This is a genomic window from Streptomyces sp. L-9-10 (assembly GCF_004151105.1).
Taxonomy (GTDB): domain Bacteria; phylum Actinomycetota; class Actinomycetes; order Streptomycetales; family Streptomycetaceae; genus Streptomyces.
This window is the reverse complement of the sequence record NZ_PHRF01000012.1, coordinates 1-57,671: the sequence shown is the minus strand read 5'-3', so window position 1 is coordinate 57,671 and position 57,671 is coordinate 1. Positions and strand designations below refer to the sequence as shown.

Annotated in this window: 52 protein-coding genes and 3 pseudogenes (1 of these 55 running past the window's edge); 37 read left to right on the top strand and 18 right to left on the bottom strand. The window is 70.4% G+C overall.

Features of this window, described 5'->3' with window-relative positions; translation table 11 throughout:
- From CU044_RS02970 to CU044_RS02900, 14 genes are all read left to right on the top strand, one after another.
- Window positions 1–53: the 3' portion of a penicillin-binding protein 2 gene (locus tag CU044_RS02970; RefSeq protein ID WP_129766855.1), read on the top strand. The gene continues 1,933 nt to the left of window position 1, outside the view; only the last 53 of its 1,986 coding nucleotides appear in the window; its start codon lies off the left edge, out of view; it ends in the stop codon at window positions 51–53.
- Window positions 54–217: 164 nt separating this feature from the next.
- The gene (locus CU044_RS02965) at window positions 218–1,813 is read left to right on the top strand and encodes a UDP-N-acetylmuramoyl-L-alanyl-D-glutamate--2,6-diaminopimelate ligase (protein WP_240045300.1); all 1,596 of its coding nucleotides are present in this window, start codon (window positions 218–220) and stop codon (window positions 1,811–1,813) included.
- Between the two features lie 4 nt (window positions 1,814–1,817).
- Window positions 1,818–3,248: a UDP-N-acetylmuramoyl-tripeptide--D-alanyl-D-alanine ligase gene (gene murF, locus CU044_RS02960; RefSeq protein WP_129766853.1), complete on the top strand. Its 1,431-nt coding sequence runs from the start codon at window positions 1,818–1,820 to the stop codon at window positions 3,246–3,248.
- Window positions 3,245–4,315 (top strand): phospho-N-acetylmuramoyl-pentapeptide-transferase, encoded by a 1,071-nt coding sequence (mraY, locus tag CU044_RS02955; protein WP_129766852.1) that lies wholly within the window; start codon window positions 3,245–3,247, stop codon window positions 4,313–4,315. Before murF ends, mraY begins: the two co-directional genes overlap by 4 nt.
- Window positions 4,312–5,721 carry a UDP-N-acetylmuramoyl-L-alanine--D-glutamate ligase gene (murD, locus tag CU044_RS02950; RefSeq protein ID WP_240045299.1) on the top strand — a complete coding sequence of 470 codons (1,410 nt, stop codon included), beginning with the start codon at window positions 4,312–4,314 and terminating at the stop codon, window positions 5,719–5,721. Before mraY ends, murD begins: the two co-directional genes overlap by 4 nt.
- Before the next feature lie 80 nt (window positions 5,722–5,801).
- Window positions 5,802–7,316 (top strand): putative lipid II flippase FtsW, encoded by a 1,515-nt coding sequence (gene ftsW / locus CU044_RS02945; protein WP_129766851.1) that lies wholly within the window; start codon window positions 5,802–5,804, stop codon window positions 7,314–7,316.
- Window positions 7,317–7,322: 6 nt separating this feature from the next.
- Window positions 7,323–8,417, top strand: coding sequence for an undecaprenyldiphospho-muramoylpentapeptide beta-N-acetylglucosaminyltransferase (gene murG, locus CU044_RS02940; RefSeq protein ID WP_030353511.1), 1,095 nt, complete (start codon window positions 7,323–7,325; stop codon window positions 8,415–8,417).
- A gap of 22 nt (window positions 8,418–8,439) precedes the next feature.
- Window positions 8,440–9,243, top strand: a complete 804-nt coding sequence (locus CU044_RS02935) for an FtsQ-type POTRA domain-containing protein (protein WP_129766850.1) — start codon at window positions 8,440–8,442, stop codon at window positions 9,241–9,243.
- Window positions 9,244–9,519: 276 nt separating this feature from the next.
- On the top strand, window positions 9,520–10,734 hold the full coding sequence (ftsZ, locus tag CU044_RS02925) for a cell division protein FtsZ (protein WP_129766848.1): 1,215 nt from the start codon (window positions 9,520–9,522) through the stop codon (window positions 10,732–10,734).
- Window positions 10,731–11,459 (top strand): peptidoglycan editing factor PgeF, encoded by a 729-nt coding sequence (gene pgeF / locus CU044_RS02920; RefSeq protein WP_129766847.1) that lies wholly within the window; start codon window positions 10,731–10,733, stop codon window positions 11,457–11,459. The genes ftsZ and pgeF overlap by 4 nt, the downstream gene beginning before the upstream one ends.
- A 7-nt stretch (window positions 11,460–11,466) precedes the next feature.
- Entirely contained in the window at window positions 11,467–12,186 is a 720-nt protein-coding gene (locus CU044_RS02915) for a YggS family pyridoxal phosphate-dependent enzyme (protein WP_129766846.1), read from the top strand.
- A 123-nt stretch (window positions 12,187–12,309) separates the two neighbouring features.
- Window positions 12,310–12,921 (top strand): cell division protein SepF, encoded by a 612-nt coding sequence (locus tag CU044_RS02910; protein WP_129766845.1) that lies wholly within the window; start codon window positions 12,310–12,312, stop codon window positions 12,919–12,921.
- Between the two features lie 92 nt (window positions 12,922–13,013).
- A complete protein-coding gene (locus CU044_RS02905; RefSeq protein WP_129766844.1) occupies window positions 13,014–13,310 on the top strand; it encodes a YggT family protein in 297 nt (98 codons plus the stop codon).
- A 49-nt stretch (window positions 13,311–13,359) separates the two neighbouring features.
- A complete protein-coding gene (locus tag CU044_RS02900; RefSeq protein WP_129766843.1) occupies window positions 13,360–14,580 on the top strand; it encodes a DivIVA domain-containing protein in 1,221 nt (406 codons plus the stop codon).
- Between the two features lie 530 nt (window positions 14,581–15,110).
- On the opposite strand, the gene ileS is transcribed toward CU044_RS02900, so the two are convergent.
- On the bottom strand, window positions 15,111–18,260 hold the full coding sequence (ileS, locus tag CU044_RS02895) for an isoleucine--tRNA ligase (protein ID WP_129766868.1): 3,150 nt from the start codon (window positions 18,258–18,260) through the stop codon (window positions 15,111–15,113).
- Between the two features lie 581 nt (window positions 18,261–18,841).
- On the opposite strand from ileS, the gene CU044_RS02885 reads away from it, so the two are divergent.
- From CU044_RS02885 to CU044_RS02865, 5 genes are all read left to right on the top strand, one after another.
- The gene (locus CU044_RS02885) at window positions 18,842–19,711 is read left to right on the top strand and encodes a TraR/DksA C4-type zinc finger protein (RefSeq protein WP_129766842.1); all 870 of its coding nucleotides are present in this window, start codon (window positions 18,842–18,844) and stop codon (window positions 19,709–19,711) included.
- Window positions 19,712–19,771: 60 nt separating this feature from the next.
- A complete protein-coding gene (gene lspA, locus CU044_RS02880; protein WP_129766841.1) occupies window positions 19,772–20,329 on the top strand; it encodes a signal peptidase II in 558 nt (185 codons plus the stop codon).
- An 82-nt stretch (window positions 20,330–20,411) separates the two neighbouring features.
- The gene (locus CU044_RS02875; RefSeq protein WP_129766840.1) at window positions 20,412–21,353 is read left to right on the top strand and encodes an RluA family pseudouridine synthase; all 942 of its coding nucleotides are present in this window, start codon (window positions 20,412–20,414) and stop codon (window positions 21,351–21,353) included.
- On the top strand, window positions 21,350–21,859 hold the full coding sequence (locus tag CU044_RS02870; RefSeq protein ID WP_129766839.1) for a GNAT family N-acetyltransferase: 510 nt from the start codon (window positions 21,350–21,352) through the stop codon (window positions 21,857–21,859). Before CU044_RS02875 ends, CU044_RS02870 begins: the two co-directional genes overlap by 4 nt.
- A gap of 115 nt (window positions 21,860–21,974) precedes the next feature.
- Entirely contained in the window at window positions 21,975–23,561 is a 1,587-nt protein-coding gene (locus CU044_RS02865; protein WP_129766838.1) for a Na+/H+ antiporter, read from the top strand.
- 14 nt (window positions 23,562–23,575) lie between these two features.
- Here CU044_RS02865 and CU044_RS02860 read toward each other — a convergent pair whose 3' ends face one another.
- The gene (locus tag CU044_RS02860; protein WP_129766837.1) at window positions 23,576–24,757 is read right to left on the bottom strand and encodes a mechanosensitive ion channel domain-containing protein; all 1,182 of its coding nucleotides are present in this window, start codon (window positions 24,755–24,757) and stop codon (window positions 23,576–23,578) included.
- 45 nt (window positions 24,758–24,802) lie between these two features.
- On the opposite strand from CU044_RS02860, the gene CU044_RS02855 reads away from it, so the two are divergent.
- On the top strand, window positions 24,803–25,372 hold the full coding sequence (locus CU044_RS02855) for a dienelactone hydrolase family protein (RefSeq protein WP_129766836.1): 570 nt from the start codon (window positions 24,803–24,805) through the stop codon (window positions 25,370–25,372).
- A gap of 24 nt (window positions 25,373–25,396) precedes the next feature.
- Here CU044_RS02855 and CU044_RS02850 read toward each other — a convergent pair whose 3' ends face one another.
- From CU044_RS02850 to CU044_RS02835, 4 genes are all read right to left on the bottom strand, one after another.
- Window positions 25,397–27,052, bottom strand: a complete 1,656-nt coding sequence (locus CU044_RS02850) for an alkaline phosphatase D family protein (RefSeq protein WP_129766835.1) — start codon at window positions 27,050–27,052, stop codon at window positions 25,397–25,399.
- 132 nt (window positions 27,053–27,184) lie between these two features.
- Window positions 27,185–28,000: a DsbA family protein gene (locus CU044_RS02845; RefSeq protein WP_129766834.1), complete on the bottom strand. Its 816-nt coding sequence runs from the start codon at window positions 27,998–28,000 to the stop codon at window positions 27,185–27,187.
- Window positions 28,001–28,051: 51 nt separating this feature from the next.
- Window positions 28,052–28,735 carry a hypothetical protein gene (locus CU044_RS02840; RefSeq protein ID WP_129766833.1) on the bottom strand — a complete coding sequence of 228 codons (684 nt, stop codon included), beginning with the start codon at window positions 28,733–28,735 and terminating at the stop codon, window positions 28,052–28,054.
- 72 nt (window positions 28,736–28,807) lie between these two features.
- Window positions 28,808–30,148 carry a DUF2252 domain-containing protein gene (locus CU044_RS02835; protein ID WP_129766832.1) on the bottom strand — a complete coding sequence of 447 codons (1,341 nt, stop codon included), beginning with the start codon at window positions 30,146–30,148 and terminating at the stop codon, window positions 28,808–28,810.
- A gap of 232 nt (window positions 30,149–30,380) precedes the next feature.
- On the opposite strand from CU044_RS02835, the gene dnaE reads away from it, so the two are divergent.
- Window positions 30,381–33,920 carry a DNA polymerase III subunit alpha gene (gene dnaE / locus CU044_RS02830; RefSeq protein WP_129766831.1) on the top strand — a complete coding sequence of 1,180 codons (3,540 nt, stop codon included), beginning with the start codon at window positions 30,381–30,383 and terminating at the stop codon, window positions 33,918–33,920.
- Between the two features lie 87 nt (window positions 33,921–34,007).
- On the opposite strand, the gene CU044_RS02825 is transcribed toward dnaE, so the two are convergent.
- Entirely contained in the window at window positions 34,008–34,187 is a 180-nt protein-coding gene (locus CU044_RS02825; protein ID WP_129766830.1) for a hypothetical protein, read from the bottom strand.
- 244 nt (window positions 34,188–34,431) lie between these two features.
- Here CU044_RS02825 and CU044_RS02820 point away from each other — a divergent pair, with 244 nt between their 5' ends.
- The 4 genes from CU044_RS02820 to CU044_RS02805 all read left to right on the top strand — a co-directional run bounded on the left by CU044_RS02820 (window position 34,432) and on the right by CU044_RS02805 (window position 38,420).
- The gene (locus CU044_RS02820) at window positions 34,432–35,736 is read left to right on the top strand and encodes an NYN domain-containing protein (protein WP_129766829.1); all 1,305 of its coding nucleotides are present in this window, start codon (window positions 34,432–34,434) and stop codon (window positions 35,734–35,736) included.
- Window positions 35,737–35,844: 108 nt separating this feature from the next.
- Window positions 35,845–36,831: an ABC transporter ATP-binding protein gene (locus tag CU044_RS02815; protein ID WP_129766828.1), complete on the top strand. Its 987-nt coding sequence runs from the start codon at window positions 35,845–35,847 to the stop codon at window positions 36,829–36,831.
- Window positions 36,832–36,910: 79 nt separating this feature from the next.
- Window positions 36,911–37,717 carry an ABC transporter permease gene (locus CU044_RS02810; RefSeq protein ID WP_240045304.1) on the top strand — a complete coding sequence of 269 codons (807 nt, stop codon included), beginning with the start codon at window positions 36,911–36,913 and terminating at the stop codon, window positions 37,715–37,717.
- Window positions 37,718–37,751: 34 nt separating this feature from the next.
- Entirely contained in the window at window positions 37,752–38,420 is a 669-nt protein-coding gene (locus CU044_RS02805; protein ID WP_129766826.1) for a DUF2567 domain-containing protein, read from the top strand.
- Between the two features lie 180 nt (window positions 38,421–38,600).
- On the opposite strand, the gene ybaK is transcribed toward CU044_RS02805, so the two are convergent.
- From ybaK to CU044_RS02785, 4 genes are all read right to left on the bottom strand, one after another.
- Window positions 38,601–39,101: a Cys-tRNA(Pro) deacylase gene (ybaK, locus tag CU044_RS02800; protein WP_129766825.1), complete on the bottom strand. Its 501-nt coding sequence runs from the start codon at window positions 39,099–39,101 to the stop codon at window positions 38,601–38,603.
- 31 nt (window positions 39,102–39,132) lie between these two features.
- The gene (locus CU044_RS02795; RefSeq protein WP_129766824.1) at window positions 39,133–39,870 is read right to left on the bottom strand and encodes an LON peptidase substrate-binding domain-containing protein; all 738 of its coding nucleotides are present in this window, start codon (window positions 39,868–39,870) and stop codon (window positions 39,133–39,135) included.
- A gap of 5 nt (window positions 39,871–39,875) precedes the next feature.
- Window positions 39,876–40,904, bottom strand: coding sequence for a hypothetical protein (locus CU044_RS02790; RefSeq protein WP_129766823.1), 1,029 nt, complete (start codon window positions 40,902–40,904; stop codon window positions 39,876–39,878).
- Window positions 40,905–41,082: 178 nt separating this feature from the next.
- Window positions 41,083–42,684 (bottom strand): oxidoreductase, encoded by a 1,602-nt coding sequence (locus CU044_RS02785; RefSeq protein WP_129766822.1) that lies wholly within the window; start codon window positions 42,682–42,684, stop codon window positions 41,083–41,085.
- A 207-nt stretch (window positions 42,685–42,891) separates the two neighbouring features.
- Here CU044_RS02785 and hisD point away from each other — a divergent pair, with 207 nt between their 5' ends.
- From hisD to CU044_RS02730, 11 genes and pseudogenes are all read left to right on the top strand, one after another.
- Window positions 42,892–44,241: a histidinol dehydrogenase gene (gene hisD / locus CU044_RS02780; protein WP_129766821.1), complete on the top strand. Its 1,350-nt coding sequence runs from the start codon at window positions 42,892–42,894 to the stop codon at window positions 44,239–44,241.
- Window positions 44,238–45,356 (top strand): histidinol-phosphate transaminase, encoded by a 1,119-nt coding sequence (locus CU044_RS02775; RefSeq protein WP_129766820.1) that lies wholly within the window; start codon window positions 44,238–44,240, stop codon window positions 45,354–45,356. The genes hisD and CU044_RS02775 overlap by 4 nt, the downstream gene beginning before the upstream one ends.
- Complete coding sequence (hisB, locus tag CU044_RS02770; protein ID WP_030353542.1) at window positions 45,353–45,946, top strand: imidazoleglycerol-phosphate dehydratase HisB; 594 nt, start codon at window positions 45,353–45,355, stop codon at window positions 45,944–45,946. The genes CU044_RS02775 and hisB overlap by 4 nt, the downstream gene beginning before the upstream one ends.
- Window positions 45,947–45,951: 5 nt before the next feature.
- Entirely contained in the window at window positions 45,952–46,110 is a 159-nt protein-coding gene (locus CU044_RS38300) for a hypothetical protein (protein ID WP_165371761.1), read from the top strand.
- On the top strand, window positions 46,101–46,751 hold the full coding sequence (gene hisH, locus CU044_RS02765; protein WP_193563856.1) for an imidazole glycerol phosphate synthase subunit HisH: 651 nt from the start codon (window positions 46,101–46,103) through the stop codon (window positions 46,749–46,751). The genes CU044_RS38300 and hisH overlap by 10 nt, the downstream gene beginning before the upstream one ends.
- A 26-nt stretch (window positions 46,752–46,777) precedes the next feature.
- Window positions 46,778–47,503, top strand: a complete 726-nt coding sequence (priA, locus tag CU044_RS02760; protein WP_129766867.1) for a bifunctional 1-(5-phosphoribosyl)-5-((5-phosphoribosylamino)methylideneamino)imidazole-4-carboxamide isomerase/phosphoribosylanthranilate isomerase PriA — start codon at window positions 46,778–46,780, stop codon at window positions 47,501–47,503.
- Entirely contained in the window at window positions 47,500–47,955 is a 456-nt protein-coding gene (locus CU044_RS02755) for a RidA family protein (RefSeq protein WP_129766818.1), read from the top strand. Before priA ends, CU044_RS02755 begins: the two co-directional genes overlap by 4 nt.
- Window positions 47,952–48,707: an imidazole glycerol phosphate synthase subunit HisF gene (gene hisF / locus CU044_RS02750; RefSeq protein WP_129766817.1), complete on the top strand. Its 756-nt coding sequence runs from the start codon at window positions 47,952–47,954 to the stop codon at window positions 48,705–48,707. The genes CU044_RS02755 and hisF overlap by 4 nt, the downstream gene beginning before the upstream one ends.
- 328 nt (window positions 48,708–49,035) lie before the next feature.
- Window positions 49,036–50,007: an alpha/beta hydrolase gene (locus tag CU044_RS02745; protein ID WP_129766816.1), complete on the top strand. Its 972-nt coding sequence runs from the start codon at window positions 49,036–49,038 to the stop codon at window positions 50,005–50,007.
- A gap of 75 nt (window positions 50,008–50,082) precedes the next feature.
- Window positions 50,083–51,267, top strand: a pseudogene (locus CU044_RS02740) (IS701 family transposase).
- A 464-nt stretch (window positions 51,268–51,731) separates the two neighbouring features.
- Window positions 51,732–51,989, top strand: coding sequence for a hypothetical protein (locus tag CU044_RS02730; RefSeq protein ID WP_240045298.1), 258 nt, complete (start codon window positions 51,732–51,734; stop codon window positions 51,987–51,989).
- 28 nt (window positions 51,990–52,017) lie between these two features.
- Here the strand turns inward: CU044_RS02730 and CU044_RS39285 are convergent, their stop codons facing one another.
- The gene (locus CU044_RS39285; RefSeq protein ID WP_240045297.1) at window positions 52,018–53,196 is read right to left on the bottom strand and encodes a hypothetical protein; all 1,179 of its coding nucleotides are present in this window, start codon (window positions 53,194–53,196) and stop codon (window positions 52,018–52,020) included.
- Between the two features lie 310 nt (window positions 53,197–53,506).
- Window positions 53,507–54,088 (bottom strand): annotated as a pseudogene (locus tag CU044_RS02715) (zinc-binding dehydrogenase); the annotation flags it as partial.
- A gap of 104 nt (window positions 54,089–54,192) precedes the next feature.
- Here CU044_RS02715 and CU044_RS02710 point away from each other — a divergent pair.
- Window positions 54,193–54,549 (top strand): MerR family transcriptional regulator, encoded by a 357-nt coding sequence (locus CU044_RS02710; protein ID WP_129766814.1) that lies wholly within the window; start codon window positions 54,193–54,195, stop codon window positions 54,547–54,549.
- Between the two features lie 41 nt (window positions 54,550–54,590).
- Here CU044_RS02710 and CU044_RS02705 read toward each other — a convergent pair whose 3' ends face one another.
- From CU044_RS02705 to CU044_RS02680, 5 genes and pseudogenes are all read right to left on the bottom strand, one after another.
- Window positions 54,591–55,220: a DsbA family protein gene (locus CU044_RS02705; RefSeq protein ID WP_129766813.1), complete on the bottom strand. Its 630-nt coding sequence runs from the start codon at window positions 55,218–55,220 to the stop codon at window positions 54,591–54,593.
- Window positions 55,217–56,077: an alpha/beta hydrolase gene (locus CU044_RS02700; RefSeq protein WP_129766812.1), complete on the bottom strand. Its 861-nt coding sequence runs from the start codon at window positions 56,075–56,077 to the stop codon at window positions 55,217–55,219. Before CU044_RS02700 ends, CU044_RS02705 begins: the two co-directional genes overlap by 4 nt.
- Window positions 56,067–56,417, bottom strand: a complete 351-nt coding sequence (locus CU044_RS02695; RefSeq protein ID WP_129766811.1) for a hypothetical protein — start codon at window positions 56,415–56,417, stop codon at window positions 56,067–56,069. Before CU044_RS02695 ends, CU044_RS02700 begins: the two co-directional genes overlap by 11 nt.
- 30 nt (window positions 56,418–56,447) lie before the next feature.
- Window positions 56,448–56,918: a GntR family transcriptional regulator gene (locus CU044_RS39280; RefSeq protein WP_240045296.1), complete on the bottom strand. Its 471-nt coding sequence runs from the start codon at window positions 56,916–56,918 to the stop codon at window positions 56,448–56,450.
- A 525-nt stretch (window positions 56,919–57,443) separates the two neighbouring features.
- Window positions 57,444–57,671 (bottom strand): annotated as a pseudogene (locus CU044_RS02680) (SAM-dependent methyltransferase); the annotation flags it as partial.

Below are 57,671 nucleotides of genomic sequence, written 5' to 3'. Positions count from 1 at the left end.
CGACCGGCAGTAAACCCGCCCGGCTGCCGGTCACCTTCAAACCCGGCGAGTGACCCCAGGGAAAGCCCCAGTGACAACGATCACCCCCGATTCCGGGAACCACCCGGAACCCCCCGCGCACCAGTCCCCCTCACGTGGCTCGCGGCCCGCGGAGCCCGGTACGCTCACCGCCGTGCCACAAGCTGATCAGTACCGAACCACCCCGAAGGACGCCCCTGTGAACCATCCGGGGACGCCCCGTCCGGACCGGGTACGCCCGACCTCCCTCGCGGAGCTGGCGGCCCGGCTGGGCGCCGAGGCACCGGACCCGGGGGAGGTGAAGGGCCCTGGGGAAGCGACCGGCATCACCCACGACTCGCGCGCCGTGCGCCCCGGGGACATCTACGCGGCCCTCCCCGGCGCCCGCTTCCACGGCGCCGACTTCGCCGCCCAGGCCGCCGACCTCGGGGCCGCCGCGATCCTGACGGACCCGGCGGGCACCGAGCGCGCCGCGGCCACCGGCCTGCCGGTCCTGACCGTCCAGGACCCGCGGGGCCGCATGGGGCAGCTCGCCGCCGAGATCTACGGACACCCCGGCAGGGATCTGCTCCAGATCGGGATCACCGGCACCTCAGGCAAGACCACCACCGCGTATCTCATCGAGGGCGGACTGCGCGGCGCGGGCCACCGCACCGGCCTCATCGGCACCGTCGAGATGCGTATCGACGACGAGCGCATCAAGTCGGAGCGCACCACCCCCGAGGCCACCGACCTCCAGGCCCTCTTCGCCGTCATGCGCGAGCGGGGCGTCGAATCCGTCGCCATGGAGGTCTCCAGCCACGCGCTGGTCCTCGGCCGGGTCGACGGGTGCGTGTTCGACGTCGCAGTCTTCAACAACCTCAGCCCGGAGCACATGGAGTTCCACTCCGGCATGGAGGACTACTTCCAGGCGAAGGCACGGCTCTTCACCCCGGAGCGCAGCAAGACCGGCGTCGTGAACTTCGACGACGAGTACGGCCGCCGGCTCGTCGCGGAGGCGACCGTCCCGGTCACCACCTTCTCCGCGGAGGGCCACCCGGACGCCGACTGGCGCGCCGAGGACGTCGTGGTCGGCTCGCACGGCTCCACCTTCACCGCGATCGGCCCCAAGGGGGAGCGGGTCCGCGCCGAGGCGCCGCTGCCAGGACCGTTCAACGTCGCCAACACCCTGGCCGCGGTCGTCACCCTCGCCGTCGCCGGGATCGACCCGCACACCGCCGCCGACGGCATCGCCGCGGTCCCCGGCGTGCCGGGCCGGCTGGAGCGGGTGGAGGCCGGTCAGCCGTATCTCGCCGTCGTCGACTACGCCCACAAGACGGACGCCGTCGAATCGGTCCTGCGCTCCCTGCGCAAGGTCACCAAGGGCAAGGTGCACATCGTCCTCGGCTGCGGCGGCGACCGCGACAAGACCAAGCGCGGCCCGATGGGCGCGGCGGCGGCGCGGCTCGCCGACACCGCCGTACTGACCTCCGACAACCCGCGCGGCGAGGACCCGCTCGCGATCCTCGCCACCATGCTCGCGGGCGCGGCCGAGGTGCCGATCCACGAGCGCGGGGACGTCCTGGTCGACGCCGACCGGGCCTCCGCCATCGCCGCCGCGGTGGGCCTGGCCGAGGACGACGACACCGTACTGGTCGCCGGCAAGGGCCATGAGCAGGGCCAGGACATCGCCGGGGTGGTACGCGCCTTCGACGACCGCCAGGTCCTGCGTGAGGCCATCGAGCGCTCCCTCCGCCATGAGCCGGGCCGTGAGCCCGGCCCCGAGCACCGTCACGAGAACAACAGTCAGGGATGACCCAGTGATCGCCCTCTCTCTCGCCGAGATCGCCGCCATCGTCGGCGGGCAGCCGCACGACATACCGGATCCGGCCGTCCGTGTCACCGGATCCGTCGTCTACGACTCCCGCGCGGTGGAGACCGGCAGCCTGTTCGCCGCCTTCGCCGGAGAGCGCGTCGACGGCCACGACTACGCGCGGCGTGCCGTCGAGGCGGGCGCGGTGGCCGTACTGGCCACCCGCCCCGTCGGTGTGCCCGCGATCGTCGTGGACGACGTAGTACGCGCCCTCGGCGCCCTCGCCCGCGATGTCGTGGAGCGCCTCGGCGCCACCGCCGTCGCGCTGACCGGCTCGGCCGGCAAGACCAGCACCAAGGACCTCATCGCCCAGCTGCTCCAGCGCCTCGCGCCCACGATCTGGCCCGAGGGCAATCTCAACAACGAGATCGGCCTGCCGGTGACCGCCCTGCGGGCCGTCGAGGACACCCGCTACCTCGTCCTCGAAATGGGCGCGCGCTACATCGGCGACATCCGCTACCTCACCGGACTCGTCCCGCCCCGGATCGGCCTCGTACTGAACGTCGGCACCGCCCACATCGGCGAGTTCGGCGGCCGGGAGCAGATCGCCCAGGCCAAGGGCGAGATGGTCGAGTCCCTGCCGTCCGCGGCCGAGGGCGGGGTGGCGGTGCTCAACGCCGACGACCCGCTCGTCCGCGCGATGGTGACCCGCACCAAGGCCCGTACCGTGCTGTTCGGAGAGTCAGACGAAGCAGACGTACGGGCAGAGAACGTCCGCCTCACCGCGACCGGACAGCCCGCTTTCCGGCTTCGAACACCCTCCGGGTGCAGCGACGTGACGCTGCGGCTGTACGGTGAGCACCACGTGTCGAACGCGCTCGCCGCGGCCGCCGTCGCCCATGAGTTGGGCATGTCCGTCGACGAGATCGCAGTGGCGCTCTCCGAGGCGGGAACCCTCTCCCGCTGGCGTATGGAGGTCACCGAGCGCTCGGACGGCGTGACGATCGTCAACGACGCCTACAACGCGAACCCGGAATCCATGAGAGCGGCGCTCCGCGCGCTGGTCGCCATGGGTGGTGCCTCACGGGCCACGGGGGGCCGTACGTGGGCGGTGCTCGGCCCGATGGCCGAGCTGGGTGACGAATCGCTCGCCGAGCACGACGCGGTCGGACGGCTCGCCGTCCGGCTCAACGTCAGCAAGCTCGTGGCAGTCGGGGGCAGGGAAGCGTCCTGGCTGCAACTGGGCGCTTACAACGAGGGTTCGTGGGGTGAGGAGTCGGTGCACGTGTCCGACGCGCAGGCGGCGGTCGACCTGTTGCGCAGTGAACTGCGTCCGGGAGACGTCGTGCTGGTGAAGGCTTCGAGGTCGGCAGGCCTGGAGCGAGTCGCCCTGGCACTGGTCGAGAACGCCACCGAGGGCGAGGTCGCCGGCCGATGAGGCAGATCCTCTTCGCGGGAGCCATCGGGCTCTTCCTGACACTGATCGGCACCCCGCTGCTGATCAAGCTCCTGGCCCGCAAGGGATACGGGCAGTTCATCCGGGACGACGGCCCGCGCACGCACGGCAGCAAGAAGGGCACGCCCACCATGGGCGGCATCGCCTTCATCCTGGCCACGCTCATCGCGTACGCCCTGGCGAAGGTGATCACCGGCGAGGACCCGACCTTCTCGGGTGTGCTGGTGCTGTTCCTGATGGCCGGGATGGGGCTCGTCGGGTTCCTCGACGACTACATCAAGATCGTGAAGCAGCGGTCGCTCGGTCTGCGGGCCAAGGCGAAAATGGCCGGCCAGCTGATCGTCGGTATCGCCTTCGCGGTGCTGTCGCTCCAGTTCGCCGACTACCGCGGCAACACTCCCGCCTCCACCAGGCTGTCGTTCGTCACGGACTTCGGCTGGTCGATCGGCCCGGTGCTGTTCGTGGTCTGGGCGCTGTTCATGATTCTCGCGATGTCCAACGGTGTGAACCTGACGGACGGTCTGGACGGCCTCGCCACCGGCGCCTCGGTGATGGTCTTCGGCGCGTACACCTTCATCGGTCTGTGGCAATTCCAGGAGTCCTGCGCCAACGCGACGACCCTGACCAACCCCAACGCCTGTTTCGAGGTACGAGATCCCCTGGACCTCGCGGTCGTCGCCTCGGCGCTGATGGGCTCCTGCTTCGGCTTCCTGTGGTGGAACACCTCACCGGCCAAGATCTTCATGGGGGACACCGGTTCGCTCGCGCTCGGCGGCGCGCTCGCCGGTCTGGCGATCTGCTCCCGCACGGAGTTCCTGATGGCCATCCTCGGCGGCCTCTTCGTGATGATCACCATGTCCGTGGTCATCCAGGTCGGTTCGTTCAAGATGACCGGGAAGCGGGTCTTCCGGATGGCGCCGCTCCAGCACCACTTCGAACTCAAGGGGTGGTCCGAAGTCCTTGTGGTGGTCCGCTTCTGGATCATCCAGGGCATGTGCGTCATCGTGGGTCTGGGGCTCTTCTACGCGGGCTGGGCGGCCGAGAAGTGAACTGGCAGGGCAAGCGGGTCACCGTCGCGGGTCTCGGGGTCTCCGGGATCCCGGCGGCCCGGGTACTGCGCGGACTGGGCGCGGAGGTCACCGTCGTCGACGACGGCGACGACGAGCGGGCCCGCGCCCAGGCCGCCGAGCTGGAGAAGCTGGGCGTCACCGTCCGCCTCGGCGACGGGGCGAGCCTGCCCGAAGGCACCGAACTCGTCGTCACGGCCCCCGGCTGGAAGCCGGACAAGCCGCTCTTCCTGGCCGCCGCGGCGGCCGGGGTGGAGATCTGGGGCGATGTCGAGCTGGCCTGGCGGCTGCGCGGACCCGGCGCGGCCCCCTGGCTCGCCGTCACCGGCACCAACGGCAAGACGACGACCGTCAGGATGCTCGCCTCGATCCTGGCCGCCGCGGGGCTGCGTACGGCCGCCGTCGGCAATATCGGTGTCTCGCTGCTGGACGCCGTCACCGGCGAGGAGACGTACGACGTACTCGCCGTCGAGCTGTCCAGCTACCAGCTGCACTGGGCACCGAGCCCGCGCGCCCACTCCGGCGCGGTGCTCAACCTCGCGCCCGACCATCTGGACTGGCACGGCTCCATGGCGGCGTACGCCGCCGACAAGGGCCGGATCTACGAGGGCAACAGCGTCGCCTGCGTCTACAACGTGGCCGACCCGGCCACCGAGGACCTGGTGCGCGCGGCCGACGTCGAGGAGGGCTGCCGCGCGATCGGCTTCACCCTCGGCACCCCAGGACCGTCCCAACTCGGCGTCGTGGACGGCATCCTGGTCGACCGCGCCTTCGTCGAGAACCGGCGCGAGCAGGCCCAGGAGCTCGCCCATGTCTCCGACGTCGATCCGCCCGTCCCGCACAACATCGCCAACGCGCTCGCCGCCGCGGCACTGGCGCGCGCGTACGGTGTCGAGCCGGCCGCCGTACGTGACGGACTGCGCGCCTTCCGCCCCGACCCGCACCGGATCGAGCGCGTCGCGGACGTCGCGGGCGTCACGTACATCGACGACTCCAAGGCCACCAACACCCATGCCGCCGAGGCGTCACTCGCGGCGTACGACCCGATCGTCTGGATCGCGGGCGGTCTCGCCAAGGGCGCGACCTTCGACGAACTCGTCGGGACGTCCGCGAAGCGGCTGCGCGGTGTGGTGCTGATCGGCAAGGACCGGGCGCTCATCCGGGAAGCCCTCGCGCGACACGCCCCCGAAGTCCCGGTCGTGGACCTCGACCGGACCGACACTGGGGCGATGTCGGCCGCGGTCCGCGAAGCGGCACGGCTCGCGCAGCCGGGGGACACGGTACTGATGGCCCCGGCCTGTGCCTCGATGGACATGTTCGTCAACTACAACAAGCGGGGCGAGGCGTTCGCGGACGCGGTACACGCCCTCGCCGCCGAGCACGCCTGACCCGGTGTCGCAGCAGCAGGCCGCAGCCCACTGACCACCCGCGCCAGCCGCGCCAGGCACGACTGGAGGGGACAGCGACGATGCCGGCCGACGACACCGCGGACCGATATCCGCGGCCCGCGCCGGGGCCCGTCCGCCGCGGCTGGGGCTTCCTGGGCGCGATTCCCGGCGCTCCCGCACTCGCGGGGGCGCCCGGTGGCGCGGACACCCCGGAGGAGCGCGCGCACGCCGGTGCGGACGCCCGCGCGGGGCACCCGGCAGGGCTCGCGCTGCGCGGCCGGGCCGCCGGAGCCGCCGTACGCCGTCCTGCCGCCACCCGGCGCGGGGGCGGCAGGAGCGGCGCCTCCGGGCGGCAGCGCGGGGGCGGACCCCGGCGCTTCTACGAGCGGATGAGGCGCGCCTGGGACCGGCCGCTCACCGCGTACTACCTGATCCTCGGCAGCGGTCTGCTGATCACCGTGCTCGGTCTGGTGATGGTGTACTCCGCGTCGATGATCTACGCGCTCCAGCTGTCGCTGCCCGCCACGTACTTCTTCCGCAAGCAGTTCCTCGCGGTGGTCCTCGGCACCGGCCTGCTGCTGCTCGCCTCCCGGATGCCGATCAAGCTCAACCGCGCGCTCTCGTACCCGCTGCTGGTCGGTACGGTCTTCCTGATGGTGCTCGTCCAGGTCCCGGGCATAGGGCGTTCGGTCAACGGCAACCAGAACTGGATCTATCTGGGCGGCCCGTTCCAGCTCCAGCCCAGCGAGTTCGGCAAACTGGCGCTGATCCTCTGGGGCGCCGATCTGCTCGCCCGTAAACAGGACAAGCGGCTGCTGACCCAGTGGAAACATCTGCTGGTGCCGTTCGTCCCGGTCGCCCTGATGCTGCTCGGACTGATCATGCTCGGCGGCGACATGGGGACCGCCATCATCCTCTCGGCGATCCTCTTCGGACTGCTCTGGCTGGCCGGCGCCCCCACCCGGCTCTTCGCCGGTGTGCTGGCCGTCGCCGGGCTGATCGGCTTCGCGCTGATCAAGACCAGCGAGAACCGGCTGTCGCGGTTCGCCTGCATCGGCGCGATCGATCTGGGCCCGGAGGGGGAGTGCTGGCAGGCGGTCCACGGGATCTACGCGCTGGCCTCCGGCGGATGGTTCGGTTCCGGCCTCGGCGCGAGTGTGGAAAAGTGGGGCCAACTGCCTGAACCGCACACCGACTTCATTTTCGCCATCACCGGGGAGGAACTGGGTCTGGCGGGGACGCTGTCGGTACTCGCACTGTTCGCGGCCCTAGGCTATGCGGGTATCCGCGTGGCCGGACGCACGGAGGATCCCTTCGTGAGGTACGCCGCGGGAGGTGTGACCACCTGGGTCACGGTGCAGGCCGTGATCAACATCGGTGCGGTGCTCGGCCTGCTGCCGATCGCCGGAGTCCCGCTCCCGCTGTTCTCCTACGGAGGGTCGGCCCTGCTGCCGACCATGTTCGCTATCGGGCTGCTGATCGCGTTCGCGCGAGAGGATCCCGCCGCGAAAGCGGCCCTGGCCATGCGACGGCCCGGGGTGAGATGGAAGACGATGAGACGGCGCGTCAAGAAGCGTCCGTCCGGAGAGCGGTGAATTTCGGTGCATGTCGTACTCGCCGGTGGGGGGACCGCCGGCCACATCGAGCCCGCGCTCGCCCTCGCGGACGCCCTGCGCAGGCAGGACCCCACCGTGGGGATCACGGCCCTCGGCACGGAGCGCGGACTGGAGACCAGGCTCGTACCGGAGCGGGGGTACGAGCTGGGACTGATCCCCGCCGTACCGCTGCCGCGCAAACCCACGCCCGAACTGATCACCGTCCCCGGGCGGCTGCGCGGCACGATCAAGGCCGCCGAGCAGATCCTGGAACGCACCAAGGCGGACTGCGTGGTGGGCTTCGGCGGCTATGTCGCGCTGCCCGGCTATCTGGCCGCCAAACGGCTCGGGGTGCCGATCATCGTCCATGAGGCCAACGCCAGGCCGGGACTGGCCAACAAGATCGGCTCGCGGTACGCGGCCGGTGTTGCCGTCTCCACCCCGGACAGCAAGCTGCGCGGCGCCCGGTACATCGGCATCCCGCTGCGCCGTACCATCGCCACCCTCGACCGGGCTCGCGTACGCCCCGAGGCGCGCGCGGCGTTCGGCCTCGACCCCAATCTGCCGACGCTGCTCGTCTCCGGCGGCTCCCAGGGCGCGCGCCGGCTCAACGAGGTGATCCAGCAGATCGCTCCGGTGCTCCAGCGCTCCGGAATCCAGATCCTGCACGCGGTCGGCCCGAAGAATGAAATGCCGCGCGTGGACAACATGCCCGGAATGCCGCCCTATATCCCGGTACCGTATGTGGACCGGATGGACCTCGCGTACGCCGCTGCCGACATGATGCTCTGCCGCGCGGGCGCGATGACCGTCGCCGAACTCTCCGCCGTCGGACTGCCGGCCGCCTACGTACCGCTGCCGATCGGCAACGGTGAACAGCGGCTCAACGCCCAGCCGGTGGTGAAGGCCGGCGGCGGACTGCTGGTCGATGACGCCGAACTGACCCCCGAGTGGGTCCAGAGCCATGTGCTCCCGGTGCTCGCCGATCCGCACCGGCTGTACGAGATGTCCCGCGCGGCCTCCGAGTTCGGCCGCCGGGACGCCGATGATCTGCTCGTAGGAATGGTGTACGAGGCGATCGCCGCACGCCGCCAGGCGTAGCGGCGCAGGGAGGCAGGGGAGCGTGGCCGGACCGACGACCGCAGAGCGTGGTACCCGACCGCGGTCGGAGTCCGGCCGCCCCGACGAGGGGCCGCCGGGCCGCCGGTTCCGGCTCCCCCGCTTCCGTCTCTCTCCCCGTGTGCTGATCGCGTTCATCGCCGCGGTCGTGCTGGTCGCGGGCGGGATCTGGGTGCTGTACGGGTCTTCGTGGCTGCGGGTCGAGACGGTGAACACCTCGGGCACGGACGTGCTCACGCACGCCGAGGTCGAGGCCGCCGCCGTGGTCCCGGTCGGGGCTCCGCTGATTTCCGTCGACACGGACGGGATTGAGGCGCGGCTGCGCCGGAAGCTGCCGCGTATCGATTCGGTCGAGGTGATCCGTTCATGGCCGAACGGGATCGGGCTGAAAGTGATCGAGCGAAAGCCCGCACTGCTTCTCGAAAAGGGAGCAAAGTTCATCGAAGTGGACGCCGGGGGTGTGCGTTTCGCCACGGTCGAGAAGGCGCCCAAGGATGTGCCCCTCCTCGAATTGACGGTGGCCCGGTCCGCCGGAACACAACGCTTCGGAACGGAGCGGCTGATGCGTGAAGCGGTACGGGTCCGCGCCGAACTGCCGGAGAAAGTGGCCGGGGACATCAGGGTCGTACGGGTCCGTTCGTACGACTCGATCTCCCTGGAGCTGACCGGCGGCCGTACGGTGATGTGGGGAAGCGGAGAGGACGGTACGGCCAAGGCGCGTGCGCTCACCGCTCTCATGAAAGCGGTCCCCAAGGCGGGGCACTTCGATGTGAGCGCACCCACCGCGCCTGCGGCGTCGGGGAGTTGACGGGCAAATGTGCTGGCCAGCACCCTGGTTGGTCAGCGCTATGGGTGATCACATAGGGTGAAAAGAAAAACGGGAGGTTCGGCGTGTTCGTTGAACGTGCGCCACTTGTCGACTTAGTGTCCTGTTCGGAAGAGTCCAAGAAGCGGACACACTGGTAACCCTGAACTTCAACGTGAGGGTTTGGGTCGGCGTTTCGGACCGTCCCATCGGCATCAGTCGTCGCGGCGCCACATCAGCGAAGCGACGACACGTAACTCGAGGCGAGAGGCCTTCGACGTGGCAGCACCGCAGAACTACCTCGCAGTCATCAAGGTCATCGGTGTCGGCGGCGGTGGTGTCAATGCCATCAACCGAATGATCGAGGTCGGCCTCAAGGGCGTTGAGTTCATCGCGATCAACACCGACGCACAAGCCCTGTTGATGAGCGACGCCGACGTCAAGCTCGACGTCGGCCGTGAACTCACCCGTGGCCTCGGCGCCGGAGCCAACCCGGCAGTCGGCCGCAAGGCGGCAGAGGACCACCGCGAGGAGATCGAGGAGGTCCTCAAGGGGGCCGACATGGTCTTCGTCACCGCCGGCGAGGGCGGCGGCACCGGCACCGGCGGCGCGCCCGTCGTCGCCAATATCGCCCGCTCGCTCGGCGCCCTCACGATCGGTGTGGTCACCCGCCCGTTCACCTTCGAGGGCCGTCGCCGCGCGAACCAGGCGGAGGACGGCATCGCCGAACTCCGCGAAGAGGTCGACACCCTCATCGTCATCCCCAACGACCGGCTGCTGTCCATCTCGGACCGCCAGGTCAGCGTCCTCGACGCGTTCAAGTCCGCGGACCAGGTGCTGCTGTCGGGTGTCCAGGGCATCACCGACCTCATCACCACCCCGGGCCTGATCAACCTCGACTTCGCCGACGTCAAGTCCGTGATGTCCGAGGCGGGCTCCGCGCTCATGGGCATCGGCTCGGCCCGCGGCGACGACCGCGCGGTGGCCGCCGCCGAGATGGCGATCTCCTCGCCGCTCCTCGAAGCGTCCATCGACGGCGCCCGCGGTGTCCTGCTCTCCATCTCCGGCGGTTCCGACCTCGGTCTCTTCGAGATCAACGAGGCGGCGCAGCTGGTCAGCGAGGCGGCCCACCCCGAGGCCAACATCATCTTCGGCGCCGTCATCGACGACGCCCTGGGCGACGAGGTACGGGTCACCGTGATCGCGGCCGGTTTCGACGGCGGACAGCCGCCGACCCGGCGCGAGACCGTACTCGGCGCGGGCTCCTCGAAGCGCGACGAGCAGCCGGCGCCCTCCCGGTCCTCGGACACCGGCCGCTCCTCGGGCGGACTGGGCACCGTACCGCCGCGCGAGGAGCGGCCGGTCAAGTCCGAGCCCATTCCCGCGGTCAACGAGAAGCCGCTCTCCCCGGTGAACCAGCCGCAGGTTCCCCCGGCCCGTCCCTACCAGGACAGCCAGGCCGAGGAGCTGGACGTTCCGGACTTCTTGAAGTGATACGACAGCACGAAACACGGAGCGGCGCGCACTTCGCCTTCACCGACCGGTGGGGCGGGGTGAGCGCCGCTCCGTACGATCAGCTCAATCTCGGCGGCGCGGTCGGCGACGGTCCCGGGGCCGTACGCACCAACCGTGAACTCGCCGCGAAGGCGCTGGCGCTCGACCCCGCGCGGGTCGTCTGGATGAACCAGGTGCACGGCCGCGATGTGGCCGTCGTCGAAGGGCCGTGGACGAGCGCGGACATCCCGGCCGTCGACGCGATCGTCACGCCGCGCAGCGGACTGGCACTCGCCGTACTCACCGCGGACTGCGTTCCGCTGCTGCTGGCCGACCCGGTCGCCGGGATCGCGGCCGCCGCCCACGCGGGCCGTCCCGGTCTGGTCGCCGGGATCGTCCCGGCCGCCGTCGAGGCGATGATCACACTCGGCGCGGAACCGTCCCGGATCACCGCCCGTACCGGACCGGCCGTCTGCGGTCGCTGCTACGAAGTCCCGGAGCGGATGCGGGACGAGGTCGCCGCCGTCGTACCGGAGGCCCACTCCGAGACCAGCTGGTCCACCCCGGCCGTGGATGTCGTCGCCGGGGTCCACGCACAGCTCGACGCGCTCGGGGTCCGTGACCGGCAGCGCTCGGCGGTCTGCACACTGGAGTCGGACGACCACTATTCGTACCGCCGCGACCGCACCACCGGACGGCTCGCCGGCTATGTCTGGCTGGACTGATAAGCACATGAAGGACCGGAAGACCGAACTCGCCGCGAATCTGGCGATGGTGGAGGAACGTATCTCCTCCGCCTGCGCCGCCGCCGGGCGCGCGCGGGACGAGGTGACCCTGATCGTGGTCACCAAGACCTACCCCGCGAGCGATGTCCGGCTGCTCCATGAACTCGGTGTACGGCACGTCGCCGAGAACCGTGACCAGGATGCCGCACCCAAGGCGGCCGCCTGTGCGGATTTGTCGCTGACCTGGCACTTTGTTGGTCAATTGCAGACGAACAAGGCCCGTTCCGTAGCCAGTTACGCCGAAGTCGTGCAGTCTGTCGACCGGCTCAAGCTCGTGTCCGCTCTCTCCGCCGCGGCGGTGCGCGCGGAGCGCGAGCTGACCTGCCTGATCCAGGTCGCCCTCGACGCGGAGTCCGGTGAACGCGGTGAGCGGGGCGGCACGGCACCCGACGGAATTGAGGAGTTGGCCACAGCGGTGGCCGGTTCACCAGGACTGCGGCTCGGCGGTCTGATGACCGTGGCGCCGCTCGCCGGACCGTACGCGGGACGGCAACAGGCGGCGTTCGAGCGGCTGCTGGAATTCTCATCCCGCCTACGCGCGGACCATCCGGCTGCGAACATGGTCTCAGCAGGGATGAGTGCGGACCTTGAGGACGCCGTGAAGGCCGGTGCGACACATGTACGCGTCGGTACGGCGGTACTCGGAGTCCGACCCAGCCTCGGGTAACGTCGCGAAGAAAGTCGGACCACGGCAGAAAATATGGTCATTTCGCCAAAAAGCGGACAGGCCTAGTGGATCGCGGGCACTTGGTGACGAGGCCGATCCACCACAGAGCGGAGGACTCAGAGCATGGCCGGCGCGATGCGCAAGATGGCGGTCTACCTCGGCCTCGTGGAGGACGATGGGTACGACGGCCGGGGCTTCGACCCCGACGACGATTTCGAACCCGAGCCGGAGCCCGAACGGGAGCACCGGCGCCACCAGCCCGTGCGCCAGCCGGAGCGGGAAGAGCCGGTACGGGTGCCCCAGCCACCCGCGCAGCGCGAGCGCGAGCCGGTGTCGCTAGCGGCAGAAAGCGGACGTCCCGCACGAATCGCCCCCGTGGCGTCCATCACACCTGAACGTCCGAGCCTGGAGAAGAACGCACCGGTGATCATGCCCAAGGTTGTGTCCGAGCGGGAGCCCTACCGCATCACCACGCTGCACCCGAGGACCTACAACGAGGCCCGTACTATCGGGGAACACTTCCGCGAGGGCACTCCAGTGATCATGAATCTGACCGAGATGGACGACACCGATGCGAAGCGACTTGTCGACTTTGCCGCGGGACTTGTCTTCGGTCTCCATGGCAGCATTGAGCGAGTGACCCAGAAGGTGTTCCTGCTGTCTCCTGCTAACGTCGATGTCACGGCGGAGGACAAGGCCCGCATCGCAGAGGGCGGGTTCTTCAACCAGAGCTAGGAAGCAGCACCGGGAACGACCCGGTCGCACGGCGGGAAACAACCCGGCGGGCGGCCGGACCAGAGTGAGCCAGGGGAGAGGGAAGCAGCGGGATGGGCGTCGCACTACAGGTGGTTTACATCGCGCTGATGTGCTTCCTCATCGTGCTTATTTTCCGGTTGGTCATGGACTACGTCTTCCAGTTCGCCCGCTCATGGCAGCCCGGCAAGGCGATGGTGGTCGTTCTGGAGGCCACCTACACTGTCACCGATCCACCGCTCAAGCTTCTGCGGCGGTTCATCCCGCCGTTGCGTCTCGGGGGCGTGGCACTCGACCTGTCCTTCTTCGTTCTGATGATCATCGTTTACATCCTGATCACGCTTGTGAGCAACCTGGCGAGGGGATTGTGAACGATACGGTCTTGCCGACTGCCGACGACTACGTAGAGGTGAAGTAGAGATGCCGTTGACCCCTGAGGACGTGCGGAACAAGCAGTTCACGACCGTCCGCCTCCGAGAAGGCTACGACGAGGACGAGGTCGATGCCTTTCTCGACGAGGTCGAGGCCGAACTGACCCGCCTGCTCCGCGAGAACGAGGACCTGCGCGCCAAGCTGGCCGCCGCCACGCGTGCCGCCGCGCAGAACCAACAGCAGCAGGGTATGCGGAAGCCACCCGAACAGCAGGAACGGCCTGGTGCCCCGGTACCCGCCGCCATATCCGGACCGCCGCAGCAGCAGCAGCCCCCGCAGATGGGTCCCCCCCAGCTGCCCGGTGGTGCTCCGCAGCTGCCCGCGGGTCCGAGCGCGCACGGTCACGGCCCCGGTCCGCAGGGTCATGACCCGCGGGGTCAGCACGGCCCCGGACCGATGGGCCAGGGCGGCCCCATGCAGCAGGGTGGCCCGATGCAGGGCGGTCCCATGCAGCAGGGCGGCCCCATGGGCCAGGGCGGTCCGATGCAGGGCGGTCCCATGCAGCAGGGCGGTCCCATGGGTGGACCGATGGGCGGCCCCATGGGCGGCCACGGCCCGGGGATGCCGCAGCCCGGTCAGGGCCCCGGCGGCGACAGCGCCGCGCGGGTCCTCTCGCTCGCCCAGCAGACCGCCGACCAGGCGATCGCCGAGGCGCGCTCCGAGGCCAACAAGATCGTCGGCGAGGCGCGCAGCCGTGCCGAGGGTCTGGAGCGGGACGCGCGTGCCAAGGCGGACGCGCTGGAGCGGGACGCGCAGGAGAAGCACCGCGTGGCGATGGGCTCCCTGGAGTCCGCGCGCGCGACGCTGGAGCGCAAGGTCGAGGACCTGCGCGGCTTCGAGCGCGAGTACCGTACGCGGCTGAAGTCCTACCTGGAGAGCCAGCTGCGTCAGCTGGAGACCCAGGCCGACGACTCGCTGGCCCCGCCGCGGACCCCGGCGACCGCGTCGCTGCCGCCGTCGCCGTCCATGGCTCCGGCCGGTGCGGGTGCGATGGGACACAGCATGGGCGGCAACCCGTCCATGGGCGGTTCCATGGGTGGATCCATGGGTGGCCACACGCCGTCGCCCGGTCCGTCGTACGGCGGTCAGCAGCAGATGTCGCCGGCGATGACCCAGCCGATGGCACCGGTGCGGCCGCAGGCGCCGCAGCCGATGCAGCAGGCGCCGTCGCCGATGCGGGGCTTCCTGATCGACGAGGACGACAACTGAGGGGCGGCTTGCGCGTGAGCAGCGCGTAGCCGTCGGCAGGCTGAGGGGCTGGGCCCGGGGTTTTCACCTCGGGCCCAGCCCCTTTTTGTGGGCGGATGCGAGTTTCGGGTGCGGGCTCTGGTGCGGTGGCGGGTGTGGGCCGCTGCGCGGGGCTGTCCCCTGGCCCGCCCCCACCCGAAACCGGGGCGAGCCCCGGACCCCGGTCTTCCACCGTTCCGGTGGGGTGCGGGCGGGGGTGGGCCCCGTGCCCCCGGGTGCCGGCTTCGCGGCGCCGGGTGTCCGGCGGCAGTGTTCCGGTGTGGCCTCGGGTGTGGGGGCTTTGCGGTGCCCGCCCGCCGGGCGGGCACCGTTCAGGGGTGAAGCGCCTTGAGGGCGCCGACTTCGGGGGCTGGGCTCCTGCGACCAGGGGCACACCGTTCAGGGGGCCGGCACCGCGGCGCCGGGCTCCTGTGGGCCGGGCCGGGGCGCGACCTCGTCGTGCGGGCCCCAGGCCGCGCCGTTCTGGCGCGGCCTGGGACCGGACCGGGGTGTCAGATCTTGCGGAGGCGGAACGTGAGCGACAGGCCCTCGTCCGTGAAGGGCGTGCCGTACGCGTCGTCCGCTTCGCCCGTGGCGAAGTCCGTCGCGAGGACCTCCTCCGAGATGAGCGGGGCGTGGGCCGTCAGGGCCTCCGTGGTGGAGGGGGACGACGCCGTCCAGCGGACCGCGATGCGGTCCGCCACGTCGAGGCCGCTGTTCTTGCGGGCCTCCTGGATGAGGCGGATCGCGTCACGGGCCAGGCCCGCCAGGCGCAGTTCCGGGGTGATCTCCAGGTCCAGGGCGACCGTCGCGCCGGAGTCCGAGGCGACCGACCAGCCCTCGCGCGGGGTCTCCGTGATGATCACCTCGTCGGGGGCGAGCGAGATGGCCTCGCCGTCCACGGTCACCGTGGCCGTACCGTCGCGCAGGGCGGCGGACAGGGCCGCCGCGTCCGCTTCCGCGACGGCCTTGGCCACCGCCTGGACGCCCTTGCCGAAGCGCTTGCCCAGCGCGCGGAAGTTCGCCTTGGCCGTGGTGTCGACCAGTGAGCCGCCCACCTCGGCGAGCGTCGCCAGCGAGGAGACGTTCAGCTCCTCGGTGATCTGGGCGCGCAGCTCGGGGGAGAGGCCCTCGAAGCCCGTCGCCGCGATGAGCGCGCGGGACAGCGGCTGGCGGGTCTTCACGCCCGACTCGGCGCGTGTCGCGCGGCCCAGCTCGACCAGCCTGCGTACCAGCGTCATATGGCGCGAGAGCGCCGGATCGATCGCCGTGAGGTCGGCCTGCGGCCAGCCGGCCAGATGGACCGACTCCTCCGCCTCGGGCGTCACCGGCACGATCATGTCCTGCCAGACCCGCTCGGTGATGAACGGGGTCAGCGGGGCCATCAGCCGCGTGACCGTGTCGACCACCTCGTGCAGCGTGCGCAGCGCCGCCTTGTCGCCCTGCCAGAAGCGGCGGCGCGAGCGGCGTACGTACCAGTTGGAGAGATCGTCGACGAAGGCCGAGAGCAGCTTGCCGGTGCGCTGGGTGTCGTACGCCTCCATCGCCTGCGTGGTCTGGTCGACCAGCGCGTGCAGCTCGCTCAGCAGCCAGCGGTCGAGCAGCGGGCGGTCGGCCGGCGCCGGATCGGCCTCGCTGGGCGCCCAGTTGGAGGTGCGCGCGTACAGGGCCTGGAAGGCGACGGTGTTCCAGTACGTGAGCAGCGTCTTGCGGACGACCTCCTGGATCGTGCCGTTGCCGACCCGGCGGGCCGCCCACGGGGAGCCGCCGGCGGCCATGAACCAGCGGACCGCGTCGGCGCCGTGCTGGTCCATCAACGGGATCGGCTGGAGGATATTGCCCAGGTGCTTGGACATCTTGCGGCCGTCCTCGGCGAGGATGTGGCCGAGACAGACCACGTTCTCGTACGACGACTTGTCGAAGACCAGCGTGCCGACGGCCATCAGCGTGTAGAACCAGCCGCGCGTCTGGTCGATCGCCTCCGAGATGAACTGCGCCGGGTAGCGCTTCTCGAAGAGGTCCTTGTTCTTGTACGGGTAGCCCCACTGCGCGAACGGCATCGAACCCGAGTCGTACCAGGCGTCGATGACCTCCGGGACCCGGACGGCCTCCAGTGAACAGCCCTCGGCGGGGCAGCCGAACGTGACCTCGTCGATGAACGGGCGGTGCGGGTCCAGCGCCGACTGGTCGGTGCCCGTCAGCTCGCTCAGCTCCGCGCGCGAGCCCACGCACGTCAGATGGTTGTCCTCGCAGCGCCAGATGGGCAGCGGGGTGCCCCAGTAGCGGTTACGGGACAGCGCCCAGTCGACGTTGTTGTTCAGCCAGTCCCCGTACCGGCCGTGCTTGACCGAGTCCGGGAACCAGTTGGTCTTCTCGTTCTCCTCCAGCAGCCGGTCCTTGATGGCCGTCGTACGGATGTACCAGGACGGCTGCGCGTAGTAGAGGAGCGCGGTGTGGCAGCGCCAGCAGTGCGGATAGCTGTGCTCGTAGGGCACATGGCGCAGCAGCAGGCCGCGCTCGCGCAGGTCCTCGGTGAGCGCTTCGTCCGCCTTCTTGAAGAAGACCCCGCCGACCAGCGGGACGTTCTCCTCGAACGTGCCGTCGGGACGGACCGGGTTCACGACCGGAAGGCCGTACGAGCGGCAGACCTTGAGGTCGTCCTCGCCGAACGCGGGGGACTGGTGGACCAGGCCCGTACCGTCCTCGGTCGTGACGTACTCGGCGTTGACGACGTAGTGCGCCTCGGTCCCGTCCGGGAAGTCGATCAGCGTGAAGGGGCGCTCGTACGTCCAGCGTTCCATCTCGCGGCCGGTGAACGTCTCGCCGATGGCCTCCCACCCCTCGCCCAGCGCCTTCTCCAGCAGCGGCCGGGCGACGACGAGCTTCTCCTCGCCGTTCGTGGCGACGACGTACGTCACGTCGGGGTGCGCGGCGACGGCGGTGTTCGACACCAGCGTCCAGGGGGTGGTCGTCCAGACCAGCAGCGCCGCCTCGCCCGCGAGCGGTCCCGAGGTGAGCGGGAAGCGGACGAAGACCGAGGGGTCGACGATCGTCTCGTACCCCTGCGCCAGCTCGTGGTCGGACAGGCCCGTCTGGTCGCGCGGACACCAGGGTGCGACGCGGTAGTCCTGGACCAGCAGGCCCTTGTTGAAGATCTCCTTCAGCGACCACCAGACGGACTCGACGTACTCCGGGTCCATCGTGCGGTACGCGTCGTCCAGATCGACCCAGTACCCCATGCGGGTCGTCAGCTCGGCGAAGGCGTCGGTGTGCCGGGTCACGGACTCGCGGCACCTGGCGTTGAACTCGGCGATGCCGTACGCCTCGATGTCCTTCTTGCCGGTGAAGCCCAGCTCCTTCTCGACGGCCAGCTCCACGGGCAGGCCGTGGCAGTCCCAGCCGGCCTTGCGGGCGACGTGGTAGCCGCGCATGGTGCGGAAGCGCGGGAAGACGTCCTTGAAGACACGGGCCTCGATGTGGTGCGCGCCCGGCATGCCGTTGGCGGTGGGCGGGCCCTCGTAGAAGACCCACTCGGGGCGGCCCTCGGACTGTTCGAGGCTCTTGTCGAAGACCTTGCTCTCGCGCCAGAAATCGAGCACGGCGTGTTCCAGCGCGGGCAGGTCGACCTGGGCGGGCACCTGGCGGTACTGGGGCGGGGTCACTGGTGTCATGGGGCGCTTCCTCCGGCGGAACTGCGGCATCTCCGTCGGAGGGACGAGAGCAGTGCTCCCGCGGTACCACCCTCCTTGGCCCCGGGCGTGCGCCGCCCGTGGCCCCCTCATTGGGGTCGCGCAGCCGGTTCTACTCGCTCCGGTCGGACCGGGGCTTTCTTCCGGCGGCTCCGGGGTGATGCTTCACGCCGCGCTCTGCCCCCGGGCTCTCACCGTCCCCGGGTCGCTCATGGCCGCGTACGACGCTACTCGTCCCCATCCACGCCTCTCGCTCGGCCCAGTGTACGGGGCTGGGTGAGGCGCGGCCGACCGGTTTTCGCCGGGAGCGCCGTACGGCCGAACGTATGACCCGAATGGTTATACCGGCCCTGGTGGGCTCGGTGGCGGCTCGGCGGCGGCCCGTCGGCGGATTACCGGGCGGCGAGCTGGGCACAACGGAGGCAGGCTGGTCTTGTCACCGACGTGGGGAGGGGTCGATCCGGCGGCGTGCCCCGTTGCCGCGGGGCTGGGGTCGATTTATCGTCCCAGCACGATTCGCGAGCAAGATCACCCTATGTGAAGGGGCCGCGGCCATGGTGGCGAAGAAGACCGCCGCGAAGAAGACGACCGCGGCGAAACCGGCGACCGAGAGCGCGGCCAGGACCACGGCGAAGGCCACGGCGAAGAAGACACAGGCCAAGAAAGCACAGACCAAGAAAGCACAGGCCAAGAAAGCACAGGCCAAGAAAGCACAGGCCAAGAAGGCACCGGCCAGGAAAGCACCGGCGAAGAAGTCCGCGGCGAAGAAGACGACCGAGAAGGCACCGGCGAAGAGGACGGCCGCGAAGAAGTCCGCGGCCGAGAAGGCGCCGCCCGGCCGGGCGGCCGCCGGTGAGACCGCGAAGAAGGCCGCGTCCGCGGCCGAGGGGGCGGCCCAGGCCGCGGAACAGACGGGAGCCAGCACGGTGGGAGCGAAGAAGACCGCGGGCGGCGGGGGTACGGCGGCCGGCCCGCGTGGATCGGGGGCCGCGGCGGTCCCCACCGCGCGCGCTACGGCCACACCTCCGGAGGAACTGGCCGTACGGCCGGGCGAGGATCCCTGGACGCCGGAGGAGGTCGCGGCGGCCCGCGCCGTGCTGGAGAGCGAGACGGCCAGACTGCGCGCCGAGATCACCTCGTCCGAGACCGCGCTGGCCGGGCTGATGCGGGACTCGGGCGACGGCGCCGGTGACGACGACGCGGACACCGGCACGAAGAACATCACGCGCGAGCACGAGATGTCGCTCGCCGCCAACGCCCGCGAGATGCTGGAGCAGACCGAGCGGGCGCTCCAGCGGCTCGACGCCGGTACGTACGGGCTCTGCGAGATCTGCGGAAAGCCGATCGGCAAGGCCAGGATGCAGGCGTTTCCGCGGGCCACACTCTGTGTGGAGGACAAGCAGAAGCAGGAACGTCGAGGCTGAACGCGTACGCGTGTGCCGTACGCTCGTCCTCAGTCAGGTACCTAGGGTTGAGGGACTCACGTGGCAGAGGCGGAGCGCATCAGTACGCCGGAGGTTGACGACGAGGCTGCGGCTGCCGCCGGACAGCCCAGAGGGAAGCGCAGGATCGCCGCCCTCTTCGCCGTCGCCGTGGTGGCTTATCTGCTGGACCTCAGCAGCAAGATGCTCGTGGTGGCCAAGCTGGAGCACCACGAGCCGATCGAGGTGATCGGTGATCTGCTGAAGTTCGAGGCGATCAGGAACCCGGGCGCCGCGTTCGGTATCGGCGAGGCGTTCACGGTGATCTTCACGTGTATCGCGGCGGCCGTGATCGTGGTGATCGCCCGGCTGGCCCGCAAGCTCTACAGCCTGCCCTGGGCGTTCGCGCTGGGGCTGCTGCTCGGAGGCGCGCTGGGCAATCTCACCGACCGGATCTTCCGTTCGCCCGGCGTCTTCCAGGGCGCCGTGGTCGACTTCATCGCGCCCGCGCACTTCGCGGTGTTCAATCTCGCCGACTCCGCGATCGTCTGCGGCGGCTTCCTCATCGTGCTGCTGTCGTTCCGGGGCCTCGACCCGGACGGGACCGTCCACAAGGACTGAGGACTGAGGACTGAGGACTGAGGGGCCGGGGGGCCGAGGACGTGCGGTCCGGCGCCCTGTGGCCACAAGGCATACTCGACGGGTGAGCTTTCCCGAGATCAGAACGCTGCCCGTGCCCGATGGCCTGGAGGGCGAGCGCGTCGACGCCGCCATCGCCCGTATGTTCGGGTTTTCCCGTACGAAGGCGGCCGAGCTGGCCGCCTCCGGGAAGGTCCAGGTCGACGGCGCCGTCGTCGGGAAGTCCGAGCGTGTGAACGGCGGGGCCTGGCTGGAGGTCGAGATGCCGCCGGCCGCCGTCCCGGTACAGATCGTGGCCGAGCCCGTCGAGGGCATGGAGATCGTGCACGACGACGACGACATCGTGGTGATCGTCAAGCCGGTCGGCGTCGCCGCGCATCCCAGCCCCGGCTGGAGCGGTACGACCGTCATCGGCGGCCTGGCCGCCGCCGGCTACCGCATCTCCACCTCGGGGGCGGCCGAGCGGCAGGGCATCGTGCACCGGCTGGACGTCGGGACCTCCGGGCTGATGGTGGTGGCCAAGTCGGAGCGCGCGTACACCCTGCTCAAGGCGCAGTTCAAGGAGCGGGTCGTCGACAAGCGCTACCACGCGCTGGTGCAGGGGCACCCGGACCCGATGAGCGGGACCATCGACGCGCCCATCGGCCGCCATCCGAACCACGACTACAAGTGGGCGGTCACCGCCGAGGGCAAGCCGTCGGTGACGCACTACGACCTGATCGAGGCGTTCCGGTCGGCCTCGCTGCTGGACATCAAGCTGGAGACGGGCCGTACGCACCAGATCCGGGTGCACATGTCCGCCCACCGCCATCCCTGTGTGGGCGATCTGACCTACGGCGCCGATCCGACGCTCGCCAAGCGGCTGGGGCTGACGCGGCAGTGGCTGCACGCCGTACGGCTGGGCTTCGAGCATCCGTCGGACGGGCGGTGGGTGGAGTACTCCAGCGGCTATCCCGACGATCTCCAGGGCGCGCTGGACAAGGTCAGGGCGGAGAGCAACGGATGACCGCACGCCAGGACGGCCCCGGCACCGGCACCGGCCCCGACTCCGGCTTCCTGGTGCGGATCGCGGCCGGACCGGCGGACACCGAGGCGTGCTTCGCGGTCCGCAAGGAGGTCTTCGTCGTCGAGCAGCGGGTCTCCGAGGACATCGAGTACGACGGCCGTGACGCGTGGGCGCTCCAGCTGCTCGCGATCCGCGCGGACGGGGTGCCGCTGGGCACCGCGCGGCTGCTGTACGGGCCCGAGGCCGCCGACAGGACCGGCGGGGACCCGTCCGTCGGTTCGCTGGGGCGGCTGGCGGTCGTCGCGGCGGCCCGTGGGCGCGGTATCGGCGTGGCGCTGGTGCGGGCCGTCGAGGACGCGGCCCGCGAGCGCGGGCTCACGGTGGTGGACCTGCACGCGCAGTCGCACGCGCTGGGCTTCTACGAGCGGCTGGGATACGCGGCGTACGGCCCCGAGTTCCAGGACGCGGGCATCGCGCACCGGTCGATGCGGCGGACGCTCCCGTAGCCCACCCGGCGACCTCCCGTGCCCCCCTCGGGAGGTTCGGACAGCGTGCGTGACAGGCTGGAGCCCCTGATCACCGACGTCTGCCGCAAGGCTTTCGATCACCGGAGGGCCTCCCGTGGACCAGTTGGCGCTGCTGCTCGTGCTGTTGCTCGGCGCGGTGGTCACGGTGCCGCTCGGGGAGCGGCTCGGGCTGCCCTCGCCGGTACTGATGACCCTGGTGGGGATCGTCCTGGCGCTGCTGCCGTTCGTACCGAACGTGCAGGTGCCGCCGGACTTCATCCTTCCGCTGCTGCTGCCGCCCCTGCTGTACGCCGCCGTGCAGCGCACCTCCTGGCGGCAGTTCACGGCGAATGTGCGCCCCATCCTGCTGCTCGCGGTCGCGCTGGTCTTCGTGACGACGGCGGCCGTCGCGGCGGTGGCCAACTCCATCGTGCCCGGACTGCCGATCGCCGCCGCGGTCGCGCTCGGCGCGCTGGTCGCCCCGCCCGATCCGGTGGCCGCGACCGCCGTCGCGGGCTCCCTCGGACTGCCCCGGCGGCTGGTCTCGATCCTGGAGGGCGAGGGGCTCTTCAACGACGTCACCGCGATCGTGCTCTACCACGTGGCGATCGCCGCGGTGGTCAGCGGAACGTTCTCCTGGCCGAGCGCGGCCGGCTCGCTCGTCCTGTCCGCGGTGGTCGCCGTGGCGGTGGGGCTCGCGCTCGGCTGGGTCTCCAACAAGGTGATGTCCCTGCTCGGTGACGCGACGTTGCAGATCGGGCTCTCGCTGCTGGTGCCGTTCGTCAGCTATGTGCTGGCGGAGGAGCTGCACGGCTCGGGTGTGCTCGCCGTGCTGACCACCGCGCTCTTCCTGGCCACGCACACGGCGGACGCCGACGACGTGATGGGGCGGCTGGCCGGCAACTCCTTCTGGCAGATCGTCGACACCCTGGTGACCGGCGTCGCCTTCGGTCTGATCGGGCTGGAGCTGCACAACGCCTTCGGCGCGGCGGGCGGCCGGACGTCCGAGATGCTCGGCTGGGGTGCCGCGGTCATCGGGGTCGTCGTGTTCGTACGGCTGCTGTGGCTGCTGCCCGCGACCTGGCTGGCCAAGCGGATGCACAAGCTCCGCGACTACGACGAGGAGATCCCGACCAGCTGGCGCGAGACCGTGGTCATGTGGTGGGCCGGGATGCGCGGGGTGGCCTCGGTCGCCCTGGCGCTGGCGATCCCGCTGAAGACCGACAGCGGCGAGCCCTTCCCCGGACGCGAGGAGATCATCTTCATCGCGTTCGCGGTCATCATGGCCACCCTGGTCATCCAGGGCCTCACCCTGCCCTGGCTGGTACGGAGGCTCGGCGTACGGGCGGACACGGACGCGGAACGGGAGCTGGAGCACTCGCTCGCCGTCCGCGCCGCCAAGGCGGCCAAGCGCCGCCTCAGGGAGATCGAGGAGGTCGAGGACCTGCCGGAGGAGATCAGCGAGCGGCTCCAGCGCGGCGCGGGCGACATCGGGGTGCGGATCAGCCCCGATCTGATCGATGACGAGCGGCGTGAGTGGGTCACCAAGCGGGTGGAGCGCATCAAGACCGTCCAGCGCATCCAGCGCGAGATGATGTCGGCGGCCCGCCACGAGGTGCTCTCGGCCCGCAACGAGCCGGGCTCGAACCCCGAGATCGTGGACCGCGTCCTGCGCCATCTGGACGTGCGCAGCATGCGCTGAGCGCCCGCGCGGCCTCAGCCGCGGCCCGTGCGGGGCCGCTCGGTGTCCTCGTGGCGCTCCTGCCGCTCGTGGTCCCCGTCGCGGCCGGGCGTCTCGTCCGTGGCGCGCTCGTCGCGCTCCGTCCGCTCGGCGGCAAGCGGGCTCCGGCCGCGCGGGAGGAGCCCGTGGGCGAGATCCGTCGAGATCCTCGGCAGCGCGTACGGATGGTGCTCCACCAGCCAGCCGATCAGCTGCTCCCGTACCGCGCAGCGCACCGTCCAGATGTCGTCCGCGTCCTTGGCGGTGACCACGGCGCGCACCTCCATCGTGGTGGTGGCGGTGTCGGTCACCGCCAGATTCCAGGCCCTGCCGTCCCAGGCCGGGCAGTCCCGCAGGATCTCGTGGAGCTTCTCGCGCATCGGCCCCATCGGCGCCGAGTGGTCCAGCTGGAAGAAGACGGTGCCGGTCATCTGGACGCCGCCGCGCGACCAGTTCTCGAAGGGCTTGCTGGTGAAGTACGACACGGGCATCGTGATGCGCCGCTCGTCCCAGGTCCGTACGGCGAGGAAGGTGAGCGTGACCTCCTCGACCACCCCCCACTCGCCGTCCACCACCACCGTGTCGCCGATCCGCACCATGTCCCCGAACGCGATCTGGAAGCCCGCGAAGAGATTGCCGAGCGTGGACTGCGCGGCGACACCGGCGACGATGCCGATGATGCCCGCGGAGGCCAGGATCGAGGTGCCGACGGCCCGCATGTCGGGGAAGGTGAGCAGGATCGCCGCCGCCGCGACCACCGCGACGACGGCCGTGACGATTCGCATGATCAGCGTCACCTGCGTACGGACCCGGCGCAGACGGGCCGCGTCCCGGGTCGAGGCCGCGTACCGGGCGTACGTGGACTCCACAGCCGCCGAGACGACCCCCACCACCAGCCAGGCACCGGCGCCGATGAGCACCAGCGTGAGCGCCCGGCCGATCCCCTCGTGGTGGTTCTCGATGATCCGCCACCGGGTCTCCCGGAACGAACCGCGCAGCAGGGCCGCGAGCAGGACCACCTGGAGCGGCACCCGGCAGCGCCGGAGCAGCCCCCACAGCGGGGTCTCCGGGTGCCGGACGTCCGCGCGGCGCAGCACCAGGTCGACGACCCAGCCGAGCGCGAGCGTCAGCAGCACCGAGCCGCCGAGCACGAGTAGTGGGCGCAGTACGTTCTCCATGGCTCCCTCGTCGGGTTCCGATATACGGGCTGGCAGGATGGCCGGATGGACATCATGCTCTTCCATTCCGTCCACGGTCCGCGCCCGGCCGTGCACACCGCGGCGGACCGGCTGCGTGCCGCCGGACACCAGGTGCGCGTGCCCGACCTCTTCGAGGGCCAAACCGCGACCTCCGTGGAGGAGGGTATGGCCTTGAAGGACAAGATCGGCAAGGACGAACTGCTGCGCCGCGCGGTGCTGGCCGCCGCGCCGTACTCGGAACGCGGTCTGGTGTACGCGGGTTTCTCGCTCGGCGGCTCGATCGCGCAGAATCTGGCGCTGGGCGACAGCAGGGCACGCGGGCTGCTGCTGTTGCACGGTACGTCCGACATCGCGGAGAACGCGTCCGTGGACGATCTGCCCGTACAACTGCATGTCGCGGACCCGGACCCGTTCGAGACGCACGACTGGCTGACCGCCTGGTACCTGAAGATGCGGCAGGCCGGGGCCGATGTGGAGATCTACCGCTACCCGGGGGCAGGGCATCTCTACACCGATCCCGGTCTGCCGGACTACGACGAGGCGGCCGCGGAGGCGACCTGGCGGACCGGGCTCGCCTTCATCGACTCGCTCTGAGGTGGTGCCGGGCCGTCCAGCGGGTCAGCGGACGGGCTGCCCGGCCCGTTCCACCCGCTGTGAGCCCGACGCGGTGCGGTACGAGCGGGCCCAGGAGGCGGTCGCGGCGGGGTCGGTCCGGTCGGAGACCGTGTAGTAGTCCATCTGCGTCCGCTCGGCCGTGACATCGAGCACGCCGTAGCCGTGATGGTCCATGTCCACCCATTTCACATGGCGGTTGGCGGCCCTGACCGCGGCGGACGCGACCACCGAGAGCGTCCCGGCCGGTACGTGCAGAAGGTCGTCCAGGTTGTCGGAGGTGACCGAGGTGACCACGAACTCCGTGGCGGCGGAGCGGGAGAGCGGATACGTGGCCGCCGTGACCGGCACCTCGTTGGCCCAGGCCATATGGATGTCACCGGTCAGGAACACCGTGTTCCGGATCCCGCGCCCGGTCAGATGCGCGAGCAGTTCCCTGCGGTCGTCCGTGTAGCCGTCCCACTGGTCGACGTTGACGGCGAGGCCCTCCTTGGGCAGACCGAGCAACTCGGCTATCGGACCCAGCAGATGGGCGGGCAGCGAGCCGAAGGCGACCGGCGAGATCATCACCGACGTACCGACCAGCTTCCAGGCGGCGTCCGATCCCGCCAGGCCCGCCTTCAGCCAGTCGAGCTGGGCGCGGCCGGTGATCGTACGGTCCGGATCGTCCACCGCGCCGTCGCCGATCGTCGTCTGCTGGGAGCGGAAGGACCGCAGATCCAGCAGATGGAGGTCGGCGAGCGCGCCGAAACGCAGTCTGCGGTAGACGGTGCCCTCGGTGGAGGCGCGGACGGGCATCCACTCGAAGTACGCCTGCCTGGCGGCCGCCGCCCGGTCGGCCCAGGTGCCCTCGGTACCGGGCGTGTGGTTCTCCGCGCCGCCCGACCAGGCGTCGTTGGCGAACTCGTGGTCGTCCCAGATGGCGATCACGGGATGGCCGGCGTGCAGCGCCCGCAGATCGTCGTCGGTCTTGTAACGGCCGTGGCGCGCGCGGTAGTCGGCGAGGCTGATGATCTCGTGCGTCGGTTCGTGCTGCCGTACGACACCGTCCGTCCCCGGGAAGCCGCCGGTCGCGTACTCGTAGAGGTAGTCGCCGAGATGGAGGACGGCGTCGAGGTCGGCGCGGGCGGCCAGATGCCGGTACGCGGAGAAGTAGCCGGCCTCCCAGTTGGCGCAGGAGACCACGCCGAAACGCACCCCGGGGGTGGCGGCGCCGGGCGCGGGCGCCGTGCGCGTACGGCCGACGGGGGAGACCGTGCCGCCCGCGGTGAACCGGAAGTAGTGGACGGCCGCCTGGCCCAGCCCCCTGACATCGACCTTGACCGTATGGTCCGACGCTGCCCGCGCGGTGGTGGTCCCCCGCGCGACGACGGACGCGAACCGCTGGTCCTCGGCGACCTCCCAGAACACCTCGGTGTCCGCTCCCTTGCCCGAGCCGGGTACGGCGTCGGGGGAGGGCGTGACCCGGGTCCACAACAGGACGCCGTCGGGGAGCGGATCGCCGGAGGCGACACCGTGGAGGAAGGCGGGTGCCCCGGCGGCGGAGGCGGTGGCGGAGCCGCCGAGAACGACCGGGGCGGCGAGAGCGGTGGCGGCGGCGGTGGCGGCAGCGGCTTTGACGACCGTGCGGCGACGCGGCGAAGGAGCCGGGAGACTGGTCACGGACGATCAGATTACTGACCGGTATGGCGACGGGGCAGGCGAACCGGGAATATTCGCCCGCCCGTCGAACACCGGCTGCCTGACGGTCACGGCCCGGAGGGTTCCCGCCTCCGGACCGGGTGGTTTCCCTCGTCAGCCCTTGAGGGCCTTGGTGACCGCCGCGTTGAACTCCGCCACCGTCATGGGCGGGTTGTCGGTGCCCTCGGCGGTGAGCTGCTTGCCGTCCAGCTTCAGTGTCGGAGTGCCCTTCACCCCGCTCTTGTCGAAGGCGGCGGACATCTTCATCGCCCAGGCGTCGTACGTACCGTCCGTGACGTCCTTCTGGAACGCCTTGTTGCCCTTGAGCCCGCTCACCGAGTCCGCCACCTCGATCAGATAACTGTCCTTGGCGAACGTGTCAGTGGTCTCCTCGGGGTGGAACTTCGCCGAGTAGAGCGCGGTCTTGTACTGGAGGAACGCCTCCGGGCTCACATTGAGCGCCGCGCCCAGCGCCGACAGGGCGTTCTTGGAGCCCGTGCCGTTGTCGGAGTTGTCGATGAAGGTCGCGCCGACGTACTTGATCTTGAACTTGCCGGAGTCCACGCCGTTCTGGACGGTCTCGCCGACCGTCTGCTCGAAGGTCGCGCAGACCGGGCAGCGGGAGTCCTCGTACAGCTCCAGCGTGTTCTTGGCGTCCGCCTTGCCGATGACGACGGTCGTACCGTCCGTGCCCTCGGTGTTCTCCGGGGCGACGACGGACTTCTCGTCCTTCATCGCCTCCCAGTGCGAGGGCTTGTTGGCCTGGACGACGGCGAAGCCCACGCCGCCGGCTATCGCGAGGACCACGACGGCCGAGCCGAGGACGACGAACTGACGGCGGATCCTGTCCTTCTTCGCCTGCCGCTCGCGCTCCTCGCGCAGCCGCTCGCGGGCTGCCGCCTTGTTGGCCTGGTTGTTGCGTGCGCTCATGATGGTTTCACTCCGTGTGATGACGTAACTGCTGCGGGGACGGGGCGCGGCTCAGACAGCGCTGAGCGCGAGGCGCGGCGGTCCCCGCCGTCCTACGGAGTGCACGAGAAGGCGGGTACGGGACGGCCGCGGGCGGTCCGCCGGGCGCGGCCCGCGCCGTACGGCCCGGCGGACCGTGCCCGCCGCCGCGACGGCGATCAGCAGCGGCCGGAAGGCGCAGGCGCCCGCGGCCCGGACCAGCCGGGACAGCGCGGCCTCGCCGTGCCGCAGCCAGAACGCGGCGAGCAGCCCGATCGAGACATGGGCGGCCAGCAGCAGCCAGGGCAGAGCCGGGTCGGGAGAGTTCAGCAGCGGGGCCGTGGCGCCCTCGGGGGAGGCCACACCGGGCAGCGGCGTACCGAAGGCTCCCCCGCACAGGGCATCGAAGCCGACCGAGCGCAGCGGCCCCGCTACGGGGCCGCCGGCCGGGCCGTAACAGACGTTCTGACCACTGGTGAAGACGGTGTCCGCGGCCAGTTCGAGGGGGACGAGCAGGGCCGCGATCCGCCAGAAGCCCCGCTCGCGGCCCGCCGCCGCGTAGGCGACCAGGAACACCACGACGCCGATCGCGGCGACGACGGCCAGCGGCAGCGGGGCCCGGGACAGCAGCACATGCGAGCCCGCGGACAGTGTCACGACCAGTGCCGTGAACAGTGCTGCCCGCGCCGCCCTGAGCCGCGTCCCGGATATGTCCATCGTCGCCGAGTGTGCCATGTGTCCCTGTAAGCGGTCCTTAAGGATCCGGCCAGGACCTGGAGCCGCCCGGGCTCAGCCCAGCCGGCCGTTGCGGAACAGGTCGACGAAGATCTGGTGGTCGGCCCTGGCCCGCGCCCCGTACGTGTGCGCGAAGTCCACCAGCAGCGCGCCGAAGCCCTCCTCGTCGGCCGCGATCGCCGCGTCGATGGAGCGCTCCGTGGAGAACGGCACCAGCGAGTGGCCGCTCTCGTCGTCCGCCGCGGAGTGCATCGTGGCCGTCGCGCGGCCGAGGTCGGCGACGACCGCCGCGATCTCCTCGGGGTCGTCCAGGTCCGACCAGTCCAGATCCACGGCGTACGGCGAGACCTCCGCCACCAGCTGCCCGATCCCGGCCAGCTCGGTCCAGCCCAGCCACGGGTCGGCGTGGGCCTGGAGGGCCCGCTGCGAGATCACGGTGCGGTGGCCCTCGTGCTGGAAGTACTCCCGTACGGCCCGGTCCGTGATGTGCCGCGAGACCGCCGGGGTCTGCGCCTGCTTCATATAGATCACGACGTCGTTCTCCAGGGCGTCGCTGTTGCCCTCCAGCAGGATGTTGTACGAGGGCAGGCCCGCGGAGCCGATGCCGATGCCGCGCCGTCCGACGACGTCCTTCACGCGGTACGAGTCGGGGCGGGTCAGGCTGGACTCGGGCAGGGTCTCCAGATAGCCGTCGAAGGCCGCGAGGATCTTGTAGCGGGTGGCGGCGTCCAGCTCTATGGAGCCGCCGCCCGGCGCGAAGCGGCGCTCGTACTCCCTGATCTCGGTCATCGAGTCGAGCAGCCCGAAGCGGGTCAGCGAGCGGGCCGAGCGCAGGGCGGTGAGCAGCGGGCCCTGCGCCGTGTCCAGGGTGAAGGGCGGGACCTCGTCGTTCTTGGCGCCGGTGGCCAGCGCGTGGATCCGCTCGCGGTAGGCGCCCGCGTAGATCTCCACCAGTTCGGTGATCTGCTCGTCACTGAGCGCCTTCGTGTAGCCGATCAGGGCGAGGGAGGCGGCGAAGCGCTTCAGGTCCCAGGTGAAGGGGCCGACGTACGCCTCGTCGAAGTCGTTGACGTTGAAGATCAGCCGGCCGTTGGCGTCCATGTACGTGCCGAAGTTCTCGGCGTGCAGATCGCCGTGGATCCACACCCGTCCGGTGCGCTCGTCGAGGAAGGGGCCGGTGGCCGCGCTCGCCGTACGCTCCCGCTCCTGGTCGTGGTAGAAGAGGCACGCCGTGCCCCGGTAGAAGGCGAACGCGGAGGCCGCCATCTTCCGGAACTTCACCCGGAACGCGGCTGGATCGGCCGCCAGAAGCTCGCCGAAAGCGGTGTCGAAAACGGCGAGGATCTCCTCGCCGCGCTGCTCATCGGCTGCTTCAACGGGTCGCGGGACCGACATCGCGGGGTGCCTCCTGGTGCATGACAGTGGAGTGGGGGGCCTGCGCCCCTCCGAACGGGCAACGCGTGACGCTACTCGCGAGTGCCCGCCGCTGTCAGTCCCGAGACGTAGACTTCGAGGCTGTTCCCCAGGACTGTCCGCAGCCCCGTGGGGCCCCGGGTTCACCCCTGGAAACATTCAGATTCACCGCTGGAAACCACACCGTGTCGTCCGCTCGCTGGAGGCCCCCGCCGTGACCAAGCCGCCGTTCACGCACCTGCATGTCCACACCCAGTACTCGCTGCTGGACGGTGCCGCGCGGCTGGGGGACATGTTCAACGCCTGCAAAGAGATGGGCATGTCCCATATCGCGATGACGGACCATGGCAATCTCCATGGCGCCTACGACTTCTTCCATCAGGCGAAGAAGGCGGGGGTGACGCCGATCATCGGGATCGAGGCGTATGTGGCGCCGGAGTCGCGGCGGCTGAAGCGCAAGATCCAGTGGGGCCAACCGCACCAGAAGCGGGACGATGTCTCTGGTTCTGGTGGTTACACCCACAAGACGATCTGGGCGGCTGATCAGACGGGTCTGCACAACCTCTTCCGGCTCTCCTCAGACGCATACAAGGAGGGCTGGCTCCAGAAGTGGCCGCGCATGGACAAGGAGACCATCGCGAAGTGGTCGGAGGGGCTGATCGCCTCGACCGGCTGCCCCTCGGGGGAGCTCCAGACGCGGCTGCGCCTCGGCCAGTTCGACGAGGCGCTGAAGGCGGCCTCCGAGTACCAGGACATCTTCGGCAAGGACCGGTATTTCCTGGAGCTGATGGACCACGGCATCGAGATCGAGCGGCGCGTGCGCGACGGGCTGCTGGAGGTCGGCAAGAAGCTGGGGATCCCGCCGCTGGTCACGAACGACTCGCACTACACGTACGCGGGCGAGGCGACCGCGCACGACGCGCTGCTGTGCATCCAGACCGGCAAGAACCTCTCGGACCCGGACCGCTTCCGCTTCGACGGGACCGGCTACTACCTGAAGTCCACCGACGAGATGTACGCCGTGGACTCCTCCGACGCCTGGCAGGAGGGGTGCGCGAACACCCTGCTGGTCGCCGAGCAGATCGACACGGAGGGCTGGTTCCAGGAGCGGAACCTGATGCCCAAGTTCGATGTGCCCGAGGGCTTCACCGAAGTCACCTGGTTCCGTGAGGAGACGCTGCGCGGCATGGGCCGCCGCTATCCGAACGGCATCCCGGACGACCGGCTCAAGCAGGTCGAGTACGAGATGGGCATCATCATCGAGATGGGCTTCCCGGGGTACTTCCTCGTGGTCGCCGACTTCATCATGTGGGCCAAGAACAACGGCATCGCGGTCGGCCCCGGCCGTGGTTCCGCCGCCGGTTCGATCGTCGCGTACGCCATGGGCATCACCGACCTCGACCCGATCGAGCACGGTCTGATCTTCGAGCGGTTCCTCAACCCCGAGCGCATCTCCATGCCGGATGTCGACATCGACTTCGACGAGCGTCGGCGCGGTGAGGTGATCCGTTATGTGACGGAGAAGTACGGCGCCGACAAGGTCGCGATGATCGGCACGTACGGCAAGATCAAGGCGAAGAACGCGATCAAGGACTCCGCGCGCGTGCTCGGTTACCCGTACGCGATGGGCGACCGGCTCACGAAGGCGATGCCCGCCGACGTCCTCGGCAAGGGCATCGACCTCAACGGCATCACCGACCCCAAGCACCCCCGCTACGGCGAGGCGGGGGAGATCCGGGGGATGTACGAGAACGAGCCGGATGTGAAGAAGGTCATCGACACCGCGAAGGGTGTGGAGGGCCTGGTCCGGCAGATGGGTGTGCACGCGGCCGGCGTGATCATGTCGAGTGAGACGATCACCGATCATGTGCCGGTCTGGGTGCGGCACACCGACGGTGTCACGATCACCCAGTGGGACTATCCGAGCTGTGAGTCGCTCGGCCTGCTGAAGATGGACTTCCTGGGTCTGCGGAACCTGACCATCATGGACGACGCCGTCAAGATGGTGAAGGCCAACAAGGGCATCGACCTCGACCTGCTCGCCCTGCCGCTGGACGACCCGAAGACCTACGAACTGCTCTGCCGCGGTGACACGCTCGGTGTCTTCCAGTTCGACGGCGGGCCGATGCGCTCGCTGCTGCGTCTGATGAAGCCCGACAACTTCGAGGACATTTCCGCCGTCTCGGCCCTGTACCGGCCGGGCCCGATGGGCATGAACTCGCATACGAACTACGCGCTGCGCAAGAACGGCCAGCAGGAGATCACGCCGATCCACCCGGAGCTGGAGGAGCCTCTCAAGGAGGTCCTCGGCCTGACGCACGGCCTGATCGTGTACCAGGAGCAGGTGCAGAAGGCCGCCCAGATCATCGCCGGCTACTCGCTGGGCGAGGCCGACATCCTGCGTCGCGTGATGGGCAAGAAGAAGGCCGACGAACTGGCGAAGAACTTCGTCCTGTTCCAGGCCGGGGCCAAGAAGAACGGCTACTCGGACGAGGCGATCCAGGCCCTGTGGGACGTGCTGGTCCCGTTCGCCGGATACGCGTTCAACAAGGCGCACTCCTCCGCGTACGGCCTGGTCACGTACTGGACCGCGTATCTCAAGGCGAACTACCCCGCCGAGTACATGGCGGCGCTGCTCACCTCGGTGAAGGACGACAAGGACAAGTCGGCGGTCTACCTCAATGAGTGCCGGCGCATGGGCATCAAGGTGCTGCCGCCCAATGTGAACGAGTCGCAGTCGAACTTCGCCGCACAGGGTGACGATGTGATCCTGTTCGGTCTGACGGCGATCAGGAACGTCGGGCAGAACGTGGTGGACTCGATCATCCGGTGCCGTAAGGCGAAGGGGAAGTACGCGACGTTCCCCGACTTCCTGGACAAGGTCGAGGCCGTCGTCTGCAACAAGCGGACCGTCGAGTCGCTGATCAAGGCCGGGGCCTTCGACGAGATGGGCCATACCCGCAAGGGGCTGGTCGCCCATCACGAGCCGATGATCGACAACGTGGTGCAGGTCAAGCGCAAGGAGGCCGAGGGGCAGTTCGACCTCTTCGGCGGGATGGGCGAGGAGGAGACCAGCGAGCCCGGCTTCGGACTCGACGTCGAGTTCTCGGACATCGAGTGGGACAAGTCGTATCTGCTCGCGCAGGAGCGGGAGATGCTCGGTCTGTACGTGTCCGATCATCCGCTCTTCGGTATCGAGCACGTCCTGTCCGACAAGTCCGACGCCGCGATTTCCCAGCTCACCGGCGGTGAGCACGCGGACGGCGCGGTGGTCACCATCGGCGGCATCATCTCCGGTCTCCAGCGGAAGATGACCAAACAGGGCAACGCGTGGGCGATCGCGACGGTCGAGGACCTCGCCGGCTCCATCGAGTGCATGTTCTTCCCCGCCACGTATCAGCTGGTCTCCACACAACTCGTCGAGGACACCGTCGTCTTCGTCAAGGGGCGGCTCGACAAGCGCGAGGACGTGCCCCGCCTCGTCGCCATGGAACTCCAGGTCCCGGACGTGTCGTCGGCGGGCACCGACGCCCCCGTCACCATCACCATCCCGACGGTGAAGCTCACCCCGCCGATGGTCAGCAGGCTCGGTGAGATCCTCAGCCACCACCGGGGCAACTCCGAGGTCAGGATCAAGCTCCAGGGCGCCAGGAAGACCACGGTGCTCCGGCTCGACCGGCACCGCGTCCAGCCCGATCCGGCGCTCTTCGGCGACCTGAAGGTCCTGCTCGGCCCGTCCTGCCTGGCCGGATAGGCCATGCCTCGGTGAGGCGAACGCGTATGAGGGGCATCCCGGCTCGTGGGATGCCCCTCATACGGTTATGGACGGCGGGTGGTGGGGTCAGTTGTGGCCGAAACGCTTCTGCTTGCCCTTGTGGGCTGCATCCGTCGGCGTGATCCTCGACTGCACCTGCTCGGACCGGTCCTCCATCGACGAGGACTGCGACTCTTCGGTGCCACGCTCGGCGTCCGAGCGGGCGTGCTGCTTGTTGCTGCGATCCCGGTTCTTGTTCTTGGCCATGATGCTGCCTCCTGCCGGGGGTTTGGATGCCAGGCCGCGTTAAGCCTCACATAAGCCGCCAATTGGCGCATTTTGGATCATTGCCGTGTGTAGTGGTGCCTTGTCAGCGGCCTGATCGGTTCCATAGCGCCGATACGCCACGCCGATGATCGAGTTCCGGACGTTAAGCCTCTTGCCGTCGGGCAGACTCGAAGGAAACCCGCAGTAACTCCCGATCTCACGATCCCGAGGTTCCCGAAAGAAGGTGGAACACGTGGACCGCTGCGTCGTCCTGGTGGACGCCGGCTATCTGCTGGGCGCCGCCGCGAGTCTCCTCGCCGGAGAACCGGCCCGTTCCCGCATCACCGTCGACCACACCGCCCTCATCCAGGGCCTGCGAGAACGGGCCGAGGCCGATACGGAACAGCCGCTGCTCCGCATCTACTGGTTCGACGGCGCCCCCGACCGGGTTCCACAGCCCGAGCACCGGCGGCTGAGGGTCATGCCGCGCGTCACCGTACGGCTCGGCGCCCTCACCCGCAGCGACGGGCGCTGGGCGCAGAAGGGCGTGGACGCGGCGATGCACGCGGAGCTGACCGAGCTGGCCAGAAATCGCGCCTGTTCCGATGTCGTGCTGGTGACGGGGGACGGGGATCTGCTGCCCGGCCTGATGTCCGCGAAGGAGCATGGCGTCGCCGTCCACCTCTGGGCCGTGCAGGCCGCCGACGGCGACTACAACCAGTCCGAGGACCTGGTCGCCGAGGCCGACGAGCGGCGGGTGCTCGACCGGGCCTGGATCACCAAGGCCGTACGGGCCAAGGACCTGGGCGGCGTCTGCGCCCCGCCGCCGGCGCCCCGGCCCGAGATCGCGGCGATCCTCTCGGCGCCGCTGCCCGAATCGGCGCTGGCCGCGTCCGCGGAACGGGCGGCGGAGGCGGAGGCGGCGGCGGCCCGCGCGGACTCCACCACCGGCGCCGGGCGGAACGGCTCGTCGCCGGCACCCGCCTCCGCGGCCCCCGACGCGGAACCCCATCCGGCCGGCACGGGCGGCAAGGGCGTGCCGACCCCCAAGGACCTGGCGGGCCTGCGCGGCCCCGGCGCCCCGACGCCGGGCCCGTCCGGACAGCAGTCCGGGCAGCATCCGGCGGGGGCGACGCTGCGGTGGTCCTCCGACAAGGGATGGGTCGAACGGCCGGGCAGCGGCACGGCGGGCGAACCGCCGGAGACGGCATCGCTGCCGACCCTGGCGCAGCTGACCAGCGCGGAGCAGCGCTGGGCGGACCGCGAGGAGGACATCACCACGGTGGGGGGCGATCCGTTCGAGGTGGGGCAGGTGTTCGCGCGGCGGTGGATGGAACGGCTGCCGGAGGCGGCGCATGTGCAGAGGCTGTCCGTGATGTATCCGCGGGTTCCGCACCGTATCGACGGGGAACTGCTGCGGTACGCGGCGCGGTTCGGCCTGCTGGCGCACAAGGACGACCAGATCGATGAGCATGACCGGTATGCGATTCGGGCCGGGTTCTGGCGGGAGATCGATGTGCGGGCCGCGGCGGATACGGCTTCGCCGTAGGTGGTGGTGGGGGTGGGCGCGGCCCGGTGGCCCCGGCCCCCGGCACCACCGCGAACCCGCACCACGCCCCCCGCCGGAAACGTACCGGGTCGGCACAACGTAAGGTCCATGCTCGTGAGTACGGTGTGCGTGGTGCGCGATCTGGTCAAGACGTATCCGGCCGCGCGCGGCAGACGCGGCGTCCCCGGGACGCCCGCGGTGCGGGCCACCGACGGGGTCTCGCTCGACGTGCGGCGCGGTGAGATCTTCGGTCTGCTCGGGCCCAACGGCGCGGGCAAGTCCACTCTCGTACGCCAGCTCACCGGCCTGATGCGGCCCGACTCCGGTGAGGTCGAGGTCCTCGGGCACGATCTGGTGCGGCATCCCGAACGCGCCTCCCGGCTCATCGGCTATCTCGGCCAGGAGTCGACCGCGCTGGACGAACTGACCGTCGCGCTCGCCGCCGAGACCACCGGCCGGCTGCGCGGGCTGTCGCTGCGGGTGGCGCGGGCCGAGCGGGACGATGTGCTGGCCGAGTTGGGGCTGACCGAGATCGCCGGGCGGCCCCTGAAGAAGCTGTCGGGGGGCCAGCGGCGGCTGGCCTGTTTCGCCGCCGCGCTGGTGGGGGAGCGGCCCGTGCTGGTTCTCGACGAGCCGACCACCGGCATGGACCCGGTCGCGCGGCGCGCGGTGTGGGCCGCCGTGGACCGGCGGCGGGCCGAGCACGGGGTGACCGTGCTGCTCGTCACCCATAACGTCATCGAGGCCGAGACCGTGCTCGACCGGGTCGCCGTGCTGGAGCGGGGCAAGGTCATCGCCTGCGACACCCCGTCCGGGCTCAAGGAAGAGGTCGCCGGTGAGGTGCGGGTGGAGCTCGTGTGGCGCGAGCGCGCGCCGCTCGATGTTCCCGAGGTCGCGGCGCTGCGCGATTCGGCGCAGGAGTCGGGGCGCCGGTGGGTGCTGCGGCTCGCGCCGGACGAGGCGCGCGCGGCGGTCGCCGCGGTGACCGGCGGCGCGGCCTTCTCGGCGCTGGACGATTTCACCCTGGCGACGCCGAGTCTGGAAGATGTCTACCTGGCGCTCGGCGGCCGGGCGAAGGGGCTGGTCAAGGCGTGAGCAGCCGTTTCGTGAGCGACGCACGTACGCCCGTACCGAACAGGAGCAGCACCAGGTGAGCATCGTGCCTGCGGAGGCCGTGTCCGGGAGAGTCAGGACCGCGGCCGTGAACGAGCCTGCGGACGGCGCGCCCGCGCCGCTCGCGCCCCGGGCGCGGCTGCTGCCCTCGCTCGCCGCCGTGTACCGCGCCCAGCTGTCGCGGGCCCGGGTCGCGCGGATCCCGCTGCTTTTCGTGGCGACGTTCCAGTCGGTCGGGATCATGATCCTGATGCGGGGCGTGGTGGACGGGGGCGACGAGGCGCGGGCGGTGGTCGCCGGGTCGAGTGTGCTCGTCGTCGCGTTCGTGGCGCTCAATCTGCTCGCCCAGTACTTCGGTCAGCTGCGCGCGAGCGGCGGGCTCGACCACTACGCCACCCTGCCGGTGCCGCCCGCGGCGGTGGTGCTCGGTGCGGCCGGCGCGTATGCCTCGTTCACGGTGCCGGGCACCGCGGTCACGGCCGTCACCGGCAGTGTGCTGTTCCAGTTGCCGCTCACGCATCTCTGGGTGCTGGTCGCGGTGATTCCGCTGTCGGGCGCGGCGCTCGCGGGTCTGGGGGCGGCGCTCGGTCTGCTCGCGCCCCGTCAGGAGCTGGCGACGCTGCTGGGCCAGCTGGGCATGTCGGCGGCGCTGCTGCTGGGTGTGCTGCCCGCGGACCGGCTGCCGGGGCCGATCGGGTACGCACGTGACCTGCTGCCGTCCACCTACGGCGTGGAGGCTCTCGCCCGTACGTTCGACGCCCGTCCCGACTGGCCGGTGGTCGCCTTCGATCTCGCGGTGTGCGCGGCCGTCGGTGTCTGCTCGCTGGCCGTGGCGACCTGGGCGTACCGGCGGGCGGCGGTCCGATGAGGCACCCCCTGGCCAGGACTGGCACGATGGCACTGTGACCGCACCCTTGACACCGCCCCACCAACCGCCGCACGACGATCCCTGGCAGACACCGCCGGCCGGGGAATCGCCCTTTTACGGGGCCGAAGCGGAGAAGGGGCCCGATATGAAGACCGAAGTGCGCCAGGCCGTCGTGGTGATGGTGGCGGTCGCGGTCCTCGGTCTGGCGCTCGGGCTGCTGTGGCTCTGGCTCGCGCCGCGTACCCCGTTGATCTCGGACGAGACGGCGGTCTTCCTGAAGGACACCGAGGGCGAGGAGGCGATCGCGGCGGACGGTACGTTCCTGCTGCTGGCGCTCGCTTTCGGGGCGGTCAGCGCGGTGCTGGTGTTCCTCTTCCGCAGGCGCGGCGGTATCGCGCTGGTGGCGGGCCTGGCGCTGGGCGGGCTGCTGGGCGCGGTGGTCGCCTGGCGGGTGGGCGTCTGGTTCGGCCCCGAGGCCGACGTGGTGGCGCATGCCAGGGCGGTCGGCCAGGGCGTCACGTTCGCCGCGCCGCTGCAACTGAACGCGAAGGGCGCGCTGTTGGCGTGGCCCATCGCGGCGATGGTGGTCCATCTGGCCCTGACGGCGCTGTTCGGTCCGCGCGATCCGGAGCCGAGGTGGGACGACTGGGGCCCCTCGCCGTACGGCCCGGCGCCGGAAGACGCGACGCCGGACAGGCCCTAGAGGCCTTTCTTCAAAGGAGCGCCGTCTGCCCGGAGGGTGGGCCCGGCGGCGTCCGGTGCGTGCGATCGCAAGGCGGAGGGTCGCCCCAGTACTGGACGTACTGGGGTGGTCCCGACAACGCCGCGAGCGTGCGTGCCGGGCGTCGCCAGGCAGGCGGGACTTTGAAGACAGGCCCTGGTCTCAGCTCCGGCCGATGGGTGCCGTCACGGCCGACGTGAGCGCCGCCAGATCCGCCGGGGCCAGCTCGACCTCCAGTCCCCGGCGGCCCGCCGAGACACAGATCGTCGCGTGGGCCGCCGCCGAGGCGTCCACTACGGTGCGTAGCCGCTTGCGCTGGCCCAGGGGTGAGATCCCACCGCGTACATAACCTGTCGTACGTTCCGCGGCCGCGGGGTCCGCCATCGCGGCGCGTTTGCCGCCGACGGCCGCCGCGAGGGCCTTCAGATCGAGCGAACCGGCCACCGGCACCACGGCCACGGTCAGTTCGCCGTCGACGTCCGCGACCAGGGTCTTGAAGACCCGGTCGGGAGAGACCCCGAGGGCCTCGGCCGCCTCCTCGCCGTACGAGGGCGACGCCGGGTCGTGCTCGTACGCGTGCAGGGTGTACGGCGTGCCCGCGGCCGTCAGGGCGACCGTCGCCGGGGTGCCTCCGGACTGCTGCTTCTTGGACTTCTTCGCCAAGGCGGTTCTTCCCTGGGTGAGTTGAGGCGTGTCAGTTGGGGCTGGGCGGCGTGTGCGTCAGCGTCACGGCGGGCAGCGAGGGGAGATGGCGGATCACCGCCGTCTCGGCCCGCAGGAGCTTCAGCTCCTCGCGCAGCCGGGCCGCGATGTCCGGAGCCTCCAGCAGCCGCTGCTTGGCCGGGGTGTCGAGCACGGCGGCGGCGGCGACCAGATAGGACACGACCGACGGGTCGTCGGGCAGTTCGTCGCCGGAGAGCGAGCGCTCACGCGCCCCGGCCAGCCGCTTCTGGTAGTTCCGGAACGCGCGCAGCACGCCCTCGGCGAGCGTGCCCGCGCCGTCGCCCGTCCGCTCGGGGAGCTCTTCGAGCTCGGCCGTCAGATACGGGCCGCTCGCGTCGACGGAGAGCAGCCGGACCCGGGTGGTGCCGGTGGCCACCACCTCGAAGCTGCCGTCGGGGCGCTCGCGGATCGTCGCCGCGTCCGCGACACAGCCCACCGGGTGGAAGGATTTCAGGGGTTCGGGGCCGAAGCCGGCGTCGGGCCCGCGGTCGGTCAGGGCGGTTCCGTCCGGCATTCCGGGTGCTGTCGGCGCGATTTCGTGTCCGTCGCGGATGGCGACCACGGCGAAGCGGCGCGGCTCGGACTCATCGGTCTTGAGCAACTCGCGCATCATCGCGCGGTAGCGCTCCTCGAAGACGTTCAGAGGCAGGACGAGGCCCGGGAACAGCACCGCGTTCAGCGGGAAGAGAGGGAGGCGTGCGGTGGTCACAACGGTCAAGCGTAGTGGCCGCGGGGCCCTCTCCGTTCTGTCCTGCTCCGCAAAGGCATCGCCGAGGCCACTTGGATCCTCACCGCGTGCCGCGATTCGAGGAAATGACCCAGCGGATCGTCGGTGAACGAGGTCCACGGGAAGGAGGTCGCGTACGAGCCGATCAGCCGGAACTGCTCCAGCGCCTCCTCCCAGCGCCCCCGCTCCACCAGCACGTACGCCAGCAGATTGCGTACTTCGGCCGGCCACGGGTCGCCGGCCTCGTACTGGGCGGACACCGCGATCGCGAGATCGGCCGCCGCGTCGATCCGGTCCGCCTGTACGGAGGTGGGCTCGCCGCTCAGCAGCAGCGTGAAGGCGGCGCGCACGGGCAGCGCGCGGACCAGGGAGCCGGGCAGGGCGTCGTGCGCCGCCTGCTCGGCGAAGTCGAAGCACTCGCGGTGCGAGCCGTACCACTCGGCCGAGAGGTACTGGAGGGCCGCGACATGGCAGCCGTAGTGGTGCGAGGCGCGGCGCACGGCCTGCTCCCACAGCGACTCGAACGCGGTGTGGGTGGCGTGCGTACCGCGTGCGTGGTCGAGCGCGACCCGCCAGGGCACCGGGTCGCGTGGATCGCCGTCGGCCGCCGCGTCGATCATCGGGCCCGTCTCCCGGAGCCGCTCGGCGCGGGCCGGTGACTCCCAGGCCCTGCGGATGGCCAGCTCCGCCCGGACGAGCAGCGCGTCGGGGTCCCGGGGCGCGGCGCGCAGCCAGGCGGTGAGCCAGCCGTCCCGGCCGTACGCGAACGCGGCCAGCCGCACCACATAGCGGTCGCGGTTCTCCCATTCGGCGGCCTCGCGTGTCGTCGCGAGCAGCTTCGCCGCGGGCTCGTACTCGCCGAGCGCGGCGGCGACGAGCGCGGGAGCGAGCCGCTCGTCGGGGGCGTCGAGCAGCACCGCGTCGTCCGGCGGCAGCCCGGCGGCGAGCTGCGGGGTGTGCCGGACCATACGCGCGGTGCTGATCAGGGCGCGGAGCAATGACATGGTGCGGACCATTGAAAACCGCAGGTCGCGGACGCGCCAGGGGGCAGCTGTGAAGCTTTCGTATCGGGCGAAAAGGTTGTAGCGCCCAAAGTCAAGGCGAGGTAAAGAAAGCCCGGGATGCCGTTACATCCCGGGTGTCGTCCTTCCGGCGCCTCCTTTCCGGTGCAGTCTTTTCGGCGCCGGACAGCCCTCAGCCCCGCCGCAGGAGCCGCGACGCTCCCGCCGCCACCGTCGTCGCCAGGATCCAGCCCAGCATGATCAGCGCCGCCGCCGCCCACTGCCAGCCGCCCTTCAGCAGCCAGTACCCGTCCTGGCCGAGGTTGATCACCGGGATCAGCAGGTCCAGGGTGAACAGCGCCGGGTTCCACACCGGGTGTCCGTCGCCCTTGATCGCCTCCGGGGCGTGCCGGGCGAAGGCGACCGTGCTCGCTCCCCACAGCACCGCCATCCACAGCGCCGCCCGGCCCGGCCGGTAGCCGTAGGCCACCGTCCAGTCCTGGAGGTAGCCCCAGAGCTTCGCCGCGAGCGGCAGCGTCTCCCGGCGGCGGCGTTGTTTGGCGAGGAGGACCTCCCGCGCGTCGGCGTCCTCGCCGGTGTTGCGCAGGACCTGGGCCAGTCGTTCGTACGGCTCCGGGGAGTACTCCGGGGTCGCCGCCGCCACCCACTCCAGCCGTCTGATCAGCGGGAAGTGGCCGAACGGGACGAGATTCTCGTAGACGAAACCGCCCATGGCGAGCCCGCCGGGGCCCGGCCAGCTGGTCGACATGTCGACCAGTGTGACGATCTTCGCGCCGTTCAGGACGACTCTGCCGTCCTCCAGCCGCTCGCACTTGAAGCGCAGTTCGGGGGTGCTGATCCGGCGCAGCGACAACTCCTCCGTGGGGGCGAGATAGAACCGCGCCTGGTCCATGTCGACGGCGTCGCCGAAGCGGCCGTCGTCGAGCCGGACCCCGCCCCGGCACTCGAAGCGCTGCAACCGCGTGCCCAGGAGCGGTGTGGCGACGCTGCCGACGCCGTGCGGGGGTGTCATGCCGGGGTCGCCGGTCTCCGTGCTCACCCACGCGCCCGTCATGTACAGCGACCGCTCCACCGTCAGCTGAGGGGCGTTGAACGCCCGCCGCTCCTCCGCGGCCCGCAGCCGGCTGCCGCGCAGGCTCAGCGACACCCCGATCTTGGCGCCGCGCAGACTGACCTCGCCATATGTCTCGATCTGATCGGCCTGGAGGTCCTGGGCGACGGACATTCCGTCCGCGGTGATCGCCCGGCCCAGCCGGTCGGGACGTACATCGATCTGGCTGATCAGCAGATCCGTGCCGATCTGCGCGTCGGTCAGCCTGATGCCCCGCTCGACCCGGCAGCGCGGCAGATGGAGATCTCCCTCGGTCTGGAGGCGGGCGGCCTCCAGCCGGGGGATGGCGCAGCCCACCATCCTCAGGGTGGTGAAACGCGACTCGGGCAGCACCACCTCGTTCTCGAAACGGCAGTGATTGAGCTCGACGTACGGGGCGATCGTGCCGCCCGCGAGGTTGAGCGTGCCGGTGATCTGCACCCCGCGGAGCTTGAGCGCGGCGACCCGGCCCGGCAGTGCGGCGGGGCCGTTGAGCAGCAGCAACGCGATGACCCTGGCGCGGACACTGCGGTCCGTGCCCCAGGGACGCGGCGCGAAGGGGTCGTTCAGTAAGGCGTCCGACGTGCTCAGGTCGTAGGTGCTGCCGTTGCGGAACGACTGCCACATGCCGAGTTCCGCCGCGCTGAGCCAGTCGGGAGATTCGTCGTTCTGCGGCTCGGTCACTGCCGCGCCTCCGCTTCCCCTGTGCGTACAGATGGTCCGTACAAGTGATGACGGACGGTCCGTGCGACTGATGAAAGGTGGTCGTACATGCGTTGTTCCCGCTGAGTGACGTGCTGAACGCTAATGGTGACCCGGAGTGAACATGGCGTGTATCAGCCAGTGATACGCGCGACCGGCGGCCTGAGGCGGTCTGCGAGAATTGACCCCGTGATCTCACGAATCGATCTGCGCGGCGACACCCTCCCCGAGGGTGGAGACCTGCGTGACCTGCTGCCCCGAGCCGAGTTCGACGTGGAAGCCGCCCTGGAGAAGGTGCGGCCGCTCTGCGAGGACGTGCGCCATAGGGGTACGGCGGCGCTGATCGATGCCGCGGAGAAGTTCGACGGAGTGGCACTGGAGCGGGTCCGGGTGCCCGCGAAGGCCCTTGCTGACGCCCTGGAAGCGCTCGATCCGGCCGTACGGGCCGCGCTGGAGGAGTCGATCCGGCGCGCCAGGCTGGTCCACCGCGCGCAGCGGCGCTCCTCGCACACCACTCAGGTCGTGCCCGGCGGCACGGTCACCGAGAAGTGGGTGCCGGTCGGGCGGGTGGGGCTCTACGCGCCCGGCGGCCGGTCCGTCTACCCGTCGTCGGTGATCATGAACGTGGTGCCGGCCCAGGAGGCGGGCGTCGAGTCGATCGCCCTCGCCTCACCCGCGCAGAAGCCCCGCTATCCAGGAGACGCCGCCGGCGGTCTGCCGCACCCGACGATCCTGGCCGCGTGCGCGCTGCTCGGGATCGACGAGGTGTACGCGGCCGGTGGCGCCTCGGCCGTCGCGATGTTCGCGTACGGCACCCCGGGCCCCGACGGCTGCGCGCCCGCCAACATGGTCACCGGCCCCGGCAACATCTGGGTCGCCGCCGCCAAGCGCTACTTCACCGGCCGGATCGGCATCGACGCCGAGGCGGGCCCGACCGAGATCGCGGTCCTCGCGGACGCGACCGCCGACCCGGTCCATGTCGCGGCCGACCTGATCAGCCAGGCCGAGCACGACCCGCTGGCCGCCGCCGTCCTGGTCACCGACTCCGCCGAACTGGCCGACGCGGTCGAGAAGGAGCTGGAGCCGCAGGTCGCGGCGACCAAGCACATCGAGGACCGGGTGGTCCCCGCGCTCTCCGGCCGGCAGTCCGCGATCGTGCTCGTCGACTCCGTCGAGGACGGCCTGCGGGTCGTCGACGCGTACGGCGCCGAGCACCTGGAGATCCAGACCGCCGACGCCGCCGCGGTGGCCGCACGGGTCCGCAACGCGGGCGCGATCTTCGTCGGCCCGTACGCCCCGGTCTCGCTCGGCGACTACTGCGCGGGCTCCAACCACGTACTGCCGACCGGCGGTTGCGCCTGCCACTCCTCGGGGCTCTCCGTCCAGTCCTTCCTGCGCGGTATCCACATCGTGGACTACAGCGAGGAGGCGCTCGCCGAGGTCGCCCACCACGTGGTGACCCTCGCGGAGGCCGAGGACCTGCCCGCGCACGGCGCGGCGCTGAAGGCGAGGTTCGCGTGGAAGGTGCCCGGAAAGTGACATTCGGTAGTCGTGAGTTCGACGAGCTGCCCGTACGGGACGAGCTGCGCGGCAAGTCCCCGTACGGCGCACCCCAGCTGGACGTCCCCGTACAGCTGAACACCAACGAGAACCCGTACCCGCTGCCCGAGCCGCTGGTCGAGCGGATCGCCGAGCGCGTCCGCGAGGCCGCCCGGAGCCTCAACCGCTATCCCGACCGTGACGCGGTCGAGCTGCGCACCGAGCTGGCCCGGTATCTGACCCGCACCGGGAAGCACCCGCTGACCGCCGCGAACGTCTGGGCCGCCAACGGCTCCAACGAGGTCATCCAGCAGCTGCTCCAGACCTTCGGCGGTCCCGGCCGTACGGCGATCGGCTTCGAGCCCTCGTACTCGATGCACGGCCTGATCGCCCGCGGCACCGGCACCGGCTGGCTCTCAGGACCGCGCGGCGAGGACTTCACCATCGATGTGGAGGCGGCGGAGAAGGCCATCGCCGAGCACCGCCCCGATGTCGTCTTCATCACCTCGCCCAACAACCCCACGGGCACGGCGGTCGACGCCGGGACCGTCCTCGCGCTCCACGACGCCGCCCAGGCCGCCAGGCCCTCCCTGGTCGTGGTCGACGAGGCGTACGTCGAGTTCAGCCACCGCGACTCCCTGCTGCCCCTCATCGAGGGCCGGCCGCGGCTCGTCGTGTCCCGCACGATGTCCAAGGCGTTCGGGGCGGCCGGGCTGCGTCTCGGCTATCTCGCCGCGCACCCCGCCGTGGTCGACGCCGTCCAGCTGGTGCGCCTGCCGTACCACCTCTCCGCCGTCACACAGGCCACCGCGCTCGCCGCGCTGGAGCACACCGATACGCTGCTCGGGTACGTCGAGACGCTCAAGGCCGAGCGGGACCGGCTGGTGGGGGAGTTGCGGGCGATCGGTTACGAGGTCACCGAGTCGGACGCGAACTTCGTCCAGTTCGGCCGCTTCGAGGACTCCCACACGGCCTGGCAGCGGATCCTCGACCGGGGGGTCCTCATCCGTGACAACGGCGTACCGGGCTGGCTGCGGGTCACCGCGGGCACCCCGTCCGAGAACGACGCGTTCCTCGACGCGGTACGTGACCTCAAGAAGGAGCAGCGCGCATGAGCCGCATCGGCCGCGTGGAACGCAGTACGAAGGAGACCTCCGTCGTCGTCGAGATCGATCTCGACGGCAGCGGCAAGGTCGATGTGTCGACCGGAGTCGGCTTCTACGACCACATGCTCGACCAGCTGGGCCGGCACGGCCTGTTCGACCTCACGGTGAAGACCGAGGGCGATCTGCACATCGACTCGCACCACACCATCGAGGACACCGCGCTGGCCCTCGGCGCCGCCTTCAAGCAGGCCCTCGGCGACAAGGTCGGGATCTACCGCTTCGGGAACTGCACGGTCCCGCTGGACGAGTCGCTGGCCCAGGTGACGGTGGACCTGTCGGGGCGGCCGTACCTCGTGCACACCGAGCCCGAGAACATGGCGCCGATGATCGGCGAGTACGACACGACCATGACCCGGCACATCCTGGAGTCGTTCGTCGCCCAGGCGCAGATCGCGCTGCACGTACACGTCCCGTACGGGCGCAACGCGCACCACATCGTGGAGTGCCAGTTCAAGGCCCTGGCCCGCGCTCTGCGGTACGCCTCCGAGCGCGACCCGCGGGCGGTGGGCATTCTTCCTTCGACCAAGGGCGCGCTGTGACCGGTTTGTCGACCATTCTGATCGTCGTGGGACTCTTCCTCGCCGGCGGTGTGTACTCGTTCCACAAGCAGAAGCTGCCCAAGAGCGTGATCGTGCTGCTGGGTATCTGCTCCGCGCTGTGTCTGGTCGCCGGAGTCCTGCGCATCCAAGGGATCTGGGAATGAGCAAGAGCGGCAAGAGTGTCGTCGTCTTCGACTACGGATTCGGCAATGTCCGGTCCGCCGAGCGCGCCCTGGCCAGGGCCGGCGCCGACGTCGAGATCACCCGCGACTTCGACCGCGCCATGAACGCCGACGGGCTGCTCGTTCCGGGCGTCGGCGCGTTCTCCGCGTGCATGAAGGGGCTCACCGCCGCCCGCGGCGAGTGGATCATCGGCCGCAGGCTCGCCGGTGGCCGGCCCGTCATGGGCATCTGCGTCGGCATGCAGATCCTCTTCGAGCGCGGCATCGAGCACGGCGTGGAGACCGAGGGCCTCGACGAGTGGCCCGGTACGGTCGCGCCGCTCAAGGCCCCCGTCGTCCCGCACATGGGGTGGAACACCGTCGAGGCACCGGAGGGCAGCCGGCTGTTCGCCGGGCTCGACCCGGAGGCCCGCTTCTACTTCGTGCACTCCTACGCCGTACACGAGTGGGGCCTTGAGGTCACCAACCCCAAGATCCGCGCCCCCGAGGTCACCTGGGCCACCCACGGCGAGCCGTTCGTCGCGGCAGTGGAGAACGGTGCCCTGTGTGCCACCCAGTTCCACCCCGAGAAGTCCGGCGATGCCGGCGCCCAGCTGCTGACCAACTGGATCGGAATCCTCTGATGTCATCTGTGCCCACGGGTCCCTCTGTGCCGAAGCTCGAACTCCTGCCCGCCGTCGACGTCCGTGACGGCCAGGCCGTCCGGCTGGTCCACGGCGAGTCCGGTACGGAGACGTCGTACGGCTCCCCGCTCGAAGCCGCCCTCGCCTGGCAGCGCTCGGGCGCCGAGTGGCTCCATCTGGTCGACCTCGACGCGGCGTTCGGCACCGGTGACAACCGCGCGCTGATCGCCGAGGTCGCCGAGGCCATGGACATCAAGGTCGAACTGTCCGGCGGAATCCGCGACGACGCCTCGCTCGCCGCGGCCCTCGCCACCGGCTGCACCCGCGTCAACCTCGGTACGGCCGCGCTGGAGACCCCCGAGTGGGTCGCCAAGATCATCGCCGAGCACGGCGACCGGATCGCGGTCGGCCTCGACGTACGCGGCACGACGCTGCGCGGGCGCGGCTGGACCCGTGACGGCGGTGATCTCTACGAGACGCTGGCCCGGCTGGACTCCGAGGGCTGCGCGCGTTACGTCGTCACCGACATCGCCAAGGACGGCACGCTCGAGGGTCCCAACCTGGAACTGCTCAAGAACGTCTGCGCCGTCACCGACAAGCCGGTCGTCGCCTCCGGCGGGGTCTCCTCGCTGGCCGATCTGCACGCGATCGCCACGCTGGTGCCCGAGGGTGTCGAGGGCGCGATCGTCGGCAAGGCGCTGTACGCGAAGGCGTTCACCCTGGAAGAGGCGCTGGCGGCGGTGTCCGGATGAGCGACGACGTACGCGACGGCGCACGCGCCGGAGAGGTACGGAAGATCACGTCCGGCGGTCCGTGGGAAGACTCCATCGGCTATTCCCGCGCGGTGGAACTCCCCAACGGCCTTGTCCTGGTGGCCGGGTGCACGGCCATGGTCGACGGCAGGATCTCGGCGGGGGGCCCGTACGAGCAGGCCAGGGCCGCCTTCGGGGTCGCCGTCAAGGCGCTGGAGGAGCTGGGGCTCGGCGCGGAGCATGTGGTGCGCACACGTATGTACATCACCCATGTACGGGACGCCGACGACGTGGGCCGCGCTCACAAGGAGCTGTTCGACGCCGTGCGCCCGGCCGCGTCGATGATCGTCGTGTCCGGCTTCATCGACCCGAGTCTGGTCGTGGAGGTCGAGATCGAGGCGTACCGGTCCGACACGCGGCGGCCCGGGACGCACCGGGGTGGTGCCGGATGACTCTCGCCGTACGGGTCATTCCCTGCCTGGACGTGGACAACGGCCGGGTGGTGAAGGGCATCAACTTCCAGAACCTGCGGGACGCGGGCGACCCGGTCGAGATGGCCAAGCTGTACGACGCCGAGGGCGCCGACGAGCTGACGTTCCTCGACATCACCGCCTCCTCGGGCGACCGCGAGACGACGTACGACGTGGTGCGCCGCACCGCCGAGCAGGTCTTCATCCCGCTCACGGTCGGCGGCGGCGTACGCACCCCCGAGGACGTCGACAAGCTGCTGCGGGCGGGCGCGGACAAGGTCGGCGTCAACACCGCGGCCATCGCGCGCCCCGACCTCATACGGGAGATCGCCGAACGCTTCGGGCGGCAGGTGCTGATGCTGTCGGTCGACGCGCGGCGCACACCGTCCGGGTCCTTCGAGGTGACGACGCACGGCGGACGCAAGGGCACCGGCATCGACGCCGTCGAATGGGCGCACCGCGCGGCCGAGTTGGGCGCGGGGGAGATCCTGCTCAACTCGATGGACGCGGACGGTACGAAGGACGGCTACGACACGGAGCTGATCGCGGCCGTACGCGAGCACGTCACCGTGCCCGTCATCGCGTCCGGAGGCGCGGGCAGGCTCGCGGACTTCGCGCCGGCCATCGAGGCGGGCGCCGACGCCGTGCTGGCCGCCTCCGTCTTCCACTTCGGTGATCTGCGGATCTCTGAGGTCAAGGGCGCGCTGCGCGAGGCGGGTCATCCGGTGCGCTGATCCGGTGCCTTGATCGAGGGTGCCTCGATCGAGGCGTGGACCGAGGTGGGACCGGTGCGTGGACCGGGGTGTTGACCGGGGTGTTGGCCTCGGTTCGGACGCGGGCGGTCCGCCTCCGTTCGTGAAGATCGGTCAGGTTCGGTGAGAACCGGCGGGAACTGGTGAAGACCGGTGAACTCGCCGGTGCTCATCCGCCGGTTGCGCCGCGACAGTGGAATCGCCAGTCATCATCGCGGTTCCACTCCGGTGCGCCCGGCGGCATCCGACGGTTTGCGGCGGCTTCAGGCGGCTTCCGGTGTGGCCCCGTCACGACCGAGAGGCACCCGCCGTGCACCCGTACTCCCCACCACGCCCCGCCGCCTCCGACTCCCCGGCCTCCGACTCCCCGCTCTGCCGCCCTCCGGCATCCCACTCCCCGCGCTTATGGGCGGGCGCGCTCGCGACCGCCGCTCTGGTCGCCGCGCTGGTCCCCGGCGCGTCCGGCGCCCACGCGACCGGCCTCGCCGAGGCCGCGGACAATCCGTACGAGCGCGGACCGGCCCCGACCGTGGCGTCCATCGAGGCCGACCGCGGCCCGTACGCCGTCTCCCAGACCCCCGTCGCGCGGGGCGCCGTCAGCGGATTCGGCGGCGGCACGATCTACTACCCGACGTCCACCGCGGACGGCACCTTCGGCGCCGTGGCCGTCGTGCCCGGCTTCACCGGCACGCAGTCGAGCCTCGCCTGGCTCGGACCCCGGATCGCCTCCCAGGGCTTCGTCGTCTTCACCATCGACACCGTCACCGTCCTCGACCAGCCCGCGAGCCGGGGCGGCCAACTCCTCGCGGCGCTGGACTATCTGACGGGCGGGTCGGCCGTCAGCGGCCGGATCGACCGCGCGCGGCTGGGCGTCATGGGCCACTCGATGGGCGGTGGCGGCGCGCTGGAGGCCGCCAAGAGCCGTACCTCGCTGAAGGCGGCCGTCCCGCTGACCGCCTGGAACCTGGACAGGACCTGGCCCGAAGTGCGTACCCCCACCCTGGTGGTCGGGGCGGACGGCGACACCGTCGCGCCCGTCGCCTCGCACTCGGAGCCGTTCTACACCTCGTTGCCGGGCTCGCTCGACAAGGCGTATCTGGAACTGAAGGGAGCCACTCACAACGCGCCGAACACCCCGAACACCACCATCGCGAAGTACAGCGTCTCCTGGCTGAAGCGATTCATCGACAACGACACCCGCTACGAGCAGTTCCTCTGCCCGCTGCCCCAGCCGGGCCCGGCGATCGCGGAGTACCGCGGGAACTGCCCGCACCACGGCTGATCCACAGGTCCCCAGGCGCTAGTACTGCAACGGTGCTTGCCGTGACGGGTGGGCGGGTCGATCGTCGGTCGTGTCATGGGTGGGGATCTTGCTGAGGTCAGTTCGTGGGCCGGTGAATTGAGTGCGGTGCAGGGACGGTTCGTGCACCGATTCAGCAGGTCAGAGCCGCGTGAGTCCGCCCTTGCCTATATGCGGGGGCTCATAGCCCCGTTGTAGCGGAAGAACGGCTGGACGTTGGCTGAAGAAGCGGGCCATGCAGGCCCGGACCGTATCCACCGGCTTTTGAACCGGATCGAGTGGGACGCTGATGAGGTTCTGGACGATGTGCGTGAGTACGTGGTCGAGCATCTCGGCGATCCCGGTGCAGTCCTGATCGTGGACGACACCGGCTTTCTGAAGAAGGGCACCGGCTCGGCCGGGGTGCAACGTCAGTACTCCGGCACCGCAGGCCGCACAGAGAACTGCCAGGTCGGTGTCTTTCTCGCCTGTGCGGCCCCTCTCGGGCGAACGCTGATCGACCGCCGTCTGTATCTGCCCGTCTCCTGGACGGACGACCGTGAGCGGTGCCGCCGGGCCGGCGTCGACGATGCGGTCGGTTTCGCGACCAAGGTGGCGATGGCCAAGGCGATGGTCCGCCGGGCGATTGCCGACAAGATCCCGTTCCGCTGGGTGACCGCGGATGCCGGCTACGGCTACAGCAGGGGCTGGCGCTCCGAGCTGGAACAAGCAGACGTCTTCCACGTCATGGCCACCACCCGCCACGACACGGTCGTGACCCGCTGGGCGATCGACCACCCGGTGAGCGATCTCTTCCCCGGCCTGCCCCGGCAGAAGTGGAAACGCCGCTCGTGTGGTGCGGGCGCCCACGGGCCCCGCGTCTACGACTGGGCACGCGTCGAAGTCCGCCCCTGGCACCGGCCCGACCGCCGACACTGGGTGATCGCCCGCCGCAGCGTCGCCCGCCCCGAAGAGCTCTCCTACTACATCGCCTACTGCCCCGCCGACACCACTCTGGACGAGCTGATCCGCATCGCCGGCAGCCGCTGGGCGATCGAGGAATGCTTCCAGACCGCGAAGCAGGAGTGCGGCCTGGACGACTACCAGGTTCGCCGTTACCCCGGCTGGCACCGCCACATCACCCTGGCCATGGCCGTCCACGCCTGCCTCACCGTCCTGCGGGCCCGCGAACTGGACACCTGGAAAGCGGAAACGGATCCTCCCCGCTCATCCACCTCAGCCTCGCCGAGACCAGACGCCTGATCCACCGCCTCACCAACCGACGGCCCACACCCGTCGAGCACATCCTGCACTGGTCGACATGGCGCCGAAGACGACAACACCAAGCCCGCACCAGCCACTACAAACAACGAGGACACACCCCACCACCGACTGACCACCTGTCACCATAAACACCGTTGCAGTACTAAGTGCCAGTACAACAAGGGTTGTTATCGCGAGGGTGAGCTGAGAGCGGCGCGAGGAGCAGGCGAACGTGCCGGTTGAGGCAGGGATTCGTCTCATGCGCAGAGTCTTCGACCAAGCCGCCACCTGCACGTGAGTACGCGTACTCACGTGGGTAGGGGTACTCGCTCAAACTTCGGCGAGAATGCTCAGCCTTCGCTGCGACAGATCACATGGGGGCGGGACGCGCCCGGAGTCGAGCACACGCCGAGCAAGCGGTGGAGAGCGCCTGCCATCTCGCGGAGCTCGCAGGCCCGGGCAGCTTGAGCACGGCGGCCGCCGAGGACGCCCTCGACGCGATCGACACCCTCGCCGAGGCCCTGGGCAGCGCCGCGCCGGACCTCGCGCAGGCCCTCACCGCCGTGGCGGTCGCGACCGGCGACGCCCGCCGGCGGCTGGGCATCGCCGCCGACGACCAGGTTCCCGGGCCCACCGCCGCGGCGACGGTCCCCGCTGCGCGCGGGGCGCCGAAGCGGCGCGGACTCGGACCCGGCTACCGGGGCATCCGTACCGCCCGCTGAGGAAGGGCCCCTATTAGACCTGTTGGGGCTAACAGGTCTCACAGGGGCCCGTCTGCAATTTCGGTGCGGGTCTGTCGGCGGGTCTGTCAGGCGTCGGGAACGGCGGGCTGGGCGAGGGCCGTTCCGGCCGGTGGGCCGCGGACGGGGTCACCGGGTGCGGGCGGGGGGTGAACGCGGTGCCCATCCCCTTCGAGACCTCGATCAGCACCTGCCGGGCGGCCGCCTCGCAGTCGCCAGCGGCGCGGTGGGCTCCGCCGAGCCGGAGCCACCGGCTGGAGCCGAGCCAGTCGGAATACATCTGCAGGCAGTACCAGCTGCTCCAGGGCTCCAGGTGCATGCCCGACCGAGGACGACGGCGCGGTCGAACTCGGCCTTGTACGCGCACACGACCCGGCCCTTGATGACCTTGCGGAGCCGGGGGAGCACCTTCGCGAACGGCGGTTTGTCGGCGACCATCTCGTCCGTGATGCCGTGCACCTAGCGGGCGCCGTCGCTGATCTCGGCATCGCCGGGGTTGACCAGGGTGTCCATCAGCTTCTTGCCGGTGGCCGCGTCGATACACGGCGATCTCGACGGTGCGGCCGTACAGGTCGGTGGTCTCGGTGTCGAGAATGACCGCGCGGCCCGGCTCCAGCAGGCCCCGCGCCTCCCGGGTGATGTCGCCCCACGCCGGGCACAGCGTGATATCGGCGGCGTAGGCGCCCGCCTCGGGGTCGGCGGCCGGCTCCCGGCGCACGGTCCCCTCGGGCAGGCCCTCGGTCCGCTCCCAGTCCAGCTCCCAGCAGCCGGTGTACGGGCTGTTCCAGGCCCAGATGGTGATCCCGTGCCGATCTGCGAGGCGCTGCGCGAAGCCGCAGACGGCGGCGGCCCGGGTCGGGGCCAGCTTGGCGTACTCGCGCAGCGGGGAGGGCGCCCCCTTCGGCAGGCCGCGGACGGCCTCCCAGTCGACGCCGGGCAGCTCCAGGAGTGCGCGGACGTCGCCGAGCCGGTAGAGAGCGACGGTGACCGTACGGCGCCGGCCGACTTCCTTCTCGTAGGTGTGCGCGGGGCGTCCCCATCCGGCGGCCTCGACGTACTTCCAGTCGCTCGTCCGGCAAGCCGACGGGTTCGTAGATTCTCGGAGGTGATTGACCGGGAACCCGCTGGCCCCGGCCTTCAGAGAGGGCGGGGACCAGCGGGTGCGTGATGGTGCGCAACAGCCTGCCACGGAACGGGAACACTGTGCCCCTCAGGCGTTCTAGGAGTTGCAGGCCACGCGGCGAGGGCTCTCAGATCCACCGTGCGGCGGCAAGCAACCTCGTCCGGGTCCTCCCCGGCCGGGGTTTTCCCTTTGGACGACGGCTCATGTGCCACGTGCGGTGCCCGAGTGGGGGCGGCCTGCTTGTCGAGGCGCCATGGAGATCGGCACGCTCCGGACCGCCGGCTCGCTGGGACCGATCGAGGGCACGCTCGCCACGCGGGCCCGCACGTTGCGAGTTACCTACCTCGTGGGCCTGTTCAGATACAGATCGGCCCGTTCAGACGCAGATCACGATCTTCCCTCGGGTGCGTCCGCGCTCGGCGTGCGCGTGGGCGTCGGCGATCCGCTCCAGGGGGTAGGCCTGTTCGATACGGGGTGTGTAGCGGCCTTGCCCGCCCAGTTCCGCCGCCGCGGACAGGAGAGTGGAGTCGTTCACCGCGTCGGCCACATGCGTGCCCAGGCGGTGCCCGCCCGCGTGGTCGGCGACCGTCGCGACGCGCTTCGGGTCGCCCGCGATCGCGACAAGGTCGTCCAGGGAGCCGGAGGCCGCGGTGTCGAGCACGATGTCGACGCCGTGCGGAGCGAGGGTGGTGAGGCGCTGTGCGAGGCCGGGCCCGTAGATGGTGGGAACGGCACCGAGAGAGGTGAGGAACTCGTGGTTGCGTTCGCTGGCTGTTCCGATCACGGTGCCGGCACCTTGTGCCACGGCGATCTCGACTGCCGCGCTGCCCACGCCTCCGGCGGCGCCCTCGACGAGGAGGGTGCGCCCCGCGAGGGAGCCGAGCGCGTTCAAGCCACGCATCGCGGTCACGGACGCGAGACCGGCGCCCGCTGCCTGCTCGTCGTTCCACGTGGGCGCCGGCAACGGTTCGATCGGCCCCCAGGGCTGCCCCCGGAGCCGGTATTGCCAGCCTGAACTTGACGTCAACGTGAGGTATAGGGGGGAAGGGAGTGACCTGCGTCATGCGCATCGGACAGCTCGCCAGGCGGTCAGGGGTCAGCGTGCGGGCCCTGCGCTACTACGAGGAACAGCGGCTCCTGGAATCGGCGCGGACGCCCGGTGGCCAGCGTGACTATCCCGACGAAGCCCTGGAGCGGGTCCAGCTCATCCAGGACCTCTTCGCGGCCGGCCTCTCCAGCCGTACCGTGGTCGAACTCCTGCCGTGCGTGAGCACGGGCGTCGCGACCCCCGCCATGGTCGACCAGCTCATCATCGAACGCGACCGCATCGCCGCACGCATCCAGGACCTGACCCGGGCCAAGATCAAACTCGGCCGCGTGATCGAAAACGTGACCGCGGATAACGTGGCGCAGGACTGATCGACCCGTCGCGAGGGGTGGGGCCCCGACCTATCCGGCATCTACCAGGCACTGGCCGGCCAGGGGAAGCCCCAGGCGTATCCGGAGGCCGTCGAAACAGCGTTCGTCGCTCTCGCTACCCCGGACACACGCCGGGCGGCGGTGGACGGGGCAGGCCGCAGCTGACCACGGTGCCGGCACACCGCAGGACCGGTCAGCAGCAACCTCTCCGACCGGAGCGCGGGACCGTCGAGTCCCGCCGCGTCGGCGGTCCTGATGAAGATGTCCTCGTCGTAGATACGTTCCCCGCGATGCCAGCGCGCCTCGACGAGCGCCCGGTACAGGACGTGTTCCTCACCCCGGCGACGGGCCGCCAGCCAGGCGAGGTGCGGCAGTTCCCACTCCTGGCCGAGTTGATCGACCGGCCAGGCCAGCGGATAGCCGAACCTGGTCGCCGTCCGCTTGACATCCCCCAGCATGTAGAGATGCTTCGCCTTGCTCATGGGTGTGTACAGAACCTCGGCGCCCCGGTCGTGGAGCGCCTGCCGGAGCAGCGGTTCAGGCTCCCAGAACGGGTAGTAGTCGATCAGCTCGGTGGCCCGGGGCAAGCGGTGCTCCAACTGGTCCACCGCCATCCAGCTGTACGGGCTGCGAAGGCTGAAGTACAGCCGAGGACGTCTGCGCGTGGTCATGCACTCCCCTGCGATCCGGCAAGAATGCCTGAGCCGGCCGATGCCCCGGCCAGGAACTCGGTGAAATCGGTCGCTACTTCGACCGCGTGGCTGACGTGGAAGCAGTGGCCGTAACCGGGCCGACGCGATACCGTCGCCGCCGGCATCGCCAGGGACAGTGCCGTGCACCGTCGTGCGACGAGGGCCGGGTCGCTCGCGCCGACCAGCACTCGGGTCGGCGTGCGCACGGTGGACACGGGGAAGGCGCCGGTGGCGGCGAACCGCAGGTACAGCGAGTGGATCCCCGCTGGACCGATCCGATCGAGGGCGGTGTCCACGATCGACGCGAAGAGGGCCTCGTCCATGCCGTCATAGAGGGCGGCCAGGGAGATTCGGATGCCATCGGCGACCGCGAACCGGAACGCCGTGTTGAACTCCTGCTCCAGCGCGGCGTTCACCGCGTCCTCGGCCGGGCGGTAGAAGGGTGCCAACAGCATGGCCATCGCCAGGTCCGGGGCGTCTGGGCCGCACACCAGTTCCAGGACCACATTCGCGCCCAGTGAGTGGCCGAGCAACGAGTGAACGGGACCGTCGAGCAGTGCCAGAGCGCCGCGCAGCCACGCTCCGGGGGTTCCCGCGGCACCCCAGCCGTAGTCGTTGCCCGCCCGCCAGGGCAGGTCGAGCGCGACCATCCGGTAGTCGTCCGCCAACTCCGCAGCCAGCGGCTGCCATTCGCGCCAGCCGCCCTCGGCTCCGTGCACCGCGACCACAAGCGGCCCGGTGCAGTCGGCCAGGACCCGGACGCCGACGCGCCGCCCGCCCATCTCCCGAGCGGCCGCCTCGGGGACGTCCTGCGGACGCGTGCGCTCACTCGCCACTGTTGGTCAGCTTCCTGCTCCAGCCACGCAGCACCACCGCGCCGACCGCTCCGTCCGGCGAGACGGACGTCACCAGGGACACTTCACCGTCATGCCGGGAGTCGGCGCGGTGCCGGGCGAGAACGGCGGCGATCTGGACCATGCCGGAGGCGCCACCGCACTCGCCGGCGAACTCCTTGGCCCGCAGTCTTCGAGGGCCGCCGGGGCCGAACACCTCTTGAAGGGCCGTTCGTTCCACCTCGTCGAGGTGGACGATGCCGCCCTCGCTGGTCGATGCGACCGTGACCTGCTCCGGGGTGGCACCCGCCGTGCTCAGCGCGGTCCGGATTCGATCGGCCATACCTGCCGCTTGACCGGTTCCGTCCGGTTCTTACTGTCCGAACTCGGCGGACAGGATCTCCGCGTCCATCGGCCTGCCGGCTCCCCTGACGACCGCCGCGTCCTCGGCGACCAGGACCACTGCGGCCTCACCAAGCGGAGCCCGGGCCGGATCACCGGCTCGCACGAGGCACGCACCGCCAAGTCCAGGGTGCGTGTTGACGGCGTGCAGAAGGGCCTGCCCGTCCTTGCCCTGGAGCAGGGCCAGCAGTTGCTGGTGCTCGACGACGAACACGCCCCGGTTGGGGATGTTGACCAACAGACCCTCTTGAACCAGACGCTGGAGCGCCTCCCGCACGGGGCCGCGGCTGATGCCCAGCCGGGCCCCCAGCCGTGGCTCGATCATCCTGCTGCCTGACGCGAACGCACCGGAGACGATCTGTTCCCGCAGCCGATCCGCAATGAGGGCGGGGGTGCTTCGCAGGTTGACGGGGGTGAGCTCGTCGAGTCCTGGCTGCGACACGTCTCCTGATCCCCCTCGTGGTTTGCCCCTTGTGGCGGCCTGGACCGTACTCATGACGCCGAGCGATCCCACCGTCACCCGTACCCGCCCGGTGACGTTCACCGCCAGTCACTACGTTTGGCCCCACGTCCGCGTCACCTGCGACGCCCCCTGGCCCCCGCGGGTGACCTACCCGGCGGCCCCGCTCGCACCGAAGCCCGCCGCAGCGAGCCGCGAGGAACTGCTTGCCGCCCCGCGCGCCCTGGCCGCCGCACCGCGTCTGGAAATCGCCGCGTCCCTCGCCGGAGGACAGCACCGAAGTACCCAGGAGCTCGCCACCCTCCTGGGTCTCTCGGAATCAGTGATCTCCCGCCACCTCCGGCAGATGACCCAAACAGGACTGCTGACCGGCCGCCGCGAGGGCTACTACGTCCTCTACTCCCTACGACCGCAGCCGCCTTGGCCGTATCGCCGCGGCCCTGAACGACCTCGCCGACGATCCCGGGGAATGAGCGGCGCAACGCCCCGTCCGGTCAAAATCCACGTTCACGCGTCGGCCTTGGTGTAGACGGTGACGAACATCGGGAGCTGTTCGCTGTAGGGCGCCTCGTCCCAGCTCGCGAACCGCTGTCCGGGTTCGAGGCCGGCGGCGCGCGCGTACGCGTCGACCTCGTCGGGGGTGGTGAGGCGGGAGGCCTCGGAGCCGACGCGGGTGGTGCCGTCCGACTCGTACCAGATGTGGGAGCAGAGCCAGATGTTGCCCTCGGGCAGCAG

What these genes read in the sequence shown, in the direction of transcription:
- mraY (WP_129766852.1), top strand. Translation starts at nt 3,245, where the DNA reads ATGAGGCAGATCCTCTTCGCGGGAGCCATCGGGCTCTTCCTGACACTG.
- ftsW (WP_129766851.1), top strand. Translation starts at nt 5,802, where the DNA reads ATGCCGGCCGACGACACCGCGGACCGATATCCGCGGCCCGCGCCGGGG.
- CU044_RS02915 (WP_129766846.1), top strand. Translation starts at nt 11,467, where the DNA reads ATGAAGGACCGGAAGACCGAACTCGCCGCGAATCTGGCGATGGTGGAG.
- CU044_RS02910 (WP_129766845.1), top strand. Translation starts at nt 12,310, where the DNA reads ATGGCCGGCGCGATGCGCAAGATGGCGGTCTACCTCGGCCTCGTGGAG.
- CU044_RS02905 (WP_129766844.1), top strand. Translation starts at nt 13,014, where the DNA reads ATGGGCGTCGCACTACAGGTGGTTTACATCGCGCTGATGTGCTTCCTC.
- CU044_RS02900 (WP_129766843.1), top strand. Translation starts at nt 13,360, where the DNA reads ATGCCGTTGACCCCTGAGGACGTGCGGAACAAGCAGTTCACGACCGTC.
- CU044_RS02885 (WP_129766842.1), top strand. Translation starts at nt 18,842, where the DNA reads ATGGTGGCGAAGAAGACCGCCGCGAAGAAGACGACCGCGGCGAAACCG.
- CU044_RS02870 (WP_129766839.1), top strand. Translation starts at nt 21,350, where the DNA reads ATGACCGCACGCCAGGACGGCCCCGGCACCGGCACCGGCCCCGACTCC.
- CU044_RS02860 (WP_129766837.1), bottom strand. Translation starts at nt 24,757, where the DNA reads ATGGAGAACGTACTGCGCCCACTACTCGTGCTCGGCGGCTCGGTGCTG.
- CU044_RS02855 (WP_129766836.1), top strand. Translation starts at nt 24,803, where the DNA reads ATGGACATCATGCTCTTCCATTCCGTCCACGGTCCGCGCCCGGCCGTG.
- CU044_RS02845 (WP_129766834.1), bottom strand. Translation starts at nt 28,000, where the DNA reads ATGAGCGCACGCAACAACCAGGCCAACAAGGCGGCAGCCCGCGAGCGG.
- CU044_RS02840 (WP_129766833.1), bottom strand. Translation starts at nt 28,735, where the DNA reads ATGGACATATCCGGGACGCGGCTCAGGGCGGCGCGGGCAGCACTGTTC.
- CU044_RS02835 (WP_129766832.1), bottom strand. Translation starts at nt 30,148, where the DNA reads ATGTCGGTCCCGCGACCCGTTGAAGCAGCCGATGAGCAGCGCGGCGAG.
- CU044_RS02825 (WP_129766830.1), bottom strand. Translation starts at nt 34,187, where the DNA reads ATGGCCAAGAACAAGAACCGGGATCGCAGCAACAAGCAGCACGCCCGC.
- CU044_RS02815 (WP_129766828.1), top strand. Translation starts at nt 35,845, where the DNA reads ATGCTCGTGAGTACGGTGTGCGTGGTGCGCGATCTGGTCAAGACGTAT.
- CU044_RS02790 (WP_129766823.1), bottom strand. Translation starts at nt 40,904, where the DNA reads ATGGTCCGCACCATGTCATTGCTCCGCGCCCTGATCAGCACCGCGCGT.
- hisB (WP_030353542.1), top strand. Translation starts at nt 45,353, where the DNA reads ATGAGCCGCATCGGCCGCGTGGAACGCAGTACGAAGGAGACCTCCGTC.
- CU044_RS02755 (WP_129766818.1), top strand. Translation starts at nt 47,500, where the DNA reads ATGAGCGACGACGTACGCGACGGCGCACGCGCCGGAGAGGTACGGAAG.
- hisF (WP_129766817.1), top strand. Translation starts at nt 47,952, where the DNA reads ATGACTCTCGCCGTACGGGTCATTCCCTGCCTGGACGTGGACAACGGC.
- CU044_RS02710 (WP_129766814.1), top strand. Translation starts at nt 54,193, where the DNA reads ATGCGCATCGGACAGCTCGCCAGGCGGTCAGGGGTCAGCGTGCGGGCC.
- CU044_RS02705 (WP_129766813.1), bottom strand. Translation starts at nt 55,220, where the DNA reads ATGACCACGCGCAGACGTCCTCGGCTGTACTTCAGCCTTCGCAGCCCG.
- CU044_RS02695 (WP_129766811.1), bottom strand. Translation starts at nt 56,417, where the DNA reads ATGGCCGATCGAATCCGGACCGCGCTGAGCACGGCGGGTGCCACCCCG.